Source organism: Natrarchaeobaculum sulfurireducens (assembly GCF_003430825.1).
Taxonomy (GTDB): domain Archaea; phylum Halobacteriota; class Halobacteria; order Halobacteriales; family Natrialbaceae; genus Natrarchaeobaculum; species Natrarchaeobaculum sulfurireducens.
The window spans coordinates 115,343-166,472 of the sequence record NZ_CP024046.1 but is presented as its reverse complement, the minus strand read 5'-3'; the positions used below and the strand labels follow the sequence as shown (position 1 = coordinate 166,472).

Here is a 51,130-nt window from a genome sequence, read left to right as displayed (position 1 = left end):
CCGCCCTACCGTGGGTGGGGTTGAAGCAGGACGCCTGCGCCTTCAGTCATGGGTAGCTGACGCCGTGCGGATCGCCAATCTTGAATTTTCAAGATAGTGTTGTTTGGCCATGTCCAATATGTGATTTCACCGGAAATCCGGTGTCTGTTACTTTCAACCAGCCTAGAACACTGATCTGCCACTATTTTCGTCCACTGTGAATATTTGTGCGATTAATCACACACCGATCTCAGTGGGGCGTTTCACCGGAAACCCGGTGTCTGAGTGTTTGAAAGTGGATTGCTGTCCACTCTCACACCAGACACCACGTTTCCGGTGAACCAATCGAACAGACAGTTACCTCTTCCACCGGAAATGAGGTGTCCTAGATTTATCTCAAATTGAATCTGATTTTTATTCACAAGAACAAGACTGCAGCCACCGTTGCCCACAGCCGGGGCAGACCGAGCGTCTCGGAAGTTCTTCCGAGTGTTTGCATCACTATCTAGGGTTCACTGGTGCGATGTACTCATTTTCCCAGCAATCTCCTTCCCTCCATTGCCAGTAGTAATAGCGGTACCCCGGTTTCGTTTCTTTGATCGTAATGTAGGCGCCACTCACCGGAACACCGTCGTAGTCTGCTGGATCGGTCGATATCTCACGCTCATCGAACTTCTCGAGTTCGTCTTTATCGATCTCTTTTTCCGCCCTGTTTCGCTCGAACTCGAGTTCGTCCTGAACCCGTTTCCATGTCGCAAGTTCTGTAGCGTACGCTGCGATACGCTCGAGCCGGTCCGGTGACTGGCTTTCGAGAGGGTCAATAACGTATGACGGCAAGTCCGGCGGAGACGGTTTCTGCGGTACATCGTTTCCCATAGTTACCCCACAGAGTTGAAAGAGTAAATTTGTGGGGTAACTTCGAATTTCAGCGACTGTCTCCGAGCCACCGCTGGCCGGTACCAATCGCCATTTCGAACGTACATTCCAGTCATGAAATATACGTACTGCAGATGACTAAACCCAGATTCACAACTATGTTAAAAGAGGTCAGATCCCGTCCTCTGGCGGACTATGGCCGCCAGCACCGTTGGCAAATCTGTCCAGCGAAAAGTAATCGATATCAACCAAATCAGACTCTCCACTGTCGATCATGTCCGTGACGATCTTACCGATAGCTGGACCATGCTTGAAACCGTGGCCGGAAAACCCGCACGCGAGATAGCATCCTTTTTTCTTATCAATGACAAAATCATGATCTGGAGTAGTCGAGTAGACACCGCAGTACCGACCACGAATCCCAGCCTCAGCTAATTCTGGGATCATATCCGTAAGATCGTCTGTTAACTCGAGCACTGTCGATTCGTCGGGCTGATCGCCATATACTTCTGGATCAACACGGTCTCCCATATGGTGCGTTGCAACCAGTATGCCGTCTCCAAAGTCCGATCTGATATACCAATTCCCGCCGGGAAGCGCGGTTGTCGGAGTCAGTTCCGGGTACTGGTCTTTGTACTCCGCTGGCGGATCCAGAATGAGGATCTGTTCACGCTCAACCCTAATCGGAATTTCAATATCAATTTGTTTTGCCAGGCGTGGTGTCCAGGGCCCCGCAGCCAACACCACGTGCTGAGAATCTATGTGACCACGATCTGTTCGGACACCATCAACGATGCCGTTCGTCGTCGTGATTTCGTGCACGGGCGTGTTAGTGAGGACCGTTGCACCGTTATTTTGAGCCGCCCGTGCAAAGCCACCCGCAACATCCGCACCGTCGGAATATGCAGCGGTATCATCGCTGACAGCAACCGAATATTCGTCGACGGATAACATTGGATAGTAGTCATCGAACGCGTCCTTTTCGTACTTACTCACTGGAATATCCAATTTCTGTAGCGTTTCGTACCCTGCCAGTGCGTACGAGTCTTCTGTCTCAGGCGTAAATCGCACGAGCGGGCTTCTCTCATACGCAATCTGCTGCCCTGTTTCTTCCGCAAAGCGGCGGTAAAACTGGTGACTCCACCAGGCCATACGAGCATAGATCTCATCATCACCATAGTGATGCCGAAGAATAGCAGATGAGTCACCGGTTGACCCGGACCCAATACCACTTTTTTCGAGTAACACGACATCGAGAGACAGCTCTGTCGTGGCGAAATATGCGATACTGGTGCCCATAACGCCTCCGCCGATGATGACGATGTCTGCTCCATCTGGTTGTGTGTCTGTCTCTGTCATACTTGTGGTACCACTAGCATGACTAAAAATGGTACTGAAAACTAGACCTGGATATTAGTAAACAACCACGGGTCAGGTGATCCGTGAACTGCCTCGGGGTCAAGCCCCGAGGCACTCGCCTTGTTTTCTCTGTAGAACTCTCGCTGTTCCCTTTAGGTCAGGTACCCACCGCTAAAGCGGTGGCCTTGTCAGTGGACTCCTACTCTGACCACGAGACGTGGTAGGCGAAAACTCGCCGTTCGCGTTCACCATCCCTGAGTTCAAGGCGACCTGACAGTCCGCCCGTCCAGCACCAGACTTGAGCCAGTGCTAGACAAGACGCCACCCAACATTCCGAGCAGCGTTGTAATCCGCGTGAAGTTCCTTTCCACAGCTCAGGCACTCGAACTCGTCACCATCGCGGTTATTGTAATTCGGCAATCCGTGTGGACAACGCGCGGAACCGGTCGAACTCCGGGCGGGCGTGATCGTTCCCTCGCTTGATCAGTTCCGTCGCCTTTCGGCCGATGTCGTACAGCTACGCGGGTGAAATCTTCTTCGTCTCGAGTTCCGTTATCCCACAGGCAGCGACCGCATCTGAGACGACGTCGGGAAATTGCTGGAGCGAAATCTCACATGCTGGATCGAGAGCGAGTCCTTCGACGATAACGGAGACGAGTTTTCCCCTCCCATCGTTGGCCACGATCTCGAACGTGAATTGTCGCCCCTGCTCGTCCATCGTGTATACCCAGAGCTTCGATAACCCGGTGGCGTTGTGCCATTGCTTGAGATCTGTAACCATGAGCTTCCCCGCTGGGGAAACACGATATGAGTCACACGCCGGACACTGACCAGAGTGTGGCTGTGAGCCGATGTAGCCGTACTCGTGGCCACACTCGTAACATCGCAGTCCGAGTGCAGTCATCGTTCCTCCCACCTGACTGGTGAAGCGTGACTGGTCCTGGCTACCCTGTCGTCGTCTCTGCGAGCACCGTTCGTTTCAAACCCAGTCATCAGTTACGCTTATCCGAGGCTTCCTTCCATCTCGAGTTCGATCAAGCGGTTCAGTTCGACGGCGTACTCGATCGGCAGTTCTTCGGTGATCGGTTCGATGAAGCCGGCGACGATCATCTTCTTGGCGTCGTCGTCGTCGAGGCCGCGACTCTGCAGATAGAAGATGTCCTCGTCGCCGATCTTGCCGACGGTCGCTTCGTGGGCGACGTCGACTTTCGACTCTTCGATCTCCATGTACGGCATGGTGTCGGAGGTCGACTCGTTGTCGAACATCAGCGCGTCACACTCGACGGCTGTGCTCGAATTTTCGGCACCGTCGGCGATGTGGACCAGACCGCGGTAGTTGGTGCGACCGCCGTCTTTCGAGATCGACTTCGACTCGATAGTCGATTTGGTCTCGGGAGCGTTGTGGTAGACTTTCGCGCCGGTGTCGATGTCCTGGCCTTCGCCGGCGAAGGCGATGGTGATGTGGGTGTCGGTTGCACCGCGACCCTTGAGGATCGAACACGGGTAGAGCATGGTAGCTTTCGAGCCCATCGAACCCGAGATCCACTCCATCGTGCCGTTTTCCTCGACGATGGCGCGTTTCGTGTTCAGGTTGTAGGTGTTGCGCGACCAGTTCTGGACCGTCGAGTACTGGACGTGGGCGTCTTCTTTGACGAAGACCTCGACGCCCCCGCTGTGGAGGTTAAACGCCGAGTACTTGGGTGCCGAACAGCCCTCGATGTAGTGGACTTCGCTGCCTGGTTCGGCGACGATGAGGGTGTGTTCGAACTGGCCCATTCCCTCGGTGTTCATGCGGAAGTACGCCTGGACGGGCATCTCGACGGTGACGTCCTCGGGGACGTAGACGAACGAGCCGCCGGACCAGATCGCCCCGTGGAGTGCCGCGAACTTGTTGTCGCTCGGGGGCACACACGTCGTCATGAAGTACTCTTTGACGATTTCGGGGTGTTCCTGGACCGCGCGGTCCATGTTCATGAAGATGACCCCCTTCTCCTCCCACTGGGACTTCATGTTCTGGTAGACGACCTCGGACTCGTACTGCGCGCCGACGCCCGAGAGCGCCTCTTTCTCGGCTTCCGGGATGCCGAGTTTGTCGAAAGTGTCTTTGATCTCATCGGGGAGGTTCTCCCAGTCGTCGGTCCCCTCGCGCATCTCGACGTCCGGGCGGATGTAGGGGACGATCTTGTTGACGTCGACTTCCGAGAGGTCCGGCTGTCCCGGCCAGCCGGTCGGCATCGGCATCTCCTGAAAAACCTTCAGCGCACGCAGACGCCGCTCGAGCATCCACTCGGGCTCGTCTTTGTCTTCGGACATGAGCCTGATGGTTTCTTCATCGAGGCCCTTTTCGGCGGTAAGCGCAGCTTTGTGTTCGTTTTTGAACGCAAACCGGTCTTCGGTGTTCGTCGTTTTGAGGTGTTCTTGTTCAGAGCTCATTATCAGAGCGTTCGGTTGTACCGTCAAAAGACTATTGTCTGCAAGATGACTAATGAAACGCTAAATGGTTAACTAAGGTTCTATATGCGAATCTGTTAACTATTGTTGGTTTACGTTCTTTTCGTCGATGCAGTCAAACCGACCTGTCAGTGCTTTCTGTAACAGCTGCTTGGTGTCGTCTCCGTAGTGTTCGGATACGTGCTGCTTGCTCACGGATTTGCCTCGTTTGGCATTTGTTTGCAAGACCTATTGCCCTTTGTATGTCGCCGGGTTGGACGATGCATCGGTTTCGGTTACATAATTGACAACGATCAGCAACTATTTGAAGCATTCGTAGAGCAAGCTCCCACACTGTATAGTGACATATTGGTTACTATAATTCGATACTCAAAATCCCTAACTTATCCAATGCTCATGTGAACAATCAACATATGATTGCTGACGCGGTATCTGGCTGCAGACGTCTCACGTCGTGGAGGACAGTCGGGAATAAAGCAATGGCTCCAACCCTAACCGTGGTGCTGGAACGATGAGCGTGACGAGACACCAACCCTCTGATGGGAGTAGTCCTCTGAAACTATCACATCAGGGTATCGACCGAGAGACTGCTTACCGAATTTTGAGCAATAGACGACGAAGGTTTGTCATCCATTATCTAATGACAACCGACGAAAAAATCAGTCTACGAGCCCTATCTGAGCAGGTTGCTGCGTGGGAAAACGGCATATCTCGAGACAAAGTAACGTCGACACAGCGAAAACGCGTCTATACGGCGCTTCATCAGGCACACCTGCCCAAGCTCAGTACAGTGGGACTCGTCGAATACGATACGAGACAGAAGGTAATCGGCCCGACTGAGAATATCGATACTCTCCAGGTCTACTTGGACGTTGTTTCAGAAGATGACATTCCGTGGAGTGTCTTCTATACTGGTACTGCATTGGTGTTCGCAACAAGTGTGTTGCTCGGTTGGGTTGGGTTGGTGCCGTTCGCGTTACTCTCCGGATACGCATGGGCGATGTTGTTGTCGGCCACGTTCGTGGGTATCGGTGCAGTAAATCTCTACCAGAATCGCCAAAACCGACTGGGGGCAAACCACCTACCACCGGAAGTCACTCTTGATGCTGATAACGTGGTCACTGACTGACAGGGATTGTGGATGAGCAGGTACAAAACCTTGTCGTCCACGTCGGAAGACATCAACTATCGAGATACTGTCCGGCCGTAACCGTCAGGAATAGCATCGAAATCAGAAATGCAATGCCGTATCCGTCCCATCCTCCGTCGGGTATCAGTTCAAGAAATGCCACAGTCACGAGGAAAAAACAGAGTCCAGACACCACGATTCCAACCTGGTGCCAATCAAATACTGGCGGCGACGTCGGTTCTAAATACGGGTAGAGCTCGGTCACACCGTCGGTTGGCCAAATCATCCCGGAGCTCTGGTCGTACTCGACGATGTCTACCCGGTTCATCCTCGGGAGGTGTGTCTGATACAACGACGTGTACACGCGTTTTCGCTGCTTGTAGTTCACTTCGTACACCGAGAGGTCGTTTTCCCACGCAGCGATCTGTTCGGCCATATCTCGCAGTCGTACTGCCGGTTCGTCTGAACTCGCTAGATACTTGATGGCGTGCCGACGACGCGAGTTTGACAGGATCGTGAACCGATCGTCCGTCGATGTCGTCGACTGCTCACCACTCTGCTCGGTGTCTTGCTTGTCGTTTGTCCGCTCGAGTTGCATCGGTTGTCCACGCCCCGCCTACAGGGACATCCCTCCAGTTTCGTATAAGAATACACACGTTCCAGAGATGTAACCTGGAAATAGATCGATCGATGTAGCCAATAGAGCCAGACGAAAACGCTGCTTAGCGAAAAAATCGGTCAAACAGGCGTTATCTATGTCTGAGTGGACTTCATACCGAGTTTTCACATCGAATACGGTGTTTGGAATCTGGCAAGCACAGTGGAACTACCCAGTCTCTTACCGTCTTAACTGTGTGGATAACCGACACCAGCATTCATTTGGTACCAATCGTCTGAAAAATTCGAAGTACACCGGTGAGAACCGGTGTCTTCCATGTACAGCCGTCAACGTCGTCCTGGGGGTCGTCCTGGCAGTGGTCCTCGGTTTGATCGTCGACGGAACGTCGGTTCGGAGTAGCGTGGTCGGTCCAGTCGTCTTCGTCGGCTCGCTCGTCATTATTTATTTCATGGGTATCTCATCCCAGGCACTCCCTGGCTGACTAAACGATATTTGCCCGTATGGGTGCTCAAAACATTTGATAAAGCCGAGACTCACACCGAGTCGACACTCCACCCAGAGTCAGAGTTGCGTGAACTCGGCCTTATCGAAATAGACGCGGAGACCGACGATCTCGTCCTCACATCAGTGTTTACTGACGCGTGGTTCGAAGCGATCGCCGACCGAACCACAAGCGATGCAGCGATCGAGCTGGGAGTCGCCACTCTGTTGGCGATCGACCCGGAGGATCTCGAGGTGGCTGAACAGGTGACGTCATTTACGGGGAACCAAGGCGAAAGCCTCGCCTCTTCAGGGCGGAGAGGATGTCAATGCGATCCACGATGGAACCATCGTTGCCAGATGGGAATCGAGGGCGGCCTGTCGGGCCGACATCGCTGGAGCCCTCGTCCTCAACCGGATCGATCCAATCTGGAGGCACTGATCAATAATCGGGCAAATGGAGCTCCTCGCCACGTTGCGGCTCTTTCTCGAGACCTGCCCGAGTTGTGGCGGTGAGGTCTCTCTTGAACACCAGATCGTCGAGTCTTGCTGTCACAGCCTGGACGTCCTCGCGATGAGTTGTACAACCTGCCTTACCCGGATCGTCGAGACACCGATCGACGCTGAGGCGATCGACTCATTACCCTCTGGTTGGGTAAACAAATCTGCTCAGTCATTCAGATTGTACCAGAAACCGCTGAAGAGGTGGGGGGGATGTCACCCAACCAGTGCACGCAGAATGAGCCACCGGTTTGACCACAGTTGGCTGGCGATCGTGATCGAGAATATACTGAGAAAGATAACCACCCACAGCAACGGATCGACGGCAGAGATGAACGGCACCTCGAGCATTGCTGCTAACAAAATCGTTAGGGAGCCTACACCGATGGTTCGATAGAGCTCGCTCCAGGTGACGCCGTACCCAGTGACGACTTCCATATAGCGGTCAATGTCTCGTGCGCGCTTGCGCACTTGGACAGTTCGAGCGTCGCGGTCGTAGTGAACGATGCCCAGTTCGTCCAGTTTCGGAAGGTGTGTCTGGTGCAGTGAGTTGTAGACGCTCTCTCGGATGGCTTTCGGTGGCGGCGCTTGGCCGGTTTCACGGGCGGCAACCTCCTGGGAAAGATCGTGAAGCGTCATAGGATTCTGGCTCGTCGAGGTCATTAATTGTCGCAGCGTCTCTCGACGACGACGGTTAGCGAGTATTTCGTAGATGTCTTCTTCCGGAATGGTATTCGCCCTGAACATTGTTCCCCGTGTGTGGACTGTCGCGGGAACGAACCCGCGTCAATCCCCATGGCTCGAGTATCAGATTGGGTGGTAAATGTACACGCGACCTACTGGAGTACTACTCGTCGTTGAATCGGATGCAAATTCCGTAGAATGTGCGTCAGGATATTATGCGCTTTATCTGACCAGTAGCAAACGGCAGTTGACCACCGCGAACGTCGGATTGACGCATGGGATGGCCGAACGTACGGGTCGCTAATCGCATGTTCAGCCGGAGTGAAGGGGCGATTCAACGAGTCAGTCGAGTAGCTATCGAATCGTTCGAATGTGACGTCTCAGATCATAACTACCCCAGGGTTCGCCATCGGTGTGAGTAACCCAATCGCCGGAACGGCGTTGGGGGATTACCAACTATGACGGACGAAAACCAATTCCGACTGACTCGACGACGAGCACTTGGCGGTATCGCAGCGATCGGTGTTGCCTCCGCGGCCGCAGGCGTTGGAACGAGCGCGTTCTTCAGCGACCAGGAAACGTTCGAAGACAATTCTATTACGGCTGGCGAATTCGGCCTGACGGTTGAGCAGAAAATCACCGACATCGACCAGGACGAAATCGGCCCGGACGAGACGGCATGGCTCGATCGAGGCGGAGCAGAACCTGGGTACGTAGTCGCTAATGCGATCAAAATCGAGGACGCCAAACCCGGAGACGAGTACGAGTTCTGCTGGGACATCACCGTCGAAGAGAATCCCGGCTACGTGGCTCTCGCTGCTGACAGCAACGACAAGAATGGCTACGAAGCCGAAAACGTCGACGCCGACGATCTCTGGGACGTCGAAAGCAACGACGACCTCACTACCATCGGCGAAGCGACGGAAGTCGAAGACGTCACGCTCGACGGCGAGACGATCGCAGAGTACGAGTCCTTCGAGGAGCTTCTCGAGGAACTCGAAGATGGTGAACCACTCGGAGCGTTCGACTTGGAGGAGGGTGGCGAAGCGAAAAAGAAACTCTGCATCGAGCTGTCCATTCCGACAGGCGTCGGAAACGAACTTCAGGGTGCCGTCCTTGACTGGGACCTGGCGTTCTACGCCGAACAGCAGCGCCACAACGACGGAGACGGTGTCGCCAATAACGCGGCCGACGCGTTGGGAGGCTCTGACGTCGAATAGTCCTCAGCCGCTACATCTCCACACTCACCAATGACGAAAAAAATCAAATTAACGCGGCGGAAGGCCCTCGCCGGAATCGGTGCCATCGGCGCTGCGTCGGCGGGGGCCGGGTTGGGAACGAGTGCCTTCTTTAGCGACCGTGAGGCGTTCGAAGGGAACACTCTGACAGCGGGGGAACTGGATCTCCGAATCGACTGGCAACAGCTGTATTTCGGCCCGGAAGCCAACAAACCCGAAATCGACTTCGAACCCTACGGAACGGCCGGATACCCGTTCGTCAACGCTCACCCAGACGACAACACGGACGGGATGCAGTCGGTTGATCTGAGCGAGTTCGACGACGGAACGTTCGCCGACGACAGTGAGATTGCAACCTATATCGGTACCTTCGATAATGACGACGAGCGCAACGACGGAGTCGCCGGTTTCGAGAAAGACGACGTGATAGACGGTGCGAACGTCCAGGAGTACATCACCTGTGAGACCCTCGAAAACTTCGAGGAGCCCGACGATTACGACAACGGCGTTCGGACTCAGGACAGTCTTATCGAGCTCGAGGACGTCAAACCCGGCGACTGCGGGGAGGTCACGTTCAGCCTCCACCTCTGTGACAACCCTGGCTACATTTGGTGGATCGGACAGGTCAATGAGTTCGACGACGACTTGGCGAAGGCGATCGACGTCAAGGCCTGGTACGATCTCGAATGTACCAACGAGTTCGACGAGGAAGATGGTGATCGGACCCTCCTCGAGACGACCGATCTGTACACCTTCGTCCAGGATCGAATCACCCCGGACGGTCGGCTCCTCGATCCCAACGTCTACGACGGCGCCGGTGTCGGCGGGGGCGACGCGCTCGAGGCCGAGTCCGAAGTCGTCTGTGAAGACCTGGATAAGATCGAATTCGAAGACGAAGACGAGGCGCAGATGGAAAACGGGGAGATCCTCGGCTACGAGGAAGGCGACGAACTGAAGATCATCGCCCTGTTCGCAGCACCTGGAGAAGACGACACGCAACTCGTCGTTCAATTCTCGAACATCCTGTTTAAAGACGAAGACGACAACGAAGTGCTGGCGAAGAACCGGACAGACGCAGACCTCGAAGAGATCGTCCAGTACGACTGGGCGATCCTCGACGAGTACGAGGGCGTGGTGTCTTCTGACGTCGCCGGGATGTGTTCGAAGCGAATCAAAGCTGGTCCCGACGAAGAAGAAGACGACCTCGTGACGTTTGGTGGCTGTACGAGAGATCAGGACGGTGTTCGGACACCGTCTATAAACCCAGTAGGCAACAACCCTCGGGGAATCAGCCACATCGAATTCGAGTACTGTTCCGCGGACAGGCCACCGCTTTGCTTCCCCGAAGAGGAGACGTTCTGTGTCGCGTTCGAATGGTGTCTCCCGACCACCTCGCCGGAACACGTCGACGACATCAACGAGCTTCAGGGTCAATCGATCAGTTTCGACCTTGGGTTCTACACCGAACAGTGTCGACACAACGAGCTGCCAGAGGGTCCAGCTGGATTCTAATCCAACTACCATTTCCACCACCTACTGACCCACACTGGTGTTCGGCGGTTCGATTCCGTCGGTGGGTTTCCTCGACACGTACATCGACTATGGACACCGACGACCTCTCTCGACGAAAGCTGCTCGTGGCCGCTACCGCTGGAGCAAGCACCCTGATCGTTGGTGGCATGAGTTTCTTTACAGAACCACGTCAAACGCTAACCAAGTCAGCCACGATCGAACCCCGACTGACACCGGATACTACCCTTGCCGAAAGCACCGGTGAGGACGAAGCCGCACTCACCCTCGAGTGGCAAGAAGTCTACAACGGCGCGGAAATCATCGATCCGACCGGTGGGACGGCTACGTTCGACACGGACGGACCTTCGTTCTCGTTCGGAAACGTTCTCCCCGGTGACTCCGGCCTCGTCGTGATGAACGTACAAAACGGGTTCGAAGAACCGGTTCAACTAGAGGTTTCACTCGAGGTGACGAGGGGGGCAAATGAACCCGGTCTCGAGGAGTTTCTTCACGCCAAATTCTGGCAGGACGAGGGGATCCTGGGGGTCGATTCGCTTGGTGGACAGAACGGCGTTCGTGATATCGGCGAGCCGCTGCTTGCCAAGGGGACGTTCGGAGACGTCGTTGCTGTTCTCGAAGAGGGCGCCATTCTCGGAGAGTGTATCGACGACGATGTCGCGTTCACCTTCGAGTGGGCGTTCCCGACGGGTCAAGAAAACATCAACACCGCTCAGGGAGCGTCACTCGAGTTCGATCTCGAACTTGCTGCCAGACCATGCTAATGGCACATTCGGTATGTATATTTGTCTTCGATGGCACAAAAGCCAAAGTTCAGCCTATATAACCGGTGTTTGAATTATGGCAATACTGTCATACTACTTTCAGAGATTTAGTATGCAACGTATTCTTATTATTGAATTTACACTGAGTTGGAATCAGATGGTATCGCGGAGTGGGGAATCTCCTGTACCACCGGTAGACCCGCCAACAACTGATCGGGCATCTAGCGACAGGAGACGTCGCGAGCGGAACAGCTCGCTGTCAACAGCTGTGAGCGATTTCGCACAATCGGTACGCGTCCGAAGAGTGCCGTGGCTCCTTTCCGTCGACTATCTGAACGCATCTACCGGCCATCGAGCACCCGGGCACAATTGAAGTTAATCACATGACCAACGACTCTCTGGAATTAACTCGGCGAAAGCTGTTGGGGGCCGTCGCTGGGACGGGCGTACTCGGCGCGACCACCGGCGTGACCGCCTCCCAGTTGGCCGATCGAGAGTCATCGGCTATCTCGATTCAGGCCGGTAAGGTCTCGCTCGAGATTAGTTGTGGTTCGTGCTCGGGCGGCAAAAACGGTATAGACGTCGGTATTGACCCCCTTGAACCCGGTACTGGCGGTTCAGAAACGTTCGATATTTCGGTCGAAGGGAATCCATCTCGACTGTGGGTTAAAACGGCCTGTCCACCGGTGGTCGACCCGCTGGGAGACGCTTTGGAAGTCACAGCGCTCACTTTCCAACGAAATGATGCCACTACAACGGTGTTTTCGGGCGGTTCACTCACCGAGTTGCGAGACGAGTTGAGCGGTGGTACCCGTCTCGACAACCAGTTCGACGACGGAAACGGCGATGACGACAGCGATGCCTGTCTGTTTCCAGCCGATGAGGTAACGCTCAAACTGGACTACGAACTTCCTGATGAGGCGGACTGGACTGCCGATCTGATGACAGAACTATCGTTCGATTTCTTCGCTGAGCAGTGTCGAGCAGTTGAGGAAGACGAGGTCGAGGATCCGTTTGCGACGGCAACCGAGGAGTGTCGGGAACTCGACTGCCCTGAGTCCGACTGTATCGAGTTTGCGAAGTTCGACCCTCAAGGCCGAGGTAACAATTTCGAGCCCGGAACCTACGATGTAGACGAACTCTACGCCGAGGAGTGCGACGTCGACGTCGACGAGAACGAGTACGAACTCGAGGTGTTGACGGTAACACAAAAAGCGGACGGCGATACCGTCGGTGCCAGCTTTCGGCTCCTGAAAGGCGGACACGAGCAGGACGCACCGCCGTTGTGTAAGGCCGATATTCGCGGAGGACCCAGTGACGAACCAGGCCCGGCCTCGAACGTAGAGGAGATCGACCCGCCAACGACGCGAACCCGTGGGGAATTGTTCACTGCTGAGTCAGCTACCCCGGCTGAGGCACACGGAATTAGCCATATTACGGTTTGGGTGTGCTGTAGCGAACTCGAGAGTGATTCTGAATGAGATTTCGACGAATTTTCGACATCGCTGGACTTCTTCTGCTGATTGCGGTTGTAGCGCCGTTTTTTGTTTATACTGTTCCTGGGGCTGTCGGCGCCGACCACAGTTTTGTCGTATTGTCGGGAAGTATGGAACCGGAGATCTCACCGGGAGATGTCGTCGTTGTCCAGGAGACCGATCCAGAGTCGATCGAAGAGGGTAACGTCATCACGTTCGCCGAAGAGGGCGAAGAGGTACCAGTCACCCATCGGGTGATCGACCGCCAAGAGCACAATGGTGCAGTAGCGTTCGAAACACAGGGTGATGCAAATCCAGAACCAGACGCATCACTCGTCCCACCGGAGAACGTACTCGGCTCGGTCATCTTTACGATCCCACTGATCGGATATGTTATCCAGTTCGGGGGGACCCCAGTGGGACTCGTGGTACTCGTTGGTCTTCCTGTTGCCCTTCTGTTGGTCACTGAAGCAATTGCGTTTAGCAAGTCGATCGTAGCGTCAAACGCGACGACCGCTTCCGGCAACCCAACACCCGATTCCGGCCCAACTCAACTCGAGAGTGACCCGGGCTCGAACTCGGCTGATGTCGCTGGTTCTGATGAGGAGGTTACGGTTCATGTGGAAGATCTCACGATCACGCTTGGGATACTGGTACTGGTTGTACCCTATAGCATCTACGTAGCGATCCAGTTGCCGACAGCTGTTTCGCTCACTGCCGCATTTGCCGCGACGTTCTCGATGCTTGGGCTTGGTAGTATGTGGCTGTTAGCAAGGTATTCTACCGAATTGGCCCCACCGGAGACTGAGGCGGCCGAAAGCGACACTTCAGTCGATGTTGAAGACGAGGCGTTCGAGTGGCTTCTCTCGAACGACAGGCCAATTGCATCCGGCGTCGACGCTCCCGACGATTCAGAACAGAGTGATGAACCGACGTCCTCGGGTGTAACCTCTGTCGAGGGGACACAGACTCCCGCTGGAGAACCAGAGGTGACCGGCGTCGAAGGAAGTGACGTGGCGGCAGCCGAAGACGATACGCTAGCTACCGAACTGGAGGCAGACGAATGAAGCGACTTACGATCGTGATCTCTGTGATCGTTCTGGTGAGTGTCTTCGTTGGCAGTGCTGGAACTCTAGCGCTGTTTACTGACTCCGAGAACGCCTCTGGTGAAATCTCGACGGCCGATACTTTTCCTGATCCCGTCACGGAACTCGAGAGAGACGACGAGGAAGCTGATGAGGAGAGTGAGGATGGAGAAGCCGGTGACGAGGGTGAGGACGGGAAAACCGATGAGGGGGGTGAGGATGGGGGAGCAGATGACGAGGGTGAGGACGGAGAAACCGGTGACGAGCGTGAGGACGGGGAAGCAGATGAGGAGGGTGAGGACGGGGAAGCAGATGAGGAGGGTGAGGATGGGGAAACAGATGAGGAGAGTGAGGATGGGGAAGCAGATGACGAGGGTGAGGACGGGGAAGCAGATGAGGAGGGTGAGGACGGGGAAGCAGATGAGGAGGGTGAGGACGGGGAAGCAGATGAGGAGGGTGAGGACGGGGAAGCAGATGAGGAGGGTGAGGACGGGGAAGCAGATGAGGAGGGTGAGGACGGGGAAGCCGATGAGAGGGGTGAGGATGGGGAAGCTGATGAGAACGGTGGAGATGGGGAAAGAGAAGCGGATGAGGAGAGCGAGGACGGGGAAGCTGATGAGAACAGTGGAGATGAGGAAGATAAAGACGAGGAAACTGATGACGGGGGTAGCGGTGAGGAGAGTGGGGACGGGGAAGCTGAGGAAGAAAATGGAACTGAGGAAGCTGACGACGAAGAAAGCGGCGAGGAAGTCGATAACGAAGATGGAGCCGGTGAAGCGAGCGACGAGGAGGGGAGCGACGAGAACAGCGACGAAGGAGACGACTTCTGAGGACGACGGCCTGTAGTTACGTGTGGGCTCGAGTGCCGGGAGAGGGTTGAAACTTGTTACCGTCTCATATTATCATCAAGCTTATATCATTTCACACACACTAATGGTTCGAGACTTGAGCATGCAATTAAACACTGATTCAGCGGACGGGGTCCGGATTCGAACGGCGACACCGGACGACGGGGAGTCGATCGGGACCCTGTTTACTAACAGTCCGGATGGGGGCGCAGTCAGTTTTGCGCCACAATTCGAGTACGATCCATACGAGGTCTACGTCGGACTGCGTCCAGAGACGACAGGATTCGTTGCAGAAACTGATGACGGCCGGCTTGCCGGAGTCGGCTTCGTCTCGAATACGGAAGCCCGATTCGATGGCGAGATCCGACCGAGCGCGTTGTTAAACGCGCTTGCGGTCCACCCTGATTTTCGAGGCCGAGGGCTCGCAAAGCGTATCGTCGAGCATCGAATTACCCACGCACAAGGCCAGCTTGGAGAAGATTGCGTTGTCTTCGCGAACATCCAACACGGAAACGACCCATCGAAAGCAGTAGCGACGTGGTGGGCTGACTCGCTCGCGACCGAGTTTGTGATGTATCCACCTATGGAAATTCTGCTGACTGACCAAACCACGTTTGCCAAGATAATTCTTCGGGCGACAAGGACTTCCTATAGTTTTCTGGCGTAGAATCGACAACCGGCGAACCGATAGCTACTGAAACAGCCATCAGGCGGGGGACTTCTTGTTTGCGAGGGCAGTTGCTCACGCTGCCACCAGCCGGCCAATGAGCGCCGCCCTGGCGGCGCTCAGGCACTCACCCCTGGTGGATCGTACACCTCCTCACGGTCCAGCATATGATACATTGAAACCAGCAGCTTCCGGGCGGTTGCGACAATCGCTGTTTTCGAGTTCTTCTTTCGAGCTAACCGGTTGTAGAACTGGCTGAGGTACTCGTCTTCGCACGTATGTACTGCTGAGTACGACGCTTGAACGAGCAACCACCGGACTCGTCCTGATCCTCGCTTCGAGATGCTCCCCTCAAACCGCGAGTCACCAGACTCGCGGATTATCGGGTTTAACCCGACGTAACTCACGACCTCTTTGGCCCGATCAAACCGATTGATCTCTCCCAACTCTGCATAAATCGTCAACGCCGTAAAGTAACTCACGCCAGGAATCGTCATCAGGAGCTGGGTCTCCTTCAGAGACCCAGCCCGCTCCTCGATCTCCACTTCCAACGACTCAATCTGTTCAGTGAGTGTCTGAATGAGCTCCAGATACGACTCCAACAACGCGTCCCACGGGGCCGGGAGCGAGAGTTCCGCCAGGAACTCTCGTCCCTCCACACTCAACGGCTTTACCTCCCGAGTGATGCCATGATCACTCAACAAGCCGTGAATCTTGTTTGCGTACTCGGTCCGGTTCTCGACGAGTTTCTGTCGCCCGCGCACAAGTGCGCGGGCTTGCCGAACCTCGTCGGTTGGAACGTAGCTCTCAGGAACCGAGCCTAACCGAAGCATTCGAGCGAGTTGTTTCGCGTCAACGCGGTCAGTTTTCTTGTCAGAGTCGGAGATCAACTTCAATTCGCCGGGATTGGCGACGGTCACATCCAGATACGCTGAAAGCGTATCGTGGATGTGATAGTAGTTGCTGGTCGCTTCAAGCGCGGCTTTTGACCCAGCGTACCGCTGGGCAAAGTCGTCGAGGTTCGCGTTTTCGACGCGAACCTCTTCGACGATCTCACCGTTTTTGTCCAGTACTGCGATCTGTGAGTACCGCTTGTGTACGTCGATTCCAATGAACATTGGACTCACCTTGGAACGCTGGTGCGTGAAACAGAGATTCACCTATGCGGGCTTTCCCGACTGCCGCCAAGAGCGGCAGTCGGGCTGTCATGCCCAGGACTCGGCTTCCTACGCACTCGGACCAGTCAGCACCACGTGTTCTCAGACACGGAATACAGCTCGGTCTCTTGCGTCCCATACTTGTTTCACGCTCTCATGGGATATAGCAGAATTTCCATCGAGTCAGCACCACCACTCGAGGAGGCCCCGCCGACCGAAGTCGATGTCCACGATGCGAGTCCGCCAGAACGGATTGCAGCAGTTGACCGATCGAACAGCTTCTACGCCGATGCCGACGTTTATCGGCCGTATACTGTAGAGGGGCTGGAGAGCCGACTCTCTGATTCACCGATCGACGAGCCGTTGCATCGCTACGTCGTTGCAACGGTAGAGGACGAAGTCGTCGCTGGCGTCTTCGTCTCCCACATGCACAAGGCGATGGCACTCGTCGTCGATTCGCTGCCGCCTGAACTCGAGGACGCAGACGAGTTGCCACCGGCAATTCCGGAAAGCAAGACACTTCGAATGACGATGCTCTCCGATCTCTGGTATCTACCTGGCCACGAGGCTGCTGCTCAAGCGCTCTGGACTCATCTTCGGGCGAATCCACGAGGTGCGAACCGGATGATGTTGAACTACGATCCACGAGGGCGAGTGGGGGATGCTCTCGAACTCGAATCCGGAGTTGGTGAAATGAGCCTCTCAGTTGCTATCAGTGGGACATCAATTCGACATGAAACGATTGCACCGCTGTTTTGACTGTGATGATCTTCCGATTCCACGAGATAACAACCTGTACTCACACAGCATACCATAACCATGACCGATAACTCTAGTGATGATTTGCCGGACGATGTGTTTCAAGTACTCAGTCACGAACTCCGACTGGCCGTTCTTTATGTCCTTAGTGACGCACAGGAAGCCGACACCTTTGCGGCCAAGCCTCTCGCTTACGGCGAACTTGCGAACCGGGTTAGTGAGCGATTGAGTGAGGATTTTACGCGCGATTCGGGAAACTTCAACTACCACCTTCGATCGCTCCGTGATGCCGGATTCGTTCAGCGAGTTGATGGCGGGTATCGTATCAGGCAGGCCGGTGTCCGAATCGTTCGAGCTGTCAGTGCAGGGAATATCTCGGAAGAAATGCAGTTCGAAACGATCCCACTCGAGGAGCCCTGTCCCTACTGTGGTGGGACGTCCGCAATCTCGTTAGACGACGACTGGCTGTTCATCCGCTGTCTCGAGTGTCCAGGCGCATTCGTACAGGACGATACCCTTCCAGATGGGACGCTGGCCGGATTCGAGGTGTCACCGGCCAGTGTTCAAGATCGGGAACCGTTCGAGATCTTTGCAGTTGCGTTCCAACTTGGATTACAGGTTCATCGATCGTTTGCAGCTGGAATCTGCCCAGAGTGTGGTGCAACAACGACAACGGAAACTCTCGAAATCTGTCTCGATCACGAACTGAACGCTGAGCAGGTGTGTGAGTGTTGTGAACGAACAACCGACGAATTCTTGGCTGTTTCATGTGACATCTGCGACCGGTCGCTGATGACATTTCCAGCCATCGTGGTTGCCACTGATCCCCACGTGATCGCAGTTATGTACGAGCGTGGCCGGAACGTGACCAATCAAACCTGGGGCGCCCTCGCAAGTCCTCCGGATTGGCCCTCCCGATACGTCAACCGAGATCCGGTCGTGATTGAGTATACCATCCCAGTCCCGGACGGCGAGGACATCCACGTCCGACTTGATGAATCACTCACTGTCACGGTTACTTGAGTTTAGACTTTTTTATCTGTCGAACCAGTGAAACTCGAGTCCACCACTATCGATGCCAGAGGCAGGCAAAGAGATGGCGTCACCAGTGGTTTTCTATTTCGAATAATCGCGGTGACCGAACCCCGACTATAGTCGGAGCGCTTTCTATACCCGTTCGTTCAGAACATTGCTATGATAACGCATGTCAAATGAGAGTGCAAAGACTGCAAGAGCGGAGTGGGGGACCCGGTTTGGTTTCCTGATGGCCATGATCGGGGCGATGGTGGGTGTCGGCAATATCTGGAGATTCCCGTTCGTCACCGGCGAAAACGGTGGCGGGGCGTTCATCCTGGCGTTCCTCATCTTATTGTTCTTGATCATGATCCCCGGGTTGATAGCCGAGGTGGCACTCGGTCGGTATGCGGGGAAGGGAGTAATCGGCTCGATTCGCGAGGCGACTGGAAGCGGGACGGCGGTCGGACTTGGCTTGATCGTTATCATCGTCAACATCGCCCTGATGAGCTATTACTCGCCGGTAATCGGATGGACGCTGTACTACATGCTCCACTCGTTCATGTTCACGTTCACCGGCGCCGAATTCGAGGCAGGGGCGTTCCTTGGTGACCTTTTTGCCGATCCACTGACGATGTTTGCGTTACACACCGTGGTTATGGGGCTGATCGCAGCCATCCTCTATCTCGGTATCACCAAGGGCGTTGAACGCGTCGTCGTCTACGCTGTTCCAGCGTTGGTGATTGCGCTCGCTGCCATCGCAATTCGTGCGCTGACTCTGCCTGGTGCAAGCGAGGGACTCGCGTTCACGTTCAACGTCGAATGGGAGTTCTTGCTTATGGCCTCAACTTGGCAAGAAGCGCTTGCTCAAGCACTGTTCTCGACCGGGCTCGGGTGGGGCATTGCGATCACAGTCGGGAGTTACCTCCGTGAGTACGACGACGTCCCACTCGGCGGGGGCGTCTTCACTGCTGTTGGCGAAGCGTCGATCGGTGTGCTGGCAGCGTTCGCCATCTTCCCACTGGTCTTCGCCTTCGGTGTCGACCCAGCGACGGGAGCCGGTCTGACTTTTGAAGCGCTGCCGCAGGTATTCATGGAGATGTCTGCCGGTGGTCTCTGGGCGATCGTCTTTTTCACCGGATTCTTCCTCGCAGCGATCACCTCTGGGCTCGTCATCACGGAAGTCGGTGTCACCACTGTTGCTGAGGAGACCCGTCTCTCTCGCGGCAAGGCCGTCTTAGCCGTGTGCGGGCTGATCTGGCTCATCGGAATCCCGAGTGCGTACTCGCCGGACATACTCGAGTTTGGTGATGACACGTTTGCCCTTTGGGGGCTGCCCCTGGCAACGATTGCGATTCTGATCGCTGTCGGCTGGTTCATGGGCCCTGAGAAACTCCGCGTGCTCTCCGTGAACCAGAACAGTGGTATCTACGTCGGCCGCTGGTGGAACGTCGCTGTGAAGTACGTCGTGCCGGTCGTGATGGCCGCGATCATGGTCGCGTTCGCGATCGACTTCTACGGTGCGGACATCATGATCGCTGGTATGGTTGTCATCGTCCTCGTGCCCATCGTGAGCTTCGCCGTGATGAAGTACGTCGAGGGGAATCGCGAAGCACCCACCACTGCGGAACCCACCGGGGGTGACGACTGATGTCAGAGGTACTCACCGCCGAGACGTGGATCGGCATGGGTGTTGCAGTGGTCATGTTCTGGGGCGTCGCGAGCTGGGCGATGATCCGAACGTTCAGGCAGGAAGAAAAGAAGATCTCGATCGTCGAGGATCAGCGTCGGATAGACACCTATTCGCCGAACGCACTCGAGGATCTGCGTGAATGGATTCACTCACGACCCGACGATCCCGACGTCGAGGTCGCTCGCGAGCAGTACAACGAATGCGTTGACGTCCTCAAGAGTGCCGATCATCGCTTCTATGATTGGAGTGATGACGAGGTCGAATCGCTCGAGCGATTGTAACTATCACCCCTCACCAGCTTCGATGATACAAATTGAGACGTTCGTGGACACGCTCGATACACACACTGCGGGTGAACCCACCCGGATCGTCACGGGCGGTTTTGACCGTTCTCAGATCCGTGGTGGAAGCGTTGCCGACCAGCGTGATCGGTTTGCCGAGAGCCAGGACTGGCTTCGGGAACTACTGATGTGTGAGCCCCGCGGCCACGACGACATGTTCGGTGCGGTCCCGGTGGACCCAGCGAGCGCCGAGGCCGACCTCGGACTGTTTTTTATGGACAGTCGTGGCTACCTCGATATGTGCGGTCACGGAACGATTGGTGCCGTAACGGCACTGCTCGAAACGGGCCAGCTCGAAGAGAAGCCGACGATTATCGTCGAGACGCCCGCTGGACTGGTACGAGCTCGACCTAGCATCATTGACGGCCGCGTGGCCGAGGTCGCTATTCGGAACGTCGATTCGTTCGTCTACGACACACTGACTCTCACGTTCACCAGTGGACACGAGACACACACAATCTCACTCGATGTGGTATTTGCTGGTAACGTCTTTGCACTGGTCAATGTCAACGAGGTCGGCATGTCGGTTGATCCAGGGCATGTCGACACGTTCGTAGAGTACGGCCTCGAAATACGTCAAAAAGCGAACGACGCACTTAATATCCGACACCCACAAACCGGTCGGCCCCACCACATCTCGATTGTCGAGTTCTACGAGCATCGTGACGGTCCCGACCGAAACGTCGTCGTCTTTGGGGAGGGGCAGATCGATCGGTCACCCTGTGGGACCGGAACATGCGCGAAGATGACGCTGTTGCACGACGCCAACGAACTGGCCGTCGACGAGCCCTACCGATATGAGAGTGTAATTGGCACTGGATTTACCGGTCGGATTCTCGAGTCGACCTCTAGCGAGGGGATTACCGTAACGACCCCCGAAGTTTCGGGCACAGCACACATAACGGGACGTCATACGTTCTTATGCGATGAACGCGACGACCTTCTCGGATTTTCATTACGGGATTGACCACCTCTACCCCCTGACGGGCATGAAACCCGGCTCTTGGATCTCCGCCGAGCGTGGCGCTTGAGGTTCCAACCCGTACTCAAGTGAAATCGGCAGCAGCTCGGAAGACACAGTCTTTTAACGGTCCACGAGAGCTTGGCTCTCGCTCGAACCCGGGAAAAATCTCGTTTTCTCTCCTGTGTAGGGCTGTGTCCGGGTCAACGGGGTCGTTCGAAAGGTACTTGGCACCTTTCGTGAGCCGAGGGGGTTCCGCTCTCTCGAACCACCTCATCGGGATTCGTATAATCACCGTAGGAACCATCGCTGGTTCCCCGCCCCTCGTGGACCGGGGCCGGCGCCTCACCGCTTCTGTAGCATCCCGTGCTACACGCAGTCACACAAAAACGCTTGCGGGAAGAATCCGTCATCCACTGTCCGTGGTCCGTGACCGAGTTGTCCGCTCGACCCCGCCTGTTCGCTCCTCGGATCCGACAGAGCGTCGAAACACTCGTCACTCACTGGAAGACGGGGGTATACGTCTTGAACGCTATCACGCCACGAGTAAATCGTCCATACACGAGTTAGACGCGGGTAAACAATCGGACGAGTTATTATGGTAGAACAACACATGCCATTGGCATGGGCGAGCTAGACGAACACCCCTCTCGGGGGGTCCGACTCACGCTCGAGATCTGGCATCCAAACTGCTGGACGCTCGAGGTAACCGAGGCAACTGATGCGAACTTGATTGCACACACCGTCTACCAGTCGACCGACGGAAAGGTCAAGGGACATTTTACCGCGTATGCTGATTCCGCTGGCTCAATTGAGGATCTCATCGAAGCAACTCGGAAGTCGGGTCTCACTTCGTCGGTCATCGAGATGAAACGCCGGCACGAGTTCGACTATCGTGGGCCGGTTCCGGGTAGTGTGACAACGGAGCTGTTCGTCGAGTACGATCCAAAACACACAATCAGCGACGCCCTCGCGTCCAAAGGCTTCGTTCAAGATGCGCCTGTTCGAGTCCGCGATGGTCGAGAACACTGGCCAGTGTTCGTCAATGAAACCGATCGTACGTGTCTGCGCGAACGTCTGGACGGGGTTCGTGACGCATCCGACGCGACGATTGACGTGACGAAAATATATACACATGGCGTGCAGTCGAGGCACGTTCTGCGCCGGGTCGACACACTCTCGAACCGTCAGCGAGAAATTTTTGAACTCGCCTGCGAACACGACTATTACGCTTGGCCCCGAGAGATTACGACGAATGAGCTCGCCGAAGAGGTCGGCCTCGCAAAGACAACGTTACTCGAGCATCTCCGGAAAGCTGAGGCAAAACTCCTCAATCCTAACGAGGACAACGAACTCCTGTCCCACTGAGATTTCAGCAATTTCGAGGCGGAGCCCTCGGCCCCAAGGAGTGAGGTCTACCGACTAGTCGGAAGCACGAAGCGAGTAAGCCGGGGAGGAAGTCGACATAGTAGGAAACAAACAACAAGAAGTTGGCTCTCTGACTCAATAACTCGATACACTCTTTCGATGGGTACAATGCTACTATCTTGTGATACCGTCGCCCAAGTCGTCGGTATCACGGGCCGCAGTAGCCCGGACCCAGACTGGTGGGGATGTTGACCTCGAAGATCATTCGGTACGGACGAGGAGTGACCTTCCTCCCCGGCGACAACTGACGGTGAGTCCCACATCAGGCGAAGTAGGGAGGGCTCGGTTATATGCGAGACAATCTTGGAAATAAATCACTAACCTGGAAAATAGGTTTCCATTCCGATGATAATTTACGCCAACCTAGGGCGTTTGACAGGAACCACTAATAATACCGCCATATTTCAGATACAAGTATTACTTAACGAGGAGTGTCATAACTGATATGCATCGTCGGTCAATTCTCGGCGCGGTGGGGTCTTCGCTTGTCGTTGCCTCTGCTGGTTGTTTTGACAGTTCGGCGGCCACTAGCGGAAAAACTCTTGTGGATCTGGCGGGTCGATCAGTTTCGATCCCGGAATCACTAGATAGAATCGTCGCAGTTGGGCCGGGGTGTCTCCGACTCGTCGTCCAACTCGGGGCGGCTGACCTGGTGGTGGGTGTCGAACGCGACGAGCTCGAATGGCGCCAGGAAGTGCCCTACAATCTTGCGACACCGTCGCTTTCCGAACTCGAGGTCATCGGCGGGGATGGGGGCGACTTCGAACAGATCGTCGCCCTCGAACCCGACCTGATCTGTTCGACTGGCAGTACGGAGGCGGTCGAAACGCTCGCCGATCGAACCGGCCTCCCAGTCGTTGGACTCACGGCGGGCCAGTTGATCGACGTCGACGAACCGTCACTCCAGGCCGTCTGGGAAACCACAGGTAAGGCACTCGATCGGGGTGACCGTGTATCAGAACTCAACGCGTTCCTCGAGTCGGTCCGGGAGGATCTCCGCGACCGCGTCGAGAACGCAGCGACGACCGACTCAGAGCGCATCTACGCGACTGGGATTAGCTTCCAGGGTGGGCAGGGACTCGAATCGACGCGGCCACGTTTCGAGCCGTTCGAGCTGCTGGGCGAGGTGGACAACGTTGCTGCGGAAGTCGGGGAGAACGACGTCGTACACGTGACGATCAGTCCCGAACAACTCCTACAGTGGGATCCAGACCTGATCGTCGTCGACCGGACGAACGTCGAGTTGATCGAAGCGGAGCTCGCCGGGACGCCCTCTTACCGGGAGTTGACCGCCGTCAGTGAAGGCGAGGTTTACGGGTTGGTCCCGCACGCACAGTACGGGGTGAACCACAGCAGCGCACTCGCAAGCGCCTACTACGTCGGCTCACTTCTCTACCCGGAGGCGTTCGCCGACGTCGAAATCGAGAGGCGTGCCGACGAGATCTACGAGGCGATCCTCGGGAGACCGATCTACGACGAGCTCGTCGCGATTCACGGGGGGTTCGGAAGGGTCGACCTGGACGTGAGTACCCGATGACGATCGACACGGTCCGTCCCACGTACGACCGGTTCGTCGGACGCAAGCTGGTGTTCATCCTCATCAGCAGTGGTCTCCTGGTCGGTACTGCACTCCTCGCAATCGCGGCCGGTCCAACCTCGTTGAATCTCTCCGAGGTCGTCGACGGTCTCATCGGCCGTGGAGATCCAACCACGGTCACGATCGTCAGGGGAGTGCGGTTGCCACAGGTGCTCGCTGCGATCGTTGCCGGAGCGGGCCTCTCGATCGCTGGGGTGGCGATGCAGAACGTCCTTCGCAACCCACTCGGCTCACCGTTCACTCTCGGCATCTCCCAGGCCGCGGCGTTCGGCGCGGCGTTCGCGATCGTGTTTTTCGGCGTTGGATCGACCACCGGAAGCGACGCCACCCCGGTCATCGGGAATCCCTACGTCGTCACCCTCTCGGCGTTCGGCTGGTCGCTCGTCTCGACCGGCGTTATTCTGCTGCTGGTCAAGTATACGCGAGCATCACCTGAGACGTTGATCCTGACGGGCGTTGCGCTCGGGTCACTGTTTACCGCGTCGCTGTCGCTCGTGCAGTACTTCGCCCAGGACGTCGAGGTCGCAGCGATCGTCTACTGGACCTTCGGTGACGTGGGGCGGGCGACCTGGACCGATCTTGGGCTCATGACGGTCGTAACCGCGCTCGGGACGGTCTACTTCGTCTACAACGGCTGGAGCTACACTGCGATGAACGCCGGCGACGAAACCGCTCGGAGTCTCGGCGTCGACGTCGAGCAGCTGCGGATCCGCGGGATGGTGATCGCCTCGCTCGTGACGGCGTTCATCATCTCTTTCGTCGGAATTATCGGCTTCGTCGGGCTGGTCGTCCCGCACATCGTTCGGAAGGTTATCGGCGGCGATGAACGGTTCTTGCTCCCGGGGTCGGTGCTGGTCGGCGCCGTCCTGTTGCTCGCATCGGATACGATCGCCCGGACGGTATTCGACCCAGTCGTGCTCCCAGTGGGCATCCTGACGTCGTTTCTCGGCGCACCGCTGTTTCTGTATCTCGTGATCACACGGAGGGAGTACTGGTGACCGACAACGGCTGCGTCGGCCGGCGGCTGCGCCTCCCTGATCGATCGCACCCACGACCGGAATCACGAACCCCAGACGCAAGCTATGACCACCTCAGAGAGAACCGCTGACCGGGACGATCGGACGTCCGCGCCTCGAGAGACGCCGACTGTCAGACTGGAGGTGCTCGATGTAACGTTCGCCTACGAGAGCGAGCCGGTCCTCGACGGAGTGACACTCGAGGTCGGCCGTGGGGAGGTGCTCGGCATCGTCGGCCCCAACGGATCGGGCAAAAGCACGCTGTTGCGGTGTCTCGATCGCTTACTCGAGCCGGACAGTGGCGCCGTCTTCGTCGATGGCGACGCACTCGATGAGCTGCGTCGGACCGAAATCGCTCGTCGGGTTGGCTACGTGCCCCAGGAAGAACGAAGCGCGTTCCCCGCGACGGTCTTCGATACGATTCTGCTCGGTCGAAAGCCCCACGTCGGGTGGCGACCCACTGAGGAGGATCGTGACGTCGTCGCCGAGGTCATCGACAGACTCGGTCTCGAGGCGTACACGCTCCGACCGATCGACGAACTCAGCGGTGGCCAGCGACAGAAAGTCCTCATCGGTCGAGCGCTCGTCCAGGAGGCACCGCTCCTGTTGTTCGACGAGCCGACGAGCAGCCTCGATGTTCGCCACCAGCTCGAGGTTCTCGAGCTCATTCGTGAGCAAACGACGGCCGACCGGACGGCGGTCATCACGATACACGACCTGAACCTCGCGGCCCGCTACTGCGATCGGCTCGCGATGCTTCACGAGGGTCGGATCGCCGCCGCGGGCGATCCGGATATCCTGACTCCGGAGACGATACGCAACGTCTACGGCGTGGATGTGACTGTCACGACCCACAACGGCCGAAAAATCGTCGTGCCAGAGCGGGCATTGCCAACAGACGATCATAGGCCGCATTGATTGTTTTTGCGGGGTCGAATCGCGAGCGGACATTCGTTGTTCGAAATATGTCTGAGTAGTGTACTCAATGCGGCGCTGAATTAACAGGCGTCAATATATAAAACCTAATCACGTCAAGAGCCACATTATTGTCTTAATTTGGTTTATGTTCTAAACACTGTGGATAGGTTGGGGCAGACAGTGGGGGTCCTTCGATCATCAACGGACCGATCGCCCGAACTTTGGTTGGACGGTAGGGCTCTGTGTCGGTGGCCGGTCGTGTCACGACACATGACCCCGATGTGAAACGGTTGCCGGTCAACTAACTGTGGTCCAAAACGACAACCACTCCACACACAACACAAATGAACGATGTCACTACCAGAACCAGAATCAGTCTCGCAGGCAAGCGAGGCCGACGGATCACGAGGTCCGTCGTCATCACGCCGAAATTTCCTGCAGCTTGCTGCAGGGGCAGCTGCGGGAACGATCATTACACAGTATAGCACCGAAATTGGAGTCGCACTTGAGCAAGCAACCGACGGAGATCTGGAAGTCGTCTGGTTACAGGGACAGGCCTGCACCGGATGTACGATTTCGGTTCTCCAAGGTCAGTACCCCACCCTCGAGGAGGTGTTGAGCGAGTTCAGACTCGAGGTTACGTTCCATCCTACGATAATGCCTGAAGCGGGTGAGGTAGCGATCGACGCGATGAGTGACTCACCGGACGTACTGATCGTCGAAGGATCGATCCCGGTCGATATCCCGGAGGCAGCGACGGTCGGCCAGACCCCCGACGGCGAGAGCAAACCCCTGGTCGATTGGGTACAGGAGCTGGCCCCTGAATCGGAGTACGTACTCGCAGTGGGGAACTGTGCGTCGTTCGGCGGCTGGCCCGCAGCGGAGAACAAACGCAATCTCTACGATCTGGGGGCCAACGTTACCGGTGCGCGCGGACTCCAGTTCGAACAGCGAACCGAGCGCGGCGTGCTCGGCCCTGATTTCACCTCGGGTGCGGGCCTGCCGGTGATCAATCTCGCCGGCTGTCCCGTCCACCCGGATTACGTGCTGTTGACGATCGCGACCGTCCTCAACGGTCACGTACCGGAACTAGACGCGTACAACCGGCCGAAACCGTTCTACGAACCGCTCGTACACGACAACTGTCCGCTTCGGGGGTATTTCGACCGCGGTGAGTTCGCCGAGACGCCCGGGGATGAGGGGTGCCTGATTAAGATCGGCTGTGCGGGCCCCTACACCCGCTGTGACGACCAGACCAGGCTGTGGAACGATGGGACGAGCGTCTGTCTCAACGTCGGTTCGCCGTGTATCGGCTGTATGGAACCGGGGTTCTGGGATCGGTTCGCCCCGATGGGCGAAGAGGTCGAACGGCAGTCGCTTTTCGGCTCCATCACCGCTGAACAGGCCGGGTGGGCTGGGGTCGCCGCTGCTGGTGTCGGCATCGGCGCCCACGCTGTTCGAAAGGCGACGGGCTACGGCTCGTTCGACGGCGACGAAGACGCCGAGGCGGCCGCTGAAGCGTCGCCCGAGTCGTCGGCCGAACCGACTGACGGCGATACGGAGGACTGAGAATCATGGTCGAAGTAACGATCGATCCAACGACTCGCATCGAAGGCCACCACGGAACGACGCTGGAGGTCGAAGACGGCCAGGTCGTCGAGGCGAACAGCCAGATGAAGATGTTCCGCGGAGCCGAGATCATCACGATCGGGCGGACGCCACGGGATGCCGCACAGATCACCGGGATGGTCTGTGGCGTCTGTTTCCTCTGTCACCGCCTCTGTTCATCGAAAGCCGCCGAGGACGCCGCGATGAACGCCGGCGCGTTCGACGGCCCGCCACGAAACGCCGTCCTGTTACGCGACGCAGCGGAGGGCATCTTCTACCTGTGGAATCACGCAATCCACTTGTTCGCCCTCGTGGGGCCGGATTACAGCGATGCCGTCGCAGACACCGGCTTCGACAGGCTCGATCCGCTCGAGGGCGAGGGGTATCAGGGCGCACTCGAGAACCAGCGGCAACTGATGAAGGCGTTGACGGAGTTCGGCGGTCGCGCACCGCACCCGGTTGGCTACATCCCGGGTGGGTTAGCCACGAACCCCGACGCCTCGACGATCGAGCAGGTGAAATCACGCGTTCGTGAGGTGAGCGAGTGGCTCGGCCCGACCGAGGCGGTGCCGGAGGTGCTCGAGAACGTACAGAACGGCGAGTTCGACCCCGACCTCGGTGAGGGGCTCCACGATGTAGTCTCGATCCTCGTCGGGGCAGCCGAGCTTGGGGCGGCCGACATCGGCGCCGGTCCGAACCGGTATTACAGCAACGGCATCTTCGAAGACCCCGAGACAGAGGAGTTGTTCCTGCCTCGAGGCGTCTATCGTGACGGGGAGGTCGAGCTGTTGAGCAAAGCGGAGATCGTCGAGGGGATCACCGAAGACACCGAGTATTCGTGGTACACAGACGAGTCGGGTGGCCCGCCGACCGAAGCCCAGCCGCCAGAGCCAGACCTGGACAAAGACGAGGCGTACTCGTGGGGGAAGGCACCGCGGTTCGACGGGCAGTCGATGGAGGTCGGGCCACTGGCACGGCTCGTCATCGCTGACCTCGATCCGTTCGACCTGCGCGACACACTCGGTGGCGGCGCAACCGAGAGCAATACCCTGAATCGACTCATCGCACGCGCACAGGAGACGCTCGTCGTCCGCGATCAGGTCCTCGAGTGGCTGGATGCGATCGACCCCGCCGATCCGTTCATGGCGGACTTCCCGGATGAGTTCACTGGAGAGGGCGTCGGCCTGTTCGAGCCGTCTCGAGGCGCGCTGTCACATTACGTGGATGTCGAAGCGGGGACGATCGAACGGTACCAAATCATCACGCCCACGTTGTGGAACATCGGTCCACGGGACGGCGATGGGCAGCCGAGCATCCTCGAGGAGGCGGTCGTCGGTGATCCTGTCGAGGACGTCGAACACCCGCTGGGAGTGATGCGGACCATCCGATCGTTCGATCCGTGCCTGGCCTGTGCGGTGCACGTCCGAAGCCCGGACGCAGACTACGAGACCGTGATCGAGCCGGCACAGCCGGGACTCGACGGCGGTGTCGGTAGCTGCCCGATTGGAGATGCTCCAGTGAGCGATCATGAGTGATCGACCGGCACCGCCCTCGGACTCTCCGTCTGACCGGTCCGATCCGGTCCGGCCGGACGGGGGTGAGTCGACCGGGCCTCACGGGAGCGACGCAGACGACCGCGTCGGTCGGGTCGTACGGCTTCCAGGCGGCTCGTCGCCAGCAACGCTCTGGTGGGAGTTGGCTGAACGCTACGAACCGTACGTGACACTCGAGAAAGACGACCAAGAGACGGTCCGTCGCTGGGGGTTCGGCTCGATCGTCTCCCACTGGACGCTGGTCCTGTTGATGGCCGTCGTCGCCGGCACCGGCTTTCTCTTCTGGACCGGCTGGTACGGCCCGTTGAACGCCGGGATCTGGGATGGCTACCAGGTGTCGTTCTATCTGCACACTTGGGGAGGCGTCACGCTCGCCGTCGTCGCGTTGCTCGTCTTCCCGATGTACCACAAGTTTGCCGACGGCCACCGGCTGCTCGTGACCCCACAACAGCTCAAAGAGCAGGTCGTCATCACGCTCTCGTTCCTCGGCGTCTTGCGGTACATCCCGGGATACAAGCAGGCGCGACGAACCTACGACGAGGACGACGGTGAGTGGGTCGGCTACCACCCGATGCAGACGGTCTTCTGGTACGTCACGTGGTTCTTCGTGATCGCTCTCTCGCTGACCGGCTTCGCGCTGTGGGCCGACCTCGCGACCGACCCCGTCTGGTGGCTCGCAACCCTCGGGTTCATGGCTGGCTGGCTGCCCTACGAGACGATGCTCCAGTTGCATCTGCTGGCGACGTTCTGGGTGCTCGCTGCGGTCGCCGTCCACGTCTACTTCGCGGTGATGCCGAGCAACGTCGATTTCCTCCGCTCGATGGTAACCGGCACCGTCGAGGCGTGGAGCGTCGACGACGACACCCGGCCGGCCCCCATCGAAGACAGCAGTGACGCGCCGCCCACGGAGGGGACCGACGATGACTGAGGAGCCCCACCGGTCGAACGACGCGGCCGACCACGGACCTACGGGAGAGCTAGCGATCGTCGGTATCGGGAACGAACTGGTCACCGACGACGGTGTTGGACCCCGGCTCGTTGCAGCGATGGACTCGCTCCCGGAGATGCCGCCGCCGGGCGTTCGACTGGTCAATGCGGGGACGACCGGCTTTTTGGCCCTCGAGGCGATGAGCGGGTGCGAGCGAGCCATCGTCGTCGATGCGATCGAAACCGGCGCCGACCCGGGCACCGTCCACCAGTATCGGTGCAGAGAGGGTGGCTTCGAGGGTCCGATCCCCGACATGACGATGCACGACGTCTCGTTCACCGAGGCGCTCTGTTTCGCTCGAGACGTCTACGAGCTTCCGGACGACGTGTTGATCCTCGGCGTCGAGCCTGGCTCGCTTCAAACCGGGTTCGGTCTTTCAGAGCCAGTCGAGCTGGCGATCCCGAAGCTGATCGAGATGATCGTCGCCACCGATCCGAGACTCGATCCGGTACACCTCGAGGGAGCCGGTGAGGAGACCCTCGAACGTGAGGTGATGGACGCATGAGAGCCGTCTGGTACTGTACCGACTGTGACCGGCGGATCGAGCGCACGGCGATCGAGGTGCATGAATCCCGGGGGCATCACGTCACCGGACAGCTCCGCCCCGATCGGTTGCTCGGGAGCGACCCGTGGAACGTGACCGTGCGAACCGAAGCCGCCGGAGACGGGGCCGACGGGTCTGTCAGCGAGTCAAGCGACGCCGGCGCGACGAACGAGGAGGTGACCGACTGATGTGTCTTGGCATCCCGGGCGAGATCCTCGAGATCGACGGCCACGAAGCCCGCGCGAAGTTCTGGAACGTCGAAAAGACCGTCCGCCTCGATATCGTCGGCGAGACGGTCGAGACGGGAGATTACGTCCTGAATCACGCCGGCTTCGCCATCCGAAAGATCCCCGACGACGAGGTCGAGGAGACGATCGCGATCTACGAGTCGTTCCTCGAGGGCGACGAAGACGAGGCGCTCGAGGAGCTCGGCGCGACGGATGCGGTTCTCGAGTTCGGCGAGCGACCGGCGGCCGTCACCGAGCGGGGACCGTCGGTTACGCCCGATCCCGGGGCGCGACGAGTCGGCTCCGCGAGCACCGACCCGCCGACAGCGGGCCGCCGACCGACCAGCGAGGGCACGCGAGAACCGAGCCCGACGGCCCCCGACGCTGAGACGGAGGAACCCGATGATGACTGACGCCGCACTGCAGTTTCGTGACCCCGAGGCAGCCAGGGAACTGGCCGCCAGGATCGACGACGTGGTCGGTGAGATCGACGGCCAGGTGAACCTGATGCACGTCTGTGGATCGCACGAGCAGGCGATCGCAAAGTTCGGCCTCAGAAGTATGCTCCCCGACGGAGTGACCGTCCGAATGGGCCCGGGCTGTCCAGTCTGTGTCACGAACATGCCCGAAGTCGACGAGGCCGTCGCACTCGCCGAGGATGGCGCAATCGTAGCGACCTACGGCGACATGTACCGGGTCCCGGGCACGAACCGGAGCCTCGCAGATGCCAGCGCAGCGGGAGCCGACGTCGAAATCGTCTACTCCGCGAGCGAAGTCGTCGACCTAGCCGACGCGACACCCGACCGTGAGGTCGTCTTCTTTGCCACGGGCTTCGAGACGACCGCTGCCCCGACGGCCGCAATACTCGTGGGCGACCCGCCGGAGAACCTGTCGGTGCTGTCGGCACACAAGTACGTCCCGCCCGCGATGGCGGTCGTCGCCGAGTTGCCCGACACCGACATCGACGGCTTCCTCGCGGCCGGTCATGCAGCGACGATCACGGGGTACGGGCTGTTCGAAACGTTCGTCGAGGAGTACGAGGTGCCGGTCGTCGTCGGCGGCTTCGAACCGCTCGACGTGCTCCTGGGGGTCGAACGGCTGCTCGAGTACGTTCGAGACGACACCGCCGGGCTCGAAAACGCCTATCCGCGGTGTGTGAGCCGGGAGGGGAACACGGCTGCCCTGGAGACGATGTGGGAGGTGTTCGAGACGACCGCCGGCGAGTGGCGAGGGATCACCGAGATTCCGGATGCGAACCTCGTCCTACATGAAGCGTACGCCGAGTACGATGCCCGTGACCGATTCGACATCGAGCCAGCCACTGGGAACGCAGATCCGCTGACGGAGCAGTGTCTCTGCGGAGATATCATGGCAGGGACGGCCGATCCGGACGAGTGTGCGCTGTTCGGCGAGGAGTGTACGCCGTCGAACCCCGTCGGCGCGTGTATGGTGAGTAGCGAGGGAACGTGCAAAATCTGGCTGGAATACGGCGGACGGCCCGACCTCTGAGATGACACGAAACAACCACACCACGGCTGACAACCGACCCAGCGAACCGCGCGCCGACACCCACTCGGACATCGCGTCGACAGGTCAGTCGACGGCCAACCAAGACGACGTCGTAACGCTTGCCCACGGCGCGGGCGGCGAAGCGATGCGATCACTCGTCGACACGCTGGCGGTCTCGAGGTTCGCCGACGGCTCGAGTGCGGACACAGCCGGCGCCGTGGGCCTAGCGGCGCTCGACGATGGCTCTGTACATCCCCTCCCCGGAACAGACATCTCGATCGTCCTCACGACCGACAGCCACATCGTGACTCCGCCAACGTTCCCTGGTGGGGACATCGGCCGTCTGTCGGTAGCGGGGACAGTCAACGATCTCGCAGTGATGGGCGTAACCGACCCACTCGCACTGACGTGTGGGCTCGTCGTCGAGGAAGGAACGCCCACCGCCGAACTCGATCGCTTCCTGGAGTCGATGCGCGAGTCGGCTGTCGAAGCCGGCGTCGACATCACCACGGGCGACACGAAGGTGATGGGGGCGGGCGAACTCGACGGGATAGTGCTCAACACGACAGGAGTGGGAACGATCCCAACGTCTGAGGTCGTAACGGGCGCTGGCCTCTCCCCGGGGGACGCGATCGTCCTGAGTGGGACGGTCGGCGACCACGGCATTGCACTGCTCGCCGAGCGGGAGGGGTTCGACTTCGGGGCCAACCTCGAGAGCGACGTCGCACCGATCAACGGTCTCGTCGCGGCGGCGACCGACGCCGGACGCGTGACTGCGATGACGGACCCGACGCGCGGTGGGCTGGCAACGGCACTCAACGAGATGGCCGAGAAAGCCGGGGTCGGACTCGAGATCGAAGAACAGGCGATCCCCGTCGACGACGCGATCGCGTCGGCTGGTGAAGTGCTCGGTATCGATCCACTGTCGGTTGCAAACGAGGGCAAGGTCGTCTTCGGCGTCCATTCCGACGACGCCGATTCGGTCCTCGCAGCCCTTCGGGAACAGCCACTCGGCTCAAACGCAGCAATCATCGGTCAAGTGATCAGTGACCACCCGGGCCGAGTTGTCCTCGACACTGGATTCGGAAACCGCTACCTGAGCGAACCGACCGGTGAAGCGCTGCCTCGAATCTGTTGAACACACCACCGCACTTACCCACGATGCACGAACTCAGTGTCGCAACGGCAATCGTCGACCGCGCTATACTCGTGGCTGACGAACACGGTGCAGAAACGATCGAACGACTCACCCTCGAGATCGGTGTAGCCACACACGTCAACCCAGATCAACTTCGATTCTGCATCGAACTTGCCACGGACGGCACCCCGGCTGCCGCCGCAGCTATCGAGATTGAGACTATCACACCGCTCGCGCGATGTGACTGTGGCTGGGAGGGGGAACCAACGACACTCGAGGACACGCTCACCTACGCGCCCAACGTGAAATGTCCAAACTGCAACGAGCGAATGACCCTCGTTCGGGGTCGGGAGTGCCGACTCTCGAAAGTCGCACTTCCGGACGCCGATACACAGACAACCGAGAACGAACAATTATGACACCCTACACAAACGCTACGTCCGTCCGACCGTCGAACCGAACCCTCGAGTCACTGGCAGCACTGAGTGATCCCTTCGAATCACTCATCGATACAGTGAGAGCACACCGATTTGGTCACGAGCACCATCACGACCACGAAGAATCGATCACTGACGTCGAAGCCGACGTGCTTGAGGCCGTTCGTGCACGGGCTGGCGAGGTACACGAGACACTTTCACACGATAACGACGTCTTTTGCGTCGAGTTTGCCGGCTCGACAGGTGGCGGAAAGACGATGCTAATCGAGCGGTTGATCGAACGTGCCTCCGATGACGAGACAATCGGCGCAGTGGTTGGGGACGTCGCCGGGAAAGACGATGCGACCCGACTCCGTTCGCATGGTGTTCAGGTCGAGAACATTAATACGGGCAAGGAGTGTCACCTCGACCCTACACTTGTCTCGCAGGCGTTGGAGCAGTTTGTCCTCGAAGAGCTCGACACACTGTACCTGGAAAATGTCGGAAATATGGTTTGCCCAGCGGATTTCCCGCTGGGAGCGAACCGCCGCGTGCTCGTCGTCAGTACGACCGAAGGCGACGACGTCGTCCGAAAACACCCGATGCTGGTACAGACCGCCGATGTAGTCGTGATCAACAAGATTGACGTCGCTGAGGTGGTTGGCACCGACGTCGCCCGAATCCGAAAAGATATCGAGAACGTTGCTCCTGAGACTCCCGTATTCGAAACGGACGCGAAAGGCAACGTCGGAATCGACGAGTTCGCCAGCGCACTCGAGGCCGACCACGGGCATTACCACGGTCATCGCGACGAGAGTACACACTAGTCCTCGCCCATGATATCACACTCTACTGGAAACAGAGCCCTCACCTGTCGCACGTATTTGAGTGTGTGGAGGTGTATCGAGGTCGAGAATGTGGATGTGTCTGGATTCGCTCCTCAACGATACACCCATGACCGATCATAACGACGGTCGAGTCCATATCGAATTGACCGTTACTGGAGTCGTTCAAGCGGTTGGCTTCCGACCGTTCGTTTACCGTCGGGCGACTGCTCACGACCTCGTCGGCACAGTGCGAAACACTGGCGACGCCGGGGTAAAAATCTCCATCGCGGGGACTGTAGAGGACGTCGAAGCGTTCATCGACGATGTCCGCGAACGGCCACCACCGCTCGCTGTCGTCGAATCGATCGACATCGAGACACACGAGCCAGTAGACGACTCCAATGATCGATTCCAGACGTTCGAGATCGTCTCCTCTACACAGGGGGACGGCGGATCGGGAACTATTCCTCCCGATACCGGAATCTGTGATGGCTGTCTCGAGGACGTACACGACCTCAACTCACGTTACTACAAGTACTGGGCAACCTCGTGTGTCGACTGTGGGCCGCGCTACACTGTTATCGAATCACTACCGTACGATCGCCCAACGACAACGATGGAGTCTTTCCCGCTGTGTGAGGGCTGCAACAAGGAGTATACTGATCCAGGTGATCGACGATATCATGCCCAGACAATCGCCTGTCCAGCGTGTGGCCCATCTCTCTCGCTTTTAAGTGATGACCGTACGGAGCTAGCAACTGGAACTGACGCGGTCACGGCAGCGGGTTATCGTCTCAACGCTGGTGAAATCCTCGCGATCAAAGGGATAGGGGGGACGCACCTGGCATGCCGAGCGACCGATCAGGACGCGGTCTCGGACCTCCGCGAGCGAACCGGACGACCGGAAAAACCGTTCGCACTCATGGCCAAGTCGGTCGAACAGGTCGAGCAGTTCGCGCGAGTCGGCCAGGAGGAGCGACCGTGGTTGACAGATGTTCGACGCCCCATCGTCGTCCTCGAGACGCTGGGGGGCTCTGCGCTCAATCGAGATAGAGACTGGCTAGGGGACGTCGCACCCGGGCTTCACACTGTCGGCGTGATGCTCCCGTATGCTGGGTTACACCACCTGTTATTCGACCAACTTGATGAACCACTGGTGATGACGAGTGCGAATCTCCCGGGCAAGCCGATGACACTCTCCACCGAGGTGATCTACGAAGAGTTGGCCGACGTAATCGATGCTGCTGTAGTGCACGACCGTGAGATTGCTGCTCGGTGTGACGACAGCGTCGTCAGAGTCGTCGACAATAGTCGGCGGTTCCTCAGGCGGTCCCGTGGATGGGTTCCCCGACCGCTCCCTCGTCAGGAGACCGGTCCAGCAGTGCTGGCACTCGGCGCCGAATTCGATACCACAGTCGCACTCGCTCGCGAAGACGAGGTGGTTCTCTCCCAGCATCTCGGGGATGTCGATGGGCCCGGTACAGAAGCATTCCTTGAGCAGGCGATTGCACACCTGAAAGAGTTGTTCAGGACCGATCCTGCGATAATTGCCTGCGATTTGCACCCCGAATTCGTCACTTCGAGGCTGGCCACGTCGTATGCATCCGACCTACCGGGGGCAAGTGGACCGACGAATCCAATTCAGGTCCAGCATCATCACGCCCATGCAGCGGGACTGCTCGCTGAACACGACTGTGACCGTGCGGTCGTTATCACGATTGATGGGACTGGGTACGGACCGGATGGGACGGTCTGGGGCGGAGAGGTGCTCGATGTCACGAGGAATTCATTCGAGCGAGTTGGTGGCCTCGAACCGTTCCGGCTTCCCGGCGGCGAGGCGGCTGTACGATACCCAGCCCGAACCCTCGCAAGTCTGCTCAATGACGCAGAGAGAGTCGACGAACTGATAGCTGATCAGACGCCGCTCTCGCAGACGGAAGCGACAACGGTCCGAAAGAGCGCCGAGGCAGGTGTCAATGCACCACTGACGAGCAGTGCTGGCCGATATCTTGACGCGATCAGTGCGCTGCTGGAGGTCTGTACTGAACGGACGTATCAGGGAGAGCCCGCCATCAAACTAGAGTCAACCGCTGCAAGTGGAACTCCACTCAGCCTCGAGCACGAACTCGAGGGAAACACTGGCCACTGTTATAGGGATGCAGATAAGTATGCTGGAATGATAGTAACTTATGCCCTGTACGATGATAGACCTGTGATTGAGACATCACGGCTGGTCCGGCATATTGATCGACTTCACACGAGCTATTCGACCGCTACGGTTGCGGCAACAGCACAGGCAGCTCTTGCGGAGGGTCTGGCTCTAATTGCGGTTCAGGCAGCGAGAGAACGAGCCGTTCCGTGGATCGGTGTCACCGGTGGTGTTGCACACAACGTGGCTATTTCACGCCGTATCCGTGACGTCGTCGAGGATCGAAACTTTCGGTTTCTCTCGCCCGACCAGATCCCACCAGGTGATGCCGGAATCTCGTATGGTCAGACAGTAGTCGCGACTGCCCAGGCGAACGCTCGAGGCGAGTAGCCGGTGCTCAATTCAAACCGTCTTACTGGATTTCGTGCACCGTCTATCCCGGTCCGAACGCCGCGATATCGGCACCCACCGTCGCCAGTGCGTCGGCGGGGTTCGGATCGCTGTCAGCCAGATGCGTGTACTGGTGTTCCGGAACGCTCGAAAGTGCCGCTGCGACGGCATCGCTGTATACGTCGACGCCCGGTTCCGTCGGGTCGTTGCCACCCCAGACGTCCCGGATGAGCGTCATCGAATCGATGCGGACTTCCAGCTTCTGTGGCTCGTAGCGAGCTAACAGTTCGGAGAGCCCGAGCTGGAGGGCGACGTATTCGGCGGTGTTGTTCCCCGTTCGGGAGCCAACGGGTCGGCCGAGACGCGCGAGTTGGTCCTCCGAAGCGTCCAGGATGACAGCGCCCGCCCCTGCGGGGCCGGGGTTGCCACGTGAACTGCCGTCGACGTATAGGACAAATGTCTCACTCGCTGACTCGGGGATCGGCGGCCGGGTGAGTTCCGACGCGAGCAGGCTTTCAAGCGCACGACGCAGTTCGGCCGGGGTGGTCGCGGGGTCGAAGAGACCGCCGTATCCGGGGACAGCGTCGTTGATTGCGTCGATGGCGGCCGCCATCTCGTAGCCAACGCCCGCGAGTACCTCGTCGACGAGCGTAGCGAGCGGCGAGAGGTGTTCAGACGGGAGGGAGTCGTTAGTCATTCGGCGTGTCCCTTTGGGCCGCGGTTACACGACCTGAAACGCTCGCTTTCGGTTGGTCTCGTTGGCTGGTCGCACCACTCCATATTGGTTCTCGGTGCTCGAGCGAGATAATTTCTTTAGGTGATATCGGTGTATCGTCGAGGCCACTGTTCACACGACGGCCTCGAGTTCGCCGACGTAGATACTACAATAGCTGCTGGTAGTCAAAGCCCCGTCACAGATCACGTCGCATCGACGCTGCCAATTGAAAGGGTAGGTATGGGCGAAGTGGGTGGGTTCGCCACTGGGTGCTGGCTATCGACTATTCGCGAGAGATGGGGCACGTTGCTGAGTCCGTACTCGCTCTGCGTCTCTCGCACCTAGTAACACTTGGGTTAATAACAATAAAGCTAGCGTTATTATTTCACCTCGGTTCTTCTTGAACCGTTCTTTTCCTTCTCTGGGTGGCCCCTCGAGTTCGGTCATCCGCTCACCAGTGGTCACCAGCGAGCACATCCCGGAGATCCGGGTGCAGGTCGCCGCCGGCCGCTCGAGGCGGCTCCTCTCCCTCTCTGAATCGTTCGCGAACGGCCTGCCATTGTCGGTGTCGTCGATGAATCACCACGGGAACGGTCTCGAGATCCAGTAGTTTCGCGATCGCCAGCCGATGCTGGCCGTAGGTCCGCCAGTAGAGCGTCCCGTCCCGGCCGACGTCAACGTTGATCTCGTCTCGCAGGTGGGCGAGTCGCGGCTCGGAGACGTCCGCGAGGTCGGCTTGCGTGCGATACCCCTGGTCGCGTATCGACTCGTAAAGGCGATCGATCTCCCGGCACCGGGTTTCGAACGCCGTCACCGAGCCGTGCTCCCAGGCATTACCAAATCGCTCTAGCTGGTCGAGGAATGCCTCGTAGAGCGCGGTTTCTTCCCATGCCATCTCTTCTCGATAGCGTTGACACAATCCACGGTAGACCGCCCGATCCTCGAACGGCTCCCAGCGACGGTCCCAGTCGCCGCCGACGACTCGGCCCCATTGTGGAAGCCGAGGGGTCCACTCGAGGACGCTCCGGTTGATCTTGGTCGGATCGACGCGAACGATCATAAACGGGTTGGCGTCGGTATACCGGTTTGGGGCGACTCGACGTCGGAGCCGATGGTATTGTCTGTACGATTCGATCGGGATTCGAGCGGTCAACGGTGCGGTGAGTCGATGACGGATTCCCACGACGAGTTTCCCACGAAGCTGTCGTAGGGGCGACCGACGATTCCCTGGAGAGTCAGGTGTCACGGCGATAGAGAACGATGAGAGCGATAACGAGAACCACCTGTGCGGTCTTGTCGATGACTTCCAGGGCGAGGTCCGTCCCGCCGGGGTCGACTAGCAGCCAGAAAACGATCTGACTGCCGGTGTAGGGAATGCCGACCAGATAGAGCAGCGGCCGCCGAACGTTCGCAAAAAAGAGGATTACCGCACCGACGAAGCCGCCAGTCGAGAGAACGAACGACACTCCCATCCAGTGGGGCAGAAACTCGAGGCCCAACACGAGGTGAACAACGGCGCTAAGTAGTGCCATTGCGACCGCGAGCCAGTGTAATGGCGTTACTGATGACGTATCGAACCGGGCCTCTGACATCGTTACTCCAACATACTCGCTGCTGTGAGTAAAGCCGTTTGCCTCCCAGCAGGGAAAAGCGATGTCTTCGATTGTGTTCTTCGGCTTCGTCGGACCACGTTCGCTTTGACATCCTCTGCGCCCTGAAGGACGAAGATTCTCACGGCCCCGCACCGCTGAGTTGGGATAGTTCAAGGTTTATGCCTGTCCGTCATGGACGGCCACTGGCTGTACCAATCAGCAAGCGAGGATCGAGTAGGCTCGAGCGCGGTAGGGCAGGTAGTTCACTTGTCTTGTTCACGAATACCGTACGAGGTGGGATTAGCCGATGGTCCAAGGATAATCAGGACGGTAATCTCCTCGGTGATGTGGAAAAAATCGTGCTCGAGGTCGGGTTCCACATAGACGAGATCACCTGTCTTAATTTCGTGAGTGTCGTCGCCAACGCGGAGTTTGCCTGATCCCGACAGGATGTAGTACAGTTCCTCTTCGTTGTGGGAATTCTTTGGGACAGCACTGTCAGCCGGATACTTTCCGACTTCGATGGTGAGTGGCCCCGCAGTGAGCACTTCCTTGTGCTGGAGTTCAGCTGGATCGAGGTCGTCGGCCACGTCGGTGATTGAAATATGAGTCATTTGTAATCACTTACACTGTGCAGTCTTAATAGCTTGGTCGTGTCGGAAACTCCCTCAGAACTAGCTGTGGTAGCGGTGCAACAACGCCGTAGCTGACATCTCTGCGTAATGGCATCGATGTGGCAAGAGTGCTTCACAGAAAGATGCAATACAATGCGGTCGCAAGTAATTAAAACATCCTGTGAGAAAGACAAGTAAGATATCGAGTGTATATGCAGCACACCCAAACTAGAGCTTCTCTAACCAATCGATTGTTAACAACCTCGAGCACAAGGTTAATACACCAAGGGACATAACACCATATGAAACTAAATGCCCTTTTCATTTGACACCACTTACAAAAGTGTAGACTCAAGCCTTTATTCGAGGGTAACGCCCAAGCGCATCGCTAATCCGAAAGTTCTGCTTCTTAACGACCGACTGTGTGCTGATCTTGGATTGGATACAGCAGAGCTCAATGCTAACGTTCTAGCAGGCCAGAACCTCTTGGAGGAACCAATCGCGCAGGCATATGCAGGCCACCAGTATGGGAGTTTTACTGTCCTAGGTGATGGAAGGGCGATGATACTCGGCGAGCATGTACACGATGGTAATAGATATGACATTCAACTGAAAGGGTCTGGTCGGACGCCGTACTCCAGAAGAGGCGATGGTAACGCAACTGTCAGCTCGATGCTCAGAGAATTTCTGTATTCACATGCGATGCAGAATTTAAACATCAAAACATCGAGAAGCCTGGCAGTTGTCGAAACCGACGAAGCAGTCCGACGACGCCGGACAGAACCCGGGGCCATCCTTGTCCGAGTGATGAACAGCCACATTCGATACGGGACCTTCCAGTATGTTGCAGGCCAAGGACCCGACGAATTACAGCGATTCACTGATTACGTTATCGACAGACATTACCCGCAGCTAAATGAAACGGATCGCACATATCTAGAGTTCTTCGATGCAGTCATGCAGTCGTCGATTGAGATGGTTGTTGACTGGCTGCGTGTCGGATTCATTCATGGCGTCATGAATACGGACAATATGAGCGTCAACGGAGAAACATTTGATTATGGACCCTGCGCGTTCATGAATTACTATGATGAGGAGACGGTGTTCAGCTCAATCGATACGCACGGGAGATATGCATTCGGAAACCAACAACGCATCCTGCAGTGGAATCTTGAACGATTCGCAGAGGCACTCCAACCGCTCTGTAAACAATCTGCGCTCACGCATGATGAACTCAAAGGCAAACTAGATGAATTTGAGAACCGGTTTGCTGTGCAATACTACACGATGATGCGGAAGAAACTGGGGATCAACTCAGACGCTGAGAAAGAACTCGTCGATGAATTCCTGGAGTGGCTCCGCAAATCGAACGCTGACTATACCAATACATTCCTCGAATTAGAGGCGCCCGGTAGGTTTGATGACCCAGTGTTTGCAACTGCAGAATTTGAACGGCTGAGAGAGAAATTGGCTGCTGTCGGCCTAGAAGAGGAGGTGATGCAGGACGCCAACCCGCGGTATATCCCCCGCAACTATCTGGTTGAAAAGGCACTGGACGAATATCTCGAAGCTGGGGACCTATCCACATTCGAGGAGTTATTGACCGTGTTGGAAAACCCCTATACCGCGAGGGATATGGGTTCACAATTCCAGCAACCGCCGCGACGAGAATTCGATGCAGCATATACAACGTACTGTAATACTTAATCAAATATTGTTAATAACAATAAAAGAGTTAGTTTAAATTCACCTTCTAAATAACGTTACCGAAAGAGCGCTAGCTATCATGTCGAACTTCGGTACAACGCTCGTGGAGCCGGCCGAAATTCCACGGTTCGATGCATAGTTCGAGGAACCGATGCTCTGTGTCTTTGAACAAGTGACTGGTTACCGACAGCCCCCGGACACGACAGCCCCGCTTTCGGATTGACTGCTTGATCTTGACCACTCGCTTTGCCCCGGTTGCTTCTTTCTCGTCACCAACTGGAATGGGTCGATCAATGTACAGTCTGCGATTGAACCACAGATATTTTCATTATATTGCTTGATTAGCCATGGTTAATTGGTTAAGAGCGTTTCCGCGAAAAGAACAGTTAATGCTGTTCGACAGTAGTAGCGTACTATGACTAGCATAGCCAAAGCGCTGATTCTTTTCGGTCTGGGAACGCTACTGGTCGGAACGTTCGTTGGTGCCGTTACGGCCTATACGGGCACCTTCTGGTTGTGGGTTGACTCGAGTGCCGTGCTTGTCGGAATCGGTGTCCTGTTTACCATCACTGGCCGTGTTCTGCTCCCAACCGAAGATGTTCTCAGTACGCGATAGGTGGTACGCTGTACCAGATCCTGCGTCATAGGACAAATATCGATGGAGGCGCCACTGTGGTAACTAATAGTGGTTTCAGAAACCCATATATTCGGCCAATCGTAATTACATCTGATGGCTCACACCTACCCTTCAACGAACACGTCCAGCAAAACCAAATTGAGTCTGATCTGTCAGACATGCGGGTATGAAGAACAGATATACGGCGAGTGGATCGAAGAGAAGTCGAAGGAATACCGGTCTCTGATCTGCCCCGAGTGCCACACGACGGTGGATCAACGTCATGCGTATCCGACTAACCAGCAGAAATTTCCCGACTGAGCAGCTGATGGACTGGCGGCTGTCCCGTTCTGGGTATACGGCTGGCGGGAATTGCAATGCAGTGTGTCGCTCCCTTTCTCGCAGTCTCAAACAGGATTGACATCCTCTCCGTACTGAAGGGCGAAGTTTTGCGCCTGTTCATCTCATAGGCGAGGTGCTTCGGGTACGGAACGAGCGCAAGCGAACGGGTTGGAATGGACAGCTCACAAGAATATAACTTATATGCCATCTTTATTGATGCCAGCCAGTTAACAGAACGCGTTCGCCCCCACTGATAGGGTTATCATCCTTTGGCTCGGAGGGTACAATGCAATGATTGACTTTACTGACCGAGTGGCGATTGTTACTGGAGCAGGAGGCGGCATCGGCGAGGAGACTGCGCTATTGCTGGCAGAACAGGGTGCAGACGTCGTCGTGACGGACGTCATCCCCGAACGTGAAGACGTCGGCGAAGCGGTCGAAGAGCGCGGAGCGAATGCGCTCGTACGCGAACTCGACGTCACCGACCGCGAGGCAGCGGAGTCAGTTGTCGAGGACACACTCGAGGCGTTCGGTCGTGTCGACATTCTCGTGAACAACGCGGGAATTTTCCCGACAGCGACGCTCGAGGAGATGACTGCTGAGGACTGGCAACAGGTGATCGATATCAACTTGACCGGCGTATTCAACTGCACGAAGGCAGTCCTTCCAGCGATGCGCGACGCGGGCTATGGTCGGGTCGTCAATGTCTCATCAGCGGCAGGCGGTCATGTTGGCTGGTCGGGTGACCTATCGCACTATGCGGCGAGCAAGGGTGGGGTCGTTGGCTTTACCCGAAGTGCCGCGATCGATCTCGGACCTGACGGGATCACGATGAATGCTATCGTTCCTGGAATGGTCGACACCGGTGCTGCCGAACAGGTTGCCGACGAAGACGCAATTCAGGCGGCCGTGGATGCAACACCTGTCGGCCGACAGGGCGATCCTGAAGAGCTGGCGAGTGCGATCGTCTACCTCGCTTCCGAACCGGCAGCGTTCATCACCGGTGCATCACTGGTCGTCGACGGCGGAATTACCCTCGTGTAGTACGCCCATGGGACAGTATTGGCGATCTGTCCAAAGCACTTTTCCATCCCAATTTACCGGCTGGCGAACGGTCGCGTAGGGAATCTTCGATGGTGATAGAAGCCAGACTCAACGTGGAGAGCTTCGAATTAGCCCAACTTCGGCTCGCGTGCCGGCTCTTCGAACCTGGATCATCAATCTGGCTTTTCACTGTCATCCATCAGAGAAGAAATGATGAGTCGTTTGATCCCACGCCGAAGGAGGCCACTGGCTGCAGGTTGAGAGATATCCAGATTAGTGGCCACTTCGCTGAGAGTTGCGTTCCGTGGGTCTTCGAAATACCCTGTGTCGAGTGCGACGAGGAGTGCCTCTCGTTGGCTATCGGTCAATCCTGCGTCTGTACTCCCTAAACTAGCGTATTCGTTCACGCGCAGCAAACCGATATCAATGCCGTTCTGTTCTGCATAGTCCCATAGAGTGGCCAGATTCGTCCGATCAGGCATCCACACTGTTAGAACCCAACTGTTTCCGTCGTTTTTCATGTCGAGTATGACACCGTTCGCGGTCGAAATAATTGGCGAGATAATCTTCGATTCGTCTGTGTACGTGAAACTATAGATCGCCTTCTCGTCTCTGGTCTCGATAACCCGTTCAAACTCGCCAATGGTGTGATCCTTCCGTAGCCCGTCTTCGAACTGGCGGAAATCAGATGACTGTATGCGATAGAAAAACTTCCCCGATGTAGGATCAGTTCCTGCCTCTAACACCGACTTGACTTTCGCACTTTGGTCGTGTGTGACTGTCTTTGTGAGCACTATGTCAGGGTGCTCGATTCTGACTACTGCTTTAATATCGCTCACTTTTCTATAGGGTAGGTGTCCTTAGCCCAAAGAGATGGCGCTAAGCCCCGTCCTCAAGGAGCGAAACGGAGCTGAGTGAGTAGGCAGGGATACAGCATCCGCACGAGTATGCGTCTCCGGTGGTGCCCTTCGCAACTACGAGTCAGCTATCTTGCGTCGAAATGAAACTGTGAGGAAAATCCGGCACTGCAAGAAAACGGCGAGCTGTCACGCTCCGCTGTCCCCTCAACCGCGACTGTTCGCTCCTTAACTTCGATAGGGTGTCGGAACATTCGTCACCCACCGGAGGATAGGGGGTATACGCTCGTCTCTCTATCATCCTTGTTGCTCGCCCTCGTCTTCCTCACTGTATTCACCGACCACCCTGCGAGAGCGGTGTGGCATGCATAACTCTTCTAGACCCGATATAAATGGATTATTCGATTAACAGAGAGACCAATCCGGGCACGGCTGGTATACATCATGTATGTCACAGAGAGATCGTGCCGATGACCAAGGCAGCGACACTGACCCAAAGTTCTACCTTCCCGCCGTGGAAGTCCTACCGTTCTATGCCGATCGCCTCGAGCGTCTCTGGTCGTCACTGTTCAAGGAGTACGTTGAATCATCATAATGGCATTTTCTGAGATAGATTCGGCTGTGTTCTTTGGTTCGATTACAATGGTAACTTGGGGAATCTGGGTCGTCTTGGGCAACGCTGCGTCGGAGTCTATCGACCCGAGGACGGCCGCTGCGATCTCTTATCTCGTCGCGACACCTTTTGCACTCGGGTACATCCTCGTTTCGGACGCATCGCTCGCCATTACTGCGAAAGGAGGACTGCTCGCTGGCATAGCCGGATTATTCACCGGAATTGGCCTGATTTCGATGTACATCGGCCTTTCAGGGGGATCAACAACCGTCGTTTCGACTCTCGGTGCGATGTACTTCGTCGTCGCGGCTCTCATCGGTATGGTCCTTCTTGGAGACGACGTTACGATAACGAGATCTGCTGGAATAATCTTCGCAGTCATTGGAGTGATATTGGTCTCCCAGTAGGCCAAGGAGCATGTCCCGTCACTCAGGATCGATCAGCTCGAGGTCAAGCCCCGATGCACTCGGCTTGCTCCGCTTGCAGAGTGGATGTCAACGGTCTGTAAGGGGTAGCTCGACGTTGAACACGGTGCCGTTCGGATCATTGTCCTCGATCCAGACCGTACCACCGTATCCGTCGACGAGTGTCTCAACAAGGTAAAGTCCAAGCCCTGTTCCGTCGCTCTCGAGTCCCATCTCTCCTCTCTCGAAAACGCTGTCTTTCCGCTCGTCGGGAATTCCTGGACCGTTATCTGCAACGTGGATGACGACGTGATCGTCAGTGTCGGTCACAGAAACCGTTACTTCCGGAACCTCCGAATCGTTGTGTTCGATAGCATTTTTCAGGAGATTTCTGAATACCGAGTCGAGCATGTTATCAGCGACAACGTCAACAGCTGGAAGTTCTCCTCGAGTCTGGATAACGGCACTCTCGTAACTCGACCGAACCTCGTCGATTTGCGCGTTGAGCGTGCACAGAAGGTCAACCGACGTTGGCTCGACGCCACCTTTCAGCGTCACCTGTGCTACGTCTCGGGCTTCCTCCGTGATTTCGACGGCATTACGTGCGCTGTTGAGGACCTGTTCGACGTACTGTTGTCCTCCTTCTTTGACATACTCTTCTAGGGTCTCAGTGTATGCTAACACCAACTGGAGTTCGTTCCGGATGTCGTGACGAACGATTTGATTGAGCATGGACAGGTTATCTCGCTGTCTCTCGAGTCGTTGCTCGTACGCTTTCAGATCGGTCACGTCACGGGCGTAGCTGAGAACGGCATCTTCGCCGGTCTCCGCGACCTCGTAGGGGATCTTCGTTGTCTGGAACAGTCGGGTCTCACCGTCGGCAGTGGTCAACTCTTTTTGCGGGATCCGTTTCGGCTCGCCCGAGTTGATCACCTCGAGGTCGTCCTCACGGAACTCTCGGACCTGCTGCTTGGAGGGGAGTAACTCGAAGTCGGTTTTCCCCTCGAGGTCCATCGGCGAAAGGCCGTAGATGTCGGCCGTTGCCTCGTTGGCGAGGACGTATTCGCCGTCACGATTCTTTACGAATAGCTGGTCCGGGACCAGATCGATTACCTTCCGGAGTTCATTATGAGCGCGTTCGAGTGACTCTTCGCGGCGTTTGCGGTCGGTCACGTCTCGAGCGACTGCGACGAAGTTGCTGATCTCGCCGTCGGGACCGGTGATCGGCGTGATCGTCTGGTCGAGAACGATCTGTTCGCCGTCCTTTCGTTCGTCTATTATTTCGTTTTGCCATTTCTCACCCGAGAGAACCGTATCCCAAAGCACCTCGTAGTAGGAGTCGTCGTATTCTCCGGAACCAAACAGGCTTGGGCGTGCCCCGAGGAGTTCTTTCTCTCCGTAGCCAGTAATCTCCGTGACTGCGGGATTCGCGTATTCGATTCGACCATCCCTGTCAGTGATGTATACCGCGTGTGCGGTCTCTTCGACGGCTTCGCGGAATTGCTGGAGCTCTTGCTCACGGACCTTCTGTTCGGTGATGTCCTGAACGATTCCTATCATCGAGACCGGCTCTCCGCTTTCATCAAAGTTGACATCTGCCTTCTGGCGCATCCACCGTACCTCGCCGTCGGGGGTGACGATACGGTGTTCGACGTCGTAGGGTTCGCCTTTGAGGGCGGCTGCTAACTGTTCGTCGACGTCTTCTCTGTCATCAGGGTGAAACAACTCGAGGACGGTATCGTCACCGATCACTCGTTTTTCTTCTTCTACCCCCCACATCTCGTACACTCGGTCAGACCAGATGGTTTGATCGGTGGACATATCCTTTCGCCACCACCCGATGTTACCGACCTCCTGGGACTTCTCGAGGTAGGCTTCCTTCTCGCGCTGTTCAGTGACGTCTCGCGCGACGCCAAGGACCGCCTCACAGCCGAAGAACTCAATCTCGTTGAGTGAGACTGCCACCGACAATCGTTGCCCGTCACTGGTTTCGAGTTCCACCTCGAAAATCTTCGGCGACTCGTCTTTAATATCCCATTTGTCGGGAACCTGGAACTCCTCGGGATGGATCTCAGCCATGTGACGGTCTTCGAGAACCTCCCTGTTGTACCCAAGTGTCTCACAGGCTGCTTGATTGACCGAGAGAATGTTCCCGTCGTGATCGTGAACGAATACCATCTCGTGGATGTTCTCGAACAGATCTTGGTAGGACTGTTTCGACGCACGGAGCGTTCGTTCTCGTTCTTTCTGGGCAGTTATATCCCGAACGATACAGACTATGTCTCCGCCCTCAAAGTAGCTGAGCGACAGCTCCTGTGGGAACGTGGTACCATCTGCACGGAGGCCGGTTGCCTCTCCACGCCATTCGCCATCGTCTTCGAGAGCCGGAAAGACCTCGTCCTCGAACCGCTCGATTTCGGTGTCCTCGTAGAGTTCTCGCCAAGTAGTGCCGAGTAACGGTTCTGGATCGTCATAGCCGTAGATCTTTGCGTGGGCCTGGTTAAGATAAATGTATTCCTCGTTTTCGTTGAGGATTGCCACCCCGTCAATCGACGCTTCCATCGCTCCTGCCCGCTTGAGCACCTTCTGGGCCCGTTTGTGGCTGGTTACATCGACGTACAGCGCATGGGTGCCGACAACCTCTCCTTCGTTGTCCAGACGAGGGGAGGCCTGAAGCAACGTGGACAGTTGCTCACCATCTGCCGTGAGAAACTCGCGTTCTTTCGGGGTAAAATCACTCTCCAGGGCTCGTTCGTAGCCGCTGCTGAGTAGCCGTTCGGCTGACTCCTCGGTGTACAGTTCTGCGAGAGGCCGGTCCCGTAGCTCGGCTACTGTGTATCCTAACTTATTAGCGAACCGTTGGTTACAGTCCTCGATGAGTGGCTCACCGTCCTCCTCACGTGTAAACGCGATCATCACCGGTGCGTCCTCGAACAACTCCCGATACTGGCCCTCGTATCGCTTCTGCGTTCGCACACGGTCGTAAGCATGAGTGATTGTCTCCCCGAGATGGTCGAACAACTCTCGTTCCTCGGGGGAGACAGTTGTCGGTCGATCGGTAGCGATAGTTAATACGCCATACTGCTTCTCATCGCAACTGAGCGAGACCGTGACTTTCGTGTGAGCCTCAGTCCTGACACCAGCAGTCATCCGTGGAACGACCCGGTCATCTTCCTCCTCGTACTCGCCGATCCATGCCCCAGCGTACCGCTCGGAATCGACGATCGTCTCACAGACCGCCGTATCGACTTCCTCACGCGTAGTCGCGTTAACAAGGGCTGATTGGACCGCTCTGATTACCTCCTCAAGTCGACCGTCCCTTTGTCTCTGTTCTGTGTGTGATTGAGCTACAACGTTCGTGACTCTCTTTGCGAGAAGATTGTACTCGTAATCGTTCTCTTCGGTCGACTTGCGGACGAACTCAGTGGCGTCGGCGGTGAGGGCGCCACTGACGACATCTGCTGGATTCCAGCCGGTGTAGAACACGAACGGCAGACCGGGCTGGATCTCACGCGCTTGTTCGAACAACTCGAGACCGTCGATTCCACGAACACGATACCCCGAAATCACACAGTCGACCCGCTCGGTTTGAATCCGTTGGAGGGCAGCTTGCGGGTCAGTCTCGGAACAGACTGTAAGCCGATCGTCGGCGCATTCAAGTCGATTGGCCGTCTGCTCCACACACTCGTCGTCAACGTGGAGCACCCGCATCATTTGATAGACAATATTACTATCTGCTCGGGTTACTAATTTTCGTCGATTTGAACTGACTAGATCGATCACAACACGACAGCAGTGGCCGATCTCAACGGTGGTTCAACAGTGCTTTCCAGGAGATTGTTCCCCTTCGATTCGGGATCGAGGTCGTCGTCTTTCTCCTTTAGCACGATGGATCACGTCTCCACGTTGTCTCGCCACGGCCCTCATACCTCTCGACACTTCCCGGGCTCTCGGTACTCTTTTTTCCGCTCAAACACATCAATGGCGTGAAGTACCTCGGGGACAAGCCCCGAGGCTTCACCGTTTTGCCCATGCCGTCCAGAAACGGACGGATGGGCGCAGGCGAATGTAATCCCCCTCGACCTTCCCGGAATGGGTCGGTTGGAATTAACACCCGAACGCTCGGTGCGTCCGTGGGGGTCGGTCGCTCCACCACGACCCGACAACACCCGTCTCACCACGTTAACGACGCGGGTTTTGAGAGGTGTCGCATTCCTCGCAACTGCGCGCAGTTGCTTCGGATTAAGGTCTTTAATCCACGTCGCAACTGTACTCGTCAATACGGTGAGATTCATCATATAGCTTACGAGATTCAGCCTCGGGGTCAAGTGGTTCGAGACGCTTCGCGTCTCGTCATCACGGAAGACGAAGTCTTCCGTACGACCCCGAGGCACTCTCGCTGTACCTCGGTAGAATCCGCGGTTCACAGAAATACAAGGAGGAGGCCCACGACTGAAGTCGTGGATCGATGACACTCGCGCTACGGCTTCGGAAAACTCCGAGTGGTACCATCGAAAAGGCTATTATAAACTAAGAAAATAGTGTGAATCACTCGCTGAGCAACTCCAAAGAATGCCCGAAATTCCTCGTGAAATATGACGCCGGTTGCTGAATAAAGAAGCCGTATTTGTAACAACTGGTATGAACGTTGGTGTCGGGCTCTTACTACTTTCTGTCGGATTCATCTGCTTTCGGTGGCCAGCAGCGC

Annotated in this window: 46 protein-coding genes; 32 read left to right on the top strand and 14 right to left on the bottom strand. The window is 57.0% G+C overall.

From position 1 onward, the window contains the following. Positions 1-480 precede the first annotated feature (480 nt). From AArc1_RS01140 to sufB, 5 genes are all read right to left on the bottom strand, one after another. Positions 481-855: a hypothetical protein gene (locus AArc1_RS01140; RefSeq protein ID WP_117362532.1), complete on the bottom strand. Its 375-nt coding sequence runs from the start codon at positions 853-855 to the stop codon at positions 481-483. Positions 856-1,026: 171 nt separating this feature from the next. After that, positions 1,027-2,214 carry an NAD(P)/FAD-dependent oxidoreductase gene (locus AArc1_RS01135; protein ID WP_117362531.1) on the bottom strand — a complete coding sequence of 396 codons (1,188 nt, stop codon included), beginning with the start codon at positions 2,212-2,214 and terminating at the stop codon, positions 1,027-1,029. A 309-nt stretch (positions 2,215-2,523) separates the two neighbouring features. Beyond that, positions 2,524-2,682, bottom strand: coding sequence for a zinc ribbon domain-containing protein (locus tag AArc1_RS01130; RefSeq protein ID WP_117362530.1), 159 nt, complete (start codon positions 2,680-2,682; stop codon positions 2,524-2,526). A 49-nt stretch (positions 2,683-2,731) separates the two neighbouring features. Beyond that, entirely contained in the window at positions 2,732-2,995 is a 264-nt protein-coding gene (locus AArc1_RS01125) for a hypothetical protein (RefSeq protein ID WP_228442307.1), read from the bottom strand. Positions 2,996-3,216: 221 nt separating this feature from the next. Continuing rightward, positions 3,217-4,647: a Fe-S cluster assembly protein SufB gene (gene sufB / locus AArc1_RS01120; protein WP_117362529.1), complete on the bottom strand. Its 1,431-nt coding sequence runs from the start codon at positions 4,645-4,647 to the stop codon at positions 3,217-3,219. 529 nt (positions 4,648-5,176) lie between these two features. Here sufB and AArc1_RS01115 point away from each other — a divergent pair. Beyond that, positions 5,177-5,794 (top strand): DUF7344 domain-containing protein, encoded by a 618-nt coding sequence (locus tag AArc1_RS01115; RefSeq protein ID WP_449289239.1) that lies wholly within the window; start codon positions 5,177-5,179, stop codon positions 5,792-5,794. A 52-nt stretch (positions 5,795-5,846) separates the two neighbouring features. On the opposite strand, the gene AArc1_RS01110 is transcribed toward AArc1_RS01115, so the two are convergent. Beyond that, on the bottom strand, positions 5,847-6,392 hold the full coding sequence (locus AArc1_RS01110) for a DUF7344 domain-containing protein (protein ID WP_133412315.1): 546 nt from the start codon (positions 6,390-6,392) through the stop codon (positions 5,847-5,849). A 1,218-nt stretch (positions 6,393-7,610) separates the two neighbouring features. Further along, the gene (locus AArc1_RS01100) at positions 7,611-8,141 is read right to left on the bottom strand and encodes a DUF7344 domain-containing protein (RefSeq protein WP_117362525.1); all 531 of its coding nucleotides are present in this window, start codon (positions 8,139-8,141) and stop codon (positions 7,611-7,613) included. Between the two features lie 395 nt (positions 8,142-8,536). Here AArc1_RS01100 and AArc1_RS01095 point away from each other — a divergent pair, with 395 nt between their 5' ends. The 7 genes from AArc1_RS01095 to AArc1_RS01065 all read left to right on the top strand — a co-directional run bounded on the left by AArc1_RS01095 (position 8,537) and on the right by AArc1_RS01065 (position 15,685). Next, positions 8,537-9,298 carry a SipW-dependent-type signal peptide-containing protein gene (locus AArc1_RS01095; RefSeq protein WP_117362524.1) on the top strand — a complete coding sequence of 254 codons (762 nt, stop codon included), beginning with the start codon at positions 8,537-8,539 and terminating at the stop codon, positions 9,296-9,298. A gap of 30 nt (positions 9,299-9,328) precedes the next feature. Next, positions 9,329-10,828, top strand: coding sequence for a SipW-dependent-type signal peptide-containing protein (locus AArc1_RS19255; RefSeq protein ID WP_228442306.1), 1,500 nt, complete (start codon positions 9,329-9,331; stop codon positions 10,826-10,828). 89 nt (positions 10,829-10,917) lie between these two features. Next, entirely contained in the window at positions 10,918-11,610 is a 693-nt protein-coding gene (locus AArc1_RS01085) for a hypothetical protein (RefSeq protein WP_117362523.1), read from the top strand. Between the two features lie 797 nt (positions 11,611-12,407). Continuing rightward, complete coding sequence (locus AArc1_RS01080; RefSeq protein WP_133412314.1) at positions 12,408-13,091, top strand: hypothetical protein; 684 nt, start codon at positions 12,408-12,410, stop codon at positions 13,089-13,091. Beyond that, positions 13,088-14,152, top strand: a complete 1,065-nt coding sequence (locus AArc1_RS01075) for a signal peptidase I (protein ID WP_117362521.1) — start codon at positions 13,088-13,090, stop codon at positions 14,150-14,152. The genes AArc1_RS01080 and AArc1_RS01075 overlap by 4 nt, the downstream gene beginning before the upstream one ends. Beyond that, the gene (locus AArc1_RS01070) at positions 14,149-15,000 is read left to right on the top strand and encodes a SipW-dependent-type signal peptide-containing protein (protein WP_117362520.1); all 852 of its coding nucleotides are present in this window, start codon (positions 14,149-14,151) and stop codon (positions 14,998-15,000) included. The genes AArc1_RS01075 and AArc1_RS01070 overlap by 4 nt, the downstream gene beginning before the upstream one ends. A gap of 121 nt (positions 15,001-15,121) precedes the next feature. Beyond that, positions 15,122-15,685, top strand: a complete 564-nt coding sequence (locus AArc1_RS01065) for a GNAT family N-acetyltransferase (protein WP_161958282.1) — start codon at positions 15,122-15,124, stop codon at positions 15,683-15,685. Positions 15,686-15,804: 119 nt separating this feature from the next. On the opposite strand, the gene AArc1_RS01060 is transcribed toward AArc1_RS01065, so the two are convergent. Beyond that, a complete protein-coding gene (locus AArc1_RS01060; protein ID WP_117362518.1) occupies positions 15,805-16,803 on the bottom strand; it encodes an IS110 family RNA-guided transposase in 999 nt (332 codons plus the stop codon). Positions 16,804-16,998: 195 nt separating this feature from the next. On the opposite strand from AArc1_RS01060, the gene AArc1_RS01055 reads away from it, so the two are divergent. The 20 genes from AArc1_RS01055 (at position 16,999) to hypF (ending at position 37,918) form a co-directional block, all read left to right on the top strand. Beyond that, positions 16,999-17,601, top strand: coding sequence for a hypothetical protein (locus AArc1_RS01055; protein WP_117362517.1), 603 nt, complete (start codon positions 16,999-17,001; stop codon positions 17,599-17,601). A 96-nt stretch (positions 17,602-17,697) separates the two neighbouring features. Further along, positions 17,698-18,624 (top strand): ArsR/SmtB family transcription factor, encoded by a 927-nt coding sequence (locus tag AArc1_RS01050; protein ID WP_161958281.1) that lies wholly within the window; start codon positions 17,698-17,700, stop codon positions 18,622-18,624. Positions 18,625-18,805: 181 nt separating this feature from the next. Then, on the top strand, positions 18,806-20,266 hold the full coding sequence (locus AArc1_RS01045; protein ID WP_117362515.1) for a sodium-dependent transporter: 1,461 nt from the start codon (positions 18,806-18,808) through the stop codon (positions 20,264-20,266). Continuing rightward, a complete protein-coding gene (locus AArc1_RS01040) occupies positions 20,266-20,589 on the top strand; it encodes a hypothetical protein (RefSeq protein ID WP_186336580.1) in 324 nt (107 codons plus the stop codon). Before AArc1_RS01045 ends, AArc1_RS01040 begins: the two co-directional genes overlap by 1 nt. A gap of 22 nt (positions 20,590-20,611) precedes the next feature. Beyond that, on the top strand, positions 20,612-21,616 hold the full coding sequence (locus AArc1_RS01035; RefSeq protein WP_323368551.1) for a proline racemase family protein: 1,005 nt from the start codon (positions 20,612-20,614) through the stop codon (positions 21,614-21,616). Positions 21,617-22,234: 618 nt separating this feature from the next. Next, positions 22,235-22,978, top strand: a complete 744-nt coding sequence (locus tag AArc1_RS01030) for a helix-turn-helix domain-containing protein (RefSeq protein WP_117362514.1) — start codon at positions 22,235-22,237, stop codon at positions 22,976-22,978. Between the two features lie 505 nt (positions 22,979-23,483). Then, the gene (locus AArc1_RS01020) at positions 23,484-24,575 is read left to right on the top strand and encodes an ABC transporter substrate-binding protein (RefSeq protein ID WP_117362512.1); all 1,092 of its coding nucleotides are present in this window, start codon (positions 23,484-23,486) and stop codon (positions 24,573-24,575) included. Beyond that, a complete protein-coding gene (locus AArc1_RS01015; protein WP_117362511.1) occupies positions 24,572-25,633 on the top strand; it encodes a FecCD family ABC transporter permease in 1,062 nt (353 codons plus the stop codon). Before AArc1_RS01020 ends, AArc1_RS01015 begins: the two co-directional genes overlap by 4 nt. An 84-nt stretch (positions 25,634-25,717) precedes the next feature. Beyond that, positions 25,718-26,569: an ABC transporter ATP-binding protein gene (locus AArc1_RS01010; RefSeq protein WP_117362510.1), complete on the top strand. Its 852-nt coding sequence runs from the start codon at positions 25,718-25,720 to the stop codon at positions 26,567-26,569. 351 nt (positions 26,570-26,920) lie between these two features. Further along, positions 26,921-28,138: a hydrogenase small subunit gene (locus AArc1_RS01005; RefSeq protein ID WP_117362509.1), complete on the top strand. Its 1,218-nt coding sequence runs from the start codon at positions 26,921-26,923 to the stop codon at positions 28,136-28,138. A gap of 5 nt (positions 28,139-28,143) precedes the next feature. Further along, positions 28,144-29,712 (top strand): nickel-dependent hydrogenase large subunit, encoded by a 1,569-nt coding sequence (locus AArc1_RS01000; protein ID WP_117362508.1) that lies wholly within the window; start codon positions 28,144-28,146, stop codon positions 29,710-29,712. Beyond that, the gene (locus AArc1_RS00995) at positions 29,705-30,658 is read left to right on the top strand and encodes a cytochrome b/b6 domain-containing protein (RefSeq protein ID WP_117362507.1); all 954 of its coding nucleotides are present in this window, start codon (positions 29,705-29,707) and stop codon (positions 30,656-30,658) included. Before AArc1_RS01000 ends, AArc1_RS00995 begins: the two co-directional genes overlap by 8 nt. Beyond that, positions 30,651-31,223 carry a hydrogenase maturation protease gene (locus tag AArc1_RS00990; protein WP_117362506.1) on the top strand — a complete coding sequence of 191 codons (573 nt, stop codon included), beginning with the start codon at positions 30,651-30,653 and terminating at the stop codon, positions 31,221-31,223. The genes AArc1_RS00995 and AArc1_RS00990 overlap by 8 nt, the downstream gene beginning before the upstream one ends. Further along, the gene (locus tag AArc1_RS00985) at positions 31,220-31,450 is read left to right on the top strand and encodes a hypothetical protein (protein WP_117362505.1); all 231 of its coding nucleotides are present in this window, start codon (positions 31,220-31,222) and stop codon (positions 31,448-31,450) included. Before AArc1_RS00990 ends, AArc1_RS00985 begins: the two co-directional genes overlap by 4 nt. Beyond that, positions 31,450-31,902, top strand: coding sequence for a HypC/HybG/HupF family hydrogenase formation chaperone (locus AArc1_RS19250; protein WP_228442305.1), 453 nt, complete (start codon positions 31,450-31,452; stop codon positions 31,900-31,902). The genes AArc1_RS00985 and AArc1_RS19250 overlap by 1 nt, the downstream gene beginning before the upstream one ends. Then, positions 31,895-32,998 carry a hydrogenase formation protein HypD gene (gene hypD / locus AArc1_RS00975; protein WP_323368550.1) on the top strand — a complete coding sequence of 368 codons (1,104 nt, stop codon included), beginning with the start codon at positions 31,895-31,897 and terminating at the stop codon, positions 32,996-32,998. Before AArc1_RS19250 ends, hypD begins: the two co-directional genes overlap by 8 nt. Position 32,999: 1 nt before the next feature. Continuing rightward, on the top strand, positions 33,000-34,136 hold the full coding sequence (gene hypE / locus AArc1_RS00970; RefSeq protein WP_117362503.1) for a hydrogenase expression/formation protein HypE: 1,137 nt from the start codon (positions 33,000-33,002) through the stop codon (positions 34,134-34,136). A gap of 23 nt (positions 34,137-34,159) precedes the next feature. Then, positions 34,160-34,555, top strand: a complete 396-nt coding sequence (locus tag AArc1_RS00965; RefSeq protein WP_117362502.1) for a hydrogenase maturation nickel metallochaperone HypA/HybF — start codon at positions 34,160-34,162, stop codon at positions 34,553-34,555. Beyond that, positions 34,552-35,379 carry a hydrogenase nickel incorporation protein HypB gene (gene hypB / locus AArc1_RS00960; protein WP_117362501.1) on the top strand — a complete coding sequence of 276 codons (828 nt, stop codon included), beginning with the start codon at positions 34,552-34,554 and terminating at the stop codon, positions 35,377-35,379. Before AArc1_RS00965 ends, hypB begins: the two co-directional genes overlap by 4 nt. An 88-nt stretch (positions 35,380-35,467) precedes the next feature. Then, complete coding sequence (gene hypF, locus AArc1_RS00955; RefSeq protein WP_323368549.1) at positions 35,468-37,918, top strand: carbamoyltransferase HypF; 2,451 nt, start codon at positions 35,468-35,470, stop codon at positions 37,916-37,918. A 43-nt stretch (positions 37,919-37,961) separates the two neighbouring features. Here hypF and AArc1_RS00950 read toward each other — a convergent pair whose 3' ends face one another. The 4 genes from AArc1_RS00950 to AArc1_RS00935 all read right to left on the bottom strand — a co-directional run bounded on the left by AArc1_RS00950 (position 37,962) and on the right by AArc1_RS00935 (position 40,839). Then, positions 37,962-38,615, bottom strand: coding sequence for a ribonuclease HI family protein (locus tag AArc1_RS00950; RefSeq protein WP_117362500.1), 654 nt, complete (start codon positions 38,613-38,615; stop codon positions 37,962-37,964). Between the two features lie 469 nt (positions 38,616-39,084). Next, positions 39,085-39,693 carry a ParB N-terminal domain-containing protein gene (locus AArc1_RS00945; RefSeq protein WP_228442304.1) on the bottom strand — a complete coding sequence of 203 codons (609 nt, stop codon included), beginning with the start codon at positions 39,691-39,693 and terminating at the stop codon, positions 39,085-39,087. 175 nt (positions 39,694-39,868) lie between these two features. Continuing rightward, positions 39,869-40,225 carry a DUF7475 family protein gene (locus AArc1_RS00940; protein ID WP_117362498.1) on the bottom strand — a complete coding sequence of 119 codons (357 nt, stop codon included), beginning with the start codon at positions 40,223-40,225 and terminating at the stop codon, positions 39,869-39,871. A gap of 263 nt (positions 40,226-40,488) precedes the next feature. Further along, positions 40,489-40,839, bottom strand: a complete 351-nt coding sequence (locus AArc1_RS00935) for a cupin domain-containing protein (protein WP_117362497.1) — start codon at positions 40,837-40,839, stop codon at positions 40,489-40,491. A 312-nt stretch (positions 40,840-41,151) separates the two neighbouring features. On the opposite strand from AArc1_RS00935, the gene AArc1_RS00930 reads away from it, so the two are divergent. The 3 genes from AArc1_RS00930 (at position 41,152) to AArc1_RS00915 (ending at position 44,548) form a co-directional block, all read left to right on the top strand. Then, on the top strand, positions 41,152-42,546 hold the full coding sequence (locus AArc1_RS00930; RefSeq protein ID WP_117362496.1) for a protein adenylyltransferase SelO: 1,395 nt from the start codon (positions 41,152-41,154) through the stop codon (positions 42,544-42,546). Positions 42,547-42,961: 415 nt separating this feature from the next. Further along, entirely contained in the window at positions 42,962-43,162 is a 201-nt protein-coding gene (locus tag AArc1_RS00925; RefSeq protein WP_117362495.1) for a hypothetical protein, read from the top strand. Between the two features lie 633 nt (positions 43,163-43,795). Further along, a complete protein-coding gene (locus tag AArc1_RS00915; RefSeq protein ID WP_117362493.1) occupies positions 43,796-44,548 on the top strand; it encodes an SDR family NAD(P)-dependent oxidoreductase in 753 nt (250 codons plus the stop codon). A 173-nt stretch (positions 44,549-44,721) separates the two neighbouring features. Here the strand turns inward: AArc1_RS00915 and AArc1_RS00910 are convergent, their stop codons facing one another. Beyond that, the gene (locus tag AArc1_RS00910) at positions 44,722-45,387 is read right to left on the bottom strand and encodes a helix-turn-helix domain-containing protein (RefSeq protein WP_117362492.1); all 666 of its coding nucleotides are present in this window, start codon (positions 45,385-45,387) and stop codon (positions 44,722-44,724) included. Between the two features lie 612 nt (positions 45,388-45,999). Between AArc1_RS00910 and AArc1_RS00905 the strand changes: the two genes are divergently transcribed. Beyond that, positions 46,000-46,425 (top strand): EamA family transporter, encoded by a 426-nt coding sequence (locus AArc1_RS00905; RefSeq protein WP_117362491.1) that lies wholly within the window; start codon positions 46,000-46,002, stop codon positions 46,423-46,425. Positions 46,426-46,512: 87 nt separating this feature from the next. Here the strand turns inward: AArc1_RS00905 and AArc1_RS00900 are convergent, their stop codons facing one another. Next, complete coding sequence (locus tag AArc1_RS00900; protein ID WP_117362490.1) at positions 46,513-50,136, bottom strand: PAS domain S-box protein; 3,624 nt, start codon at positions 50,134-50,136, stop codon at positions 46,513-46,515. Positions 50,137-51,130 lie beyond the last annotated feature (994 nt).

What these genes read in the sequence shown, in the direction of transcription:
- AArc1_RS01140 (WP_117362532.1), bottom strand. Translation starts at nt 855, where the DNA reads ATGGGAAACGATGTACCGCAGAAACCGTCTCCGCCGGACTTGCCGTCA.
- AArc1_RS01135 (WP_117362531.1), bottom strand. Translation starts at nt 2,214, where the DNA reads ATGACAGAGACAGACACACAACCAGATGGAGCAGACATCGTCATCATC.
- AArc1_RS01125 (WP_228442307.1), bottom strand. Translation starts at nt 2,995, where the DNA reads ATGGTTACAGATCTCAAGCAATGGCACAACGCCACCGGGTTATCGAAG.
- sufB (WP_117362529.1), bottom strand. Translation starts at nt 4,647, where the DNA reads ATGAGCTCTGAACAAGAACACCTCAAAACGACGAACACCGAAGACCGG.
- AArc1_RS01115 (WP_449289239.1), top strand. Translation starts at nt 5,177, where the DNA reads ATGAGCGTGACGAGACACCAACCCTCTGATGGGAGTAGTCCTCTGAAA.
- AArc1_RS01110 (WP_133412315.1), bottom strand. Translation starts at nt 6,392, where the DNA reads ATGCAACTCGAGCGGACAAACGACAAGCAAGACACCGAGCAGAGTGGT.
- AArc1_RS01100 (WP_117362525.1), bottom strand. Translation starts at nt 8,141, where the DNA reads ATGTTCAGGGCGAATACCATTCCGGAAGAAGACATCTACGAAATACTC.
- AArc1_RS01095 (WP_117362524.1), top strand. Translation starts at nt 8,537, where the DNA reads ATGACGGACGAAAACCAATTCCGACTGACTCGACGACGAGCACTTGGC.
- AArc1_RS19255 (WP_228442306.1), top strand. Translation starts at nt 9,329, where the DNA reads ATGACGAAAAAAATCAAATTAACGCGGCGGAAGGCCCTCGCCGGAATC.
- AArc1_RS01085 (WP_117362523.1), top strand. Translation starts at nt 10,918, where the DNA reads ATGGACACCGACGACCTCTCTCGACGAAAGCTGCTCGTGGCCGCTACC.
- AArc1_RS01075 (WP_117362521.1), top strand. Translation starts at nt 13,088, where the DNA reads ATGAGATTTCGACGAATTTTCGACATCGCTGGACTTCTTCTGCTGATT.
- AArc1_RS01070 (WP_117362520.1), top strand. Translation starts at nt 14,149, where the DNA reads ATGAAGCGACTTACGATCGTGATCTCTGTGATCGTTCTGGTGAGTGTC.
- AArc1_RS01065 (WP_161958282.1), top strand. Translation starts at nt 15,122, where the DNA reads ATGCAATTAAACACTGATTCAGCGGACGGGGTCCGGATTCGAACGGCG.
- AArc1_RS01060 (WP_117362518.1), bottom strand. Translation starts at nt 16,803, where the DNA reads ATGTTCATTGGAATCGACGTACACAAGCGGTACTCACAGATCGCAGTA.
- AArc1_RS01055 (WP_117362517.1), top strand. Translation starts at nt 16,999, where the DNA reads ATGGGATATAGCAGAATTTCCATCGAGTCAGCACCACCACTCGAGGAG.
- AArc1_RS01045 (WP_117362515.1), top strand. Translation starts at nt 18,806, where the DNA reads ATGTCAAATGAGAGTGCAAAGACTGCAAGAGCGGAGTGGGGGACCCGG.
- AArc1_RS01040 (WP_186336580.1), top strand. Translation starts at nt 20,266, where the DNA reads ATGTCAGAGGTACTCACCGCCGAGACGTGGATCGGCATGGGTGTTGCA.
- AArc1_RS01035 (WP_323368551.1), top strand. Translation starts at nt 20,612, where the DNA reads ATGATACAAATTGAGACGTTCGTGGACACGCTCGATACACACACTGCG.
- AArc1_RS01030 (WP_117362514.1), top strand. Translation starts at nt 22,235, where the DNA reads ATGGGCGAGCTAGACGAACACCCCTCTCGGGGGGTCCGACTCACGCTC.
- AArc1_RS01020 (WP_117362512.1), top strand. Translation starts at nt 23,484, where the DNA reads ATGCATCGTCGGTCAATTCTCGGCGCGGTGGGGTCTTCGCTTGTCGTT.
- AArc1_RS01015 (WP_117362511.1), top strand. Translation starts at nt 24,572, where the DNA reads ATGACGATCGACACGGTCCGTCCCACGTACGACCGGTTCGTCGGACGC.
- AArc1_RS01010 (WP_117362510.1), top strand. Translation starts at nt 25,718, where the DNA reads ATGACCACCTCAGAGAGAACCGCTGACCGGGACGATCGGACGTCCGCG.
- AArc1_RS01005 (WP_117362509.1), top strand. Translation starts at nt 26,921, where the DNA reads ATGTCACTACCAGAACCAGAATCAGTCTCGCAGGCAAGCGAGGCCGAC.
- AArc1_RS01000 (WP_117362508.1), top strand. Translation starts at nt 28,144, where the DNA reads ATGGTCGAAGTAACGATCGATCCAACGACTCGCATCGAAGGCCACCAC.
- AArc1_RS00995 (WP_117362507.1), top strand. Translation starts at nt 29,705, where the DNA reads ATGAGTGATCGACCGGCACCGCCCTCGGACTCTCCGTCTGACCGGTCC.
- AArc1_RS00990 (WP_117362506.1), top strand. Translation starts at nt 30,651, where the DNA reads ATGACTGAGGAGCCCCACCGGTCGAACGACGCGGCCGACCACGGACCT.
- AArc1_RS00985 (WP_117362505.1), top strand. Translation starts at nt 31,220, where the DNA reads ATGAGAGCCGTCTGGTACTGTACCGACTGTGACCGGCGGATCGAGCGC.
- AArc1_RS19250 (WP_228442305.1), top strand. Translation starts at nt 31,450, where the DNA reads ATGTGTCTTGGCATCCCGGGCGAGATCCTCGAGATCGACGGCCACGAA.
- hypD (WP_323368550.1), top strand. Translation starts at nt 31,895, where the DNA reads ATGACTGACGCCGCACTGCAGTTTCGTGACCCCGAGGCAGCCAGGGAA.
- hypE (WP_117362503.1), top strand. Translation starts at nt 33,000, where the DNA reads ATGACACGAAACAACCACACCACGGCTGACAACCGACCCAGCGAACCG.
- AArc1_RS00965 (WP_117362502.1), top strand. Translation starts at nt 34,160, where the DNA reads ATGCACGAACTCAGTGTCGCAACGGCAATCGTCGACCGCGCTATACTC.
- hypB (WP_117362501.1), top strand. Translation starts at nt 34,552, where the DNA reads ATGACACCCTACACAAACGCTACGTCCGTCCGACCGTCGAACCGAACC.
- hypF (WP_323368549.1), top strand. Translation starts at nt 35,468, where the DNA reads ATGTGGATGTGTCTGGATTCGCTCCTCAACGATACACCCATGACCGAT.
- AArc1_RS00950 (WP_117362500.1), bottom strand. Translation starts at nt 38,615, where the DNA reads ATGACTAACGACTCCCTCCCGTCTGAACACCTCTCGCCGCTCGCTACG.
- AArc1_RS00945 (WP_228442304.1), bottom strand. Translation starts at nt 39,693, where the DNA reads ATGATCGTTCGCGTCGATCCGACCAAGATCAACCGGAGCGTCCTCGAG.
- AArc1_RS00940 (WP_117362498.1), bottom strand. Translation starts at nt 40,225, where the DNA reads ATGTCAGAGGCCCGGTTCGATACGTCATCAGTAACGCCATTACACTGG.
- AArc1_RS00935 (WP_117362497.1), bottom strand. Translation starts at nt 40,839, where the DNA reads ATGACTCATATTTCAATCACCGACGTGGCCGACGACCTCGATCCAGCT.
- AArc1_RS00930 (WP_117362496.1), top strand. Translation starts at nt 41,152, where the DNA reads ATGCCCTTTTCATTTGACACCACTTACAAAAGTGTAGACTCAAGCCTT.
- AArc1_RS00925 (WP_117362495.1), top strand. Translation starts at nt 42,962, where the DNA reads ATGACTAGCATAGCCAAAGCGCTGATTCTTTTCGGTCTGGGAACGCTA.
- AArc1_RS00915 (WP_117362493.1), top strand. Translation starts at nt 43,796, where the DNA reads ATGATTGACTTTACTGACCGAGTGGCGATTGTTACTGGAGCAGGAGGC.
- AArc1_RS00905 (WP_117362491.1), top strand. Translation starts at nt 46,000, where the DNA reads ATGGCATTTTCTGAGATAGATTCGGCTGTGTTCTTTGGTTCGATTACA.
- AArc1_RS00900 (WP_117362490.1), bottom strand. Translation starts at nt 50,136, where the DNA reads ATGATGCGGGTGCTCCACGTTGACGACGAGTGTGTGGAGCAGACGGCC.